Raw genomic sequence first — 55,897 nt, forward strand, 5'->3', positions numbered from 1 at the left:
GCAAAATCCAGTGTGGGAGCGAGCTTGCTCGCGAAGAGGGCGGCACATTCAACATCTTCATTGCCTGACCCAATGCATTCGCGAGCAAGCTCGCTCCCACAGGTTTTCACGGCGAATGCAAAAAACCGGCAACACACAAAACCCGATGTAGGAGTGAGCCTGCTCGCGATGGCGTCGTATCAGTCAGTGAATTATTCAACTGACATGCCGCAATCGCGAGCAGGCTCATTCCTACACTGTTATGGACCGAACCATCGATCTTCATTCAGTCCCCAATCCTTGTGGGAGCTGTAGTGGCTGTGGAAATGGTGATCAGCACATGGAACTGGGTCAGGCCTTCCGAAACTTGGTCAGGGCAGTTGGGCAAACCACTGCGCATACGGTGTATTGCTCACTTTGAATCGGTTGTAATCCGGGCTGCCGTCATCCCACCACACCGGCCCGCGTTCACCCAGCGCGACTTTGGCCTCGTTGACGCGAGCTCTCGCCGACTTCAATGCCTGTGCATCCTCCGCACGCTTCGCCTCTTTGACCGCACGCCGCGCTGACATGAGTTCGGCTACAAACGCCTCACGCTCGGCGGCTGGCAGTGATGGATTGCTGCAACGCCACAGCTGTTGCTTGACCACAAAATAGCGGCCATCGGGGGTGGTGGGGTACATGGGCGATATCCTGCGTGATCCAGTCTCAGACCGGGTAGGACAACTCGCCGATGAGTTTATCCAGCGTAATCGGATAATCGCGCACCCGCACGCCGCAAGAGTTATAGATCGCATTGGCGATCGCCGCCGCCGCGCCGCTGATACCCAGCTCACCGACGCCTTTGGCCTTCAGCGGGGTGGCATACGGGTCGACTTCATCGAGAAAGATCACTTCCTGATGGGGAATGTCGGCGTGCACCGGCACCTCGTATCCGGCCAGATCGTGATTGACGAAAAAGCCGATTCGATGATCCACCGCCAGCTCTTCCATCAATGCCGCGCCGGCGCCCATGGTCATGCCGCCAATGATCTGGCTGCGCGCAGTTTTCGGGTTGAGGATGCGCCCGGCGGCGCACACGGCCAGTTGCCGACGCAGGCGAATTTCGCCGGTCGCCGCATTGACCGCGACCTCGGCGAAATGCGCGCCGAAGGTCTGCTGGGCGAAGCGCTGGGCAAGGTCACCGTATTCCATGCGGTCCTCGCCCGTCAGCTCGCCATTGGCTGCGGCCTGAGCCAAGCCAACCTGCTGCGAGCCTGCGCGAATTTGCCCGTCGACAAACTCGGCTTGCTGCGGGTCAAACCCGACGGCGCGAGCGGCGGCCTCACGCAGTTTCACGCACGCGGCATACACGCCGGCAGTGGAGGAGGCGGCGCCCCACTGGCCGCCGGAGCCCGACGACTCCGGAAACCGCGAATCGCCCAAATGCACCACGACACGGTCCAGCGGCACGCCCATCATTTCGGCAGCGGTCTGGGCGATGATGGTGTAACTGCCGGTGCCGATGTCGGTCATGTCGGTTTCCACGGTGATGACGCCTTGACGATCGAGACGCACCCGCGCCGCCGAAGCGGTGGTCGGTGCGCCGCGAATCGCCGAGGCCAGCCCGATGCCGATCAGCCAGCCATCCTCACGGCGCTTGCCCGGCGTCGCGTTGCGCTGACGCCAGCCAAAGCGTTCGGCCCCAGTGTTCAGGCATTCCACCAACTGCCGTTTGGAGAACGGCCGCGCCGGTTGCTCCGGATCGACCTGCGAGTCGTTGAGGATGCGCAGTTGCAGCGGATCCATCTGCAGCTTTTCGGCCAGTTCATCCATGGCGATTTCCAGCGCCATCATCCCCGGTGCCTCGCCCGGCGCGCGCATCGCCGAACCCTCGGCGAGATCGAGCACGGCGAGATTCAAACGGGTCATCCGATTGGCCCCGGCGTAAAGCAAGCGGGTTGACGCGGTAGCCGCTTCGGCGCGTCCGCCGCGCAGATTGCCAGACCAGCTCTCGTGGCCGATCGCCGTGATCACGCCGTCACGGTTGGCACCGATGCGCAGGCGCTGAAGCGTCGCCGGACGATGGGTCAGGTTGTTGAACATCAGCGGCCGCGGCAGCGCGACTTTCACCGGTCGCCCGGCATGTCGAGCGGCCAGGGATGCCAACACTGCGTCGCAAAGAATCGTGCCCTTACCGCCGAAGCCACCGCCGATATACGGCGAGATCAGGCGCACATCTTCCCTGGCGATGCCGAGGGTTTTCGCCAGATCGCGCACGCCCCAGTTGATCTGTTGGATCGATGTCCACAAGGTCAATTGCTTGCCACTCCAGCGGGCAATGGTTGCGTGCGGTTCCATCATCGCGTGGGCCTGGTCAGGCGTGCTGTAGTGCTGATCGATTTGCACTGGCGCAGCGTTGAAGGCGCCTTCGAAGTCACCGACGCTGGTCTGCGGCGGCGGGCCGAAACCGGCCGGTGGCGGTGGGGTTGCGGAGTCTTTCGCAGCCGCCAGATCGAATGAACCTGGCTCGGCCACGTAGCGGATGTCGAGCAAGCCGGCGGCCGCGCGCGCCTGTTCAAAAGTGTCTGCGACGACAATCGCCACGGCCTGGTGATAGTGATCGACCTGCGGCCCGGCCAAGGCCCTGGCTACGTAAAACTCGCCTTTGGCCAATGGCCCGGCGTTTTCGTAAGTGACGATGGCAATCACCCCGGACGCTTCCCGCGCTTGCGTCGAATTGATCGAGGCAATGCGCCCCTTGCCGATCCCGGCGCCGACGATATAGCCATAGGCGGCGTCCGGCACCGCTGCGTTTTGCTCGTAGGCGTAGGGGGCGGTGCCGGTGGTTTTCAGCTTGCCGTCGATGCGGTCGGCAGGTTGGCCGATGACGTTCAGCTGATCGATCGGATTGGAGCCGGCCGGGGTGTCGAATTTCATCTGCAAATTCCTTTCAGACAGGCTGGCGGCGCCCACGTAGCGCGGCGCAGCCATCGATTGACGTCGGATCTCTACGAGCCTAGGCCATCGACGCCCTGCTGATAATGCGCGGTTTCAGGATGGAGTGATGAATCCCGCTCACCAATCCTGATCAACATGACAAATAAGAATACGTTTCAATTACTAATGCGACCGTATACCATGCGCGACGTTTCCAATGGCGGTTTTGCCCTTCGTTCTGGCCTATTCGTAAAGGTTTTCACCTCATGCGTCGAACTCTGCTTTCCATTTGTGTGCTGCAGGCGTTGTCTTCTTCCTCGTGGGCTGAGTCAGCCGAACCGACTTCTTCAACGCTTGAGCTGGAAGCCACCGACGTGGTCGGCACAGCGGATTACGAACGGGCAGACGGCCCGGTGCAGGGCTATCGCGCGACGCGTTCGGCCAGCGCCACGCGCACCGACACTTCGATTCATGAAACCCCGCAGTCAATCAGCGTGGTGACCAAGGACGCCGTCGAAGATCTCGGCGCGACGCGTTTGCAGGATGCGCTGGATTACGCCGGTGGCGTCGGTCGGGCGAACAATTTCGGTGGGCAGGGCCTGACCACCTTCACGGTGCGCGGTTTCACCACCGGTGAGTTCTACCGCAACGGTTTCCCGATCAACCGTGGCTACCCGAACATGCCTGACGCCAACACCATCGAACGTCTGGAAGTGCTGCGCGGCCCGGCGACCATGCTCTATGGCCGTGGCGATCCCGGCGGTACCTTCAACGTGGTGTCGAAACAGCCGTTGCCCGAGCGCACCGTCACCTTGGGCAGCCAGTTGAATGACCAAGGCATGAAGCGCGGCACCCTCGACGCATCCGGCCCACTCGATGAAGAAGGGCGTCTGGCCTATCGCTTGAATGTGGTGGGCGAGGGCGGTGACACCTTCCGCGATCATGTCGAGAACGAGCGCTACGGCATCACGCCGGTGCTGACCTGGCAGGCTACCGACGCGACCAAGCTGATTTTCGAAGGCGACTTCATGCGCAACAACGCGCCGCTCGATCGTGGCGTGACGCGCTACCCGGCGCAGATCGGCACTGCCTCGCGCGATACCTTCTTTGGCGAGAAGGACGTCGGCAAGCTGCACAACGACAACAACATGGCGCAGTTGCGTTTCGAGCACATGCTCAACGACGACTGGACCCTCGGCGGTGGATTCCAGTGGCTTGACGGCTCGCTCAAGGGCAATGCGATCGAGGCCAACGGCATTGCCGCTGACGGCCGCACGCTGGGGCGTAACTTCAACTACCGCAAGCTGGAATGGACCGACAAGGACACCCAGCTCAATCTCACCGGGCATTTCGACACTGGCGGTCTGCAGCACACCTTGCTCACCGGCATCGAGTACGAAGATTACGACTACAAGTCGATCATCCAGCGCTCCAGCGGCGCGGTCAGTGCCTACCCGATCAACATCTTCAATCCGGTTTACGGCCAGCCACGCCCGGCGCTGACCCGCACACCGACTCACGACAAGGAAAACCTCAAGACCTACGCCGCGTTCGTGCAGGATCAGGTCGCCCTGACCGACAAGCTCAAAGTCCTGGCCGGCGCGCGTTTCGAGCGCTTCGAGCACGATTACGAGACCTACGTGCCGGGTGGCAAGAGCTGGCAGGCCAGCGACAATGCCGTCACCCCGCGTATCGGCATCACCTACGATTTGACCGATACCCTGGCGGTGTACGCCAACACCGCGCGCTCGTTCAAGCCCAACACCGGCGCCAGTCGCGAAGGCGGCGGTTTCGCCCCGGAGAAAGGCAAGTCCTACGAGATGGGCGTGAAGTGGGAAGCGCTGGATCAGCAGTTGAGCGTCGACGCGGCGATCTACCAGATCGAAAAACGCAACGTGCTGACCACCGACCCGGTGGATTCGACCTTCAGCGTCGCCGCCGGTGAAGTGCGCAGCCGTGGTTTCGACGTCAGTGTCACCGGCAATCTCACCCCGGAGTGGCGAGTGGTCGGCGGTTACGCTTACGTCGACGCCGAGGTGACCAAGGACAACACGCTGCGCTCCGGCACGCGCCTGCTGAACATCCCGAAGAACAGCTTCAGCCTGCTCAACATGTACGAATTCCAGGACGGCACGCTCAAAGGCCTTGGCCTTGGCACCGGCCTGAAATACGTCGACGAGCGCGCCGGGCAGACCGCCAACACCGCGTTTTCCATGGGCAGTTACACCGTGGTCGACCTGCTGAGCTTCTACAAGGTCAACGATAAAGTGCGGCTCAACCTCGATGTGAAAAACATCTTCGACCGCGACTACGAAGAAGGCGCCTTCGGCAACGTTTACGCCTACCCGGGCGCGCCGCGAACCGTGCAGGTGGGGATTTCCTACACGCTGTAAATCGCCGCAGCGGTTGCCGCCGACCCATGCTGGCCTGAGAGTGGCATGTCGAAATCAGACATCGGCATGCCGCACTCAGGCTAGTTGGGCGGCGGTCGGGCCACGTAAGGTGAAGCATCATTTCGTCGGCGAAGCGTCTGCGTCGCTGCTTTCGCCTGAGTCGACTCAAGGAAATGATGATCGCCTGACGCACAGTCAGTGGCCCAAACGTCGATCATGAGAACAATAAGAACCCATGACTAGCCTGAACCCCAAGGACTCCAACGGTCAGTTGGCGCAAGGTTTCAAACCGCGTCACGTCACCATGCTTTCCATTGCCGGCATCATCGGCGCAGGACTTTTCGTTGGCTCAGGCCACGCCATCGCCGCCGCAGGACCTGCGGTGCTGCTCGCGTATCTGTTCTCCGGTCTGCTGGTCGTGCTGGTGATGCGCATGCTCGGCGAAATGGCCGTGGCGCATCCCGACACCGGCTCGTTTTCCACCTACGCCGATCAAGCCATTGGCCGCTGGGCCGGCTTCACCATCGGCTGGCTCTACTGGTGGTTCTGGGTGCTGGTAATTCCCATCGAAGCCTTGGCCGCCGGGCACGTGCTCAACCAGTGGTTTCCCCAGGTCGATGCGTGGTTGTTCGCCTTGCTGTCGATCGTGCTGCTGGTGATCACCAACCTGTTCAGCGTGTCGAAATACGGCGAGTTCGAATTCTGGTTCGCCATGGCCAAGGTCATCGCAATCATCGGTTTCATCGGCTTGGGCTTTGCGGTGCTGATGGGCTGGATTCCCGAGCGTGAAGCCAGTGGCTTGAGCACGCTGATGGCCGAGCACGGCGGCTTTGCGCCGAACGGTATGTCGGCGGTGGTCGGCGCGTTCATCACCATCATGTTCAGTTTCATCGGCACCGAAGCGGTGACTATCGCCGCTGCAGAATCGAACAATCCGGCGCAGAACATCGCCAAGGCCACGCGCTCGGTGATCTGGCGCATCGGCATTTTCTATCTGCTGTCGATCTTCGTGGTGATTTCCGTGGTGCCGTGGAATGACCCGCAACTTGCTTCGGTCGGTTCCTACCAGCGCGCACTGGAACTGATGAATATCCCCAACGCTAAATTCCTTGTTGACGTGGTGGTGTTGATCGCGGTGGCCAGTTGCATGAACTCCTCGATCTACATTTCCTCGCGCATGCTCTATTCGCTGGGCCGACGCGGCGATGCGCCGCCGGCATTGAAGGTGACTTCGGCGGCCGGCGTGCCACGCGCGGCAGTGATCGCCAGCACGGTGATCGGCGCAGGCGTGACGTTACTCAGCTATTTCATGCCGGCCGGACTGTTCCAGTTCCTGCTCGCCAGCTCCGGCGCGATTGCCTTGCTGGTGTATCTGGTGATCGCCATTTCGCAGTTGCGCATGCGCCGCCGACTGGAACGGGAAAAGGTCGAAATGACCCTGCGCATGTGGCTGTTTCCCTGGCTCACCTGGCTCGTCATCGCCTTTATCTGCGCGGCTTTGGCAGTGATGATGATCACCCCTGAACATCGCCTGGAAGTGACCTCGACCATTGGCCTGGCGCTGCTGATCTCGTTCATTGGCCTGGTCACCAGCCGCCAGCATGGGCCGGCGGCCAGAGTGGCGGCGGTGGGCAAAGCCTAAGCAAACAACGCTTTGAGCCCACGGGAAAACCAGCCGTTCGGGCTCGAAGGCAGATGCTCACGTTGACTGAGTGAGCCAGTCAACGTGCAGGTTTCACCGGCGAGCGAGCCCATCAGTTGCGGCAGCAAAAAACTGCGTTCGCATTCGCTGGCGGACAATCCGGTGTTCTCTTGCGGCCAAACCACGTTGGTTTCTGCATACGGCTCCATGGTGCACCTCCTCATTATTCAAACGTCCAGCACCAGGGTTTCGCTGCCCTGCGCCGGGGCGGCGCAGCAGATCAGCACTTCGTCGTCCGCCAGGCGCATGGCCGGCGGGGTGAGGTAGTGCACCTGGCCGCTGGTAAGGCGGGTTTTGCAGGTGCCGCACGAGCCGCCGCGACAGCTGAACTCCGGGTTCAAGCCACGCGCCTCGGCCAGTTCCAGCAAGGTGCCGCTGCCCGGTTCCCAGCGTGCTTCTTTGCCGGACGTGGCGAACAACACCTTGACCGGCTCTTCAGCGACCGGCACTTGTGGCGGCGCTGGGGTGCTGATTTCGACATCGCGGATCAGCGTCGACGGGCCGAAGGTTTCGGCGTGGATGCGATCGTCGGGAATGCGCATCTTGCGCAGGCCGTCGTACAGCGCCTGGGTAAAGCTGCCCGGGCCGCACAGGTAGAAATCGTAGTCATCCAGCGGCAGCAGGCTCTTCAGCAAGGCGATGTCGATGCGCCCGGCGTGATCGTAACCCTGCGCTGTTGCTTCCAGCGGCGGCTGGCTGACCACGCGCAGCACCTTGACCTTGTCACCCGCGCGCGCAGCCAAGGCATCGATTTCTTCGCGAAAGGCCAGATCCTCGACGGTGCGACTGCTTTGCACCACCCAGGTCGGGCGCATGCGGCTGATGCGTTTGCCCTGATAGACCACCTCGCGCAGCATCGACAGCAGCGGCGTCACCCCAACCCCTGCGGCCAACAGCACCAGTGGCCGGCGTTCGGTGGCGTCGACGGTGAAATCGCCTTGCGGCGCGCGGGCTTCGATCAAATCCAGTGCCTGGACCCGATCATGCAGATGCGAAGACACCGAGCCGTCGCGTTTGACGCTGATGCGCAGAAACTCGTCCGACGGCGCGCTGGACACGCTGTAGGTGCGGATCGACGCGGCATCCTGACCGTCGAGCAAGACCTTGATCGGCAAGTGCTGGCCCGGTTCGAAGCGCGGCAGGCCGAAGCCGTCGTTGGCTTGCAGGTAAAAGGAGCGGATCTGCGGACTCTCATCGACCACCCGCGTGACGTGCAGCGCGCGCCATTGATTGCGCAGCGCCTCGGCCTGCAGACGTTCGCGGGTCTGTTCCCAGCTGCCGGTCATTTGCGAATTGGGCGAATCGCCTTCCGGCTGCTCGGCCCAGCGCAGTGGCAGCGCGGCCTGACGGTAAACGATGCGCTGCGGCTTGAAGCGCCACAGGCGCTCGGCGCCTTGGAACGCGGCGATTTGCCGATCGTCGAGCAGCACTTCTGCGCTGCCGGTCATCTGCAACAGATCGCCGCTTTCGAAATCGATGAAGGTCAGCCCGGCGCGCGGGTTAAGCAGAATGTTGCCCAAGGTGTTGAAGAACAGATTGCCGGAGAAATCCGGGATGGTCAGGGTGCCGTCTTCGTCCATATGCACGAAACCGGATTTGCCGCCGCGATGGGACACATCGACTTGGCGCTCGCCGTCGCGCACCACGTAAGTGGCCACGTAGAACGAGTCGGCGGCGGTGATCATGTCGCGCACCAAGGGTTCGCTGACCGGCAAGTCGAGCGCGTTGTCGGTGGTCTCGTCGACGAAGGCGTAATGGCGCAGATTGATGTAGCGCGGGCAGTTGCCGTAAGCCTGGGTCACGCCGATCTCAAGAATGTTGTCATCGCGGCGGCTGATATTGCCGTTCATGCGATTGCGCCGACGGGTGTGCAGCTCGATGCCGAGCATGCCGATCGCATCGCCGGGTTGCAGGCCTTGATTGGCCGGGTCGTTGGGCTGCGCGTCGAGTTTGATCTTCAACACCTGCGGTGACGGCGAATCCATGAAGCCCGGTTGACCGGTGCGCAGCGTTGCCCACGGGTCTCCCTGGCCATCGACGGCGCCGAGCACGACGAAGGGCAGTTGCGCGTAGAACTCGCGGTGCTGATCCGGCATCCAGTCGCGGGCCAATTGCCGCTGGCCGACACCGACCATCATTTCCACCGCGCCGACGGCACGTTGCAGGGTCAGCTCACCTTCATGCCAGGGCGAGGGCTGCGGTTTCGACGCTGTGTCCATTTCGATTCTCCTCGGGTGCAAACGGGCCGGTGAGCCGCCAGGGGCTGAAGCTCAAGTGGGCTCATGTTCGCCCTCGGCCGGTTGCGAGGGAATGGCCAGAAACTGCAATCCACTGTTTCACTCGGTGAAATGATCCCTTCGCGCGCCTAAGGAGGCGGGTGATTATTTCACTGGCTGAAATGCTCGATTGTATTTGCTGAGGATTCCGCGATTTGCGGCAGGGGAGCAGGATGAGACCCATCGACACGATCAGCGGGTCGATCTCAAATAATCCAGGAGCACGTCATGTCCCAGTCAGCCGTCAAACTGTACCGCCATCCGTTGTCCGGCCACTCGCATCGCGTCGAGTTGATGCTGTCCCTGCTGGATGTGCCGACCGAACTGGTGTTCGTCGACCTGATGAAGGGCGCACACAAAACCCCTGAATTCCTCGCCCTCAACCGTTTCGGCCAAGTGCCGGTGATTGATGACAACGGTACGGTGCTCGCTGATTCCAACGGCATTCTGGTTTATCTGGCGAGCAAATACGGCAACGGCCAGTGGCTGCCGAGTGATCCGGTCGAGCAAGCCAAGGTGCAACGCTGGTTATCGGTGGCCGCCGGGCAGATCAGCTCCGGCCCGGCCACGGCGCGCTTGATCACGGTATTCGGCGCCGGTTACGACGCGGCTGATGCGATCAAGCGTTCCCATGCGTTGTTGCAGGTGATGGAAGACGAGTTGGCCAACAGCGCATTCCTTGCCGGCGACAAGGCAACCGTTGCCGATGTGGCCGCCTACACTTACGTCGCCCACGCGCCGGAAGGCAATGTCTCGCTGGAGGAATATCCGAATGTGCGGGCGTGGCTGGCGCGGGTCGAGGCATTGCCAAAATTCGTCGGCATGCAGCGTACAGCGGTGGGCCTGCAAACAGCTTGACTCACAACGATGCACATCCCCTGTGGGAGCGAGCCTGCTCGCGAAAGCGGTGTGTCATGCAACGGTGATGTTGACTGACAGAATGCCTTCGCGAGCAGGCTCGCTCCCACAGGGTTCAGTGGATTTTCAGAATTTTCTCCAGGTTCCCGCCTATGGATCGTTTTCAGGAAATGCGCATGTTCCTGGCCGTGGCCGAGGAGGGTGGCTTTGCGGCGGCGGCCCGGCGTTTGAACACCTCGCCCCCCAGCGTCACCCGCGCCATCGCTGCGCTGGAACAACGCATCGGCACGCGTCTGTTGTCGCGCACCACGCGCAGCCTGCATCTGACCGAAGCCGGGCATCGTTATCTGGACGATTGCCGAAGAATTCTGTGCGACGTCGACGAAGCCGAAGAGGCGGCCGCCGGCAGTTATCGGGTGCCATGCGGGCACTTGAGCGTGACCGCGTCGGTGTTGTTTGGCGAGCTGTTCATCGCGCCGTTGCTGGCGCAATACGTCGACGCGTTTCCTTCGGTACATCTGAAGGCCTTGCTGGTTGACCGCGTGGTGAACATGGCAGAAGAGGGTATCGATGTTGCCGTGCGCATCGGCCATTTGCACGAGAACAATCAGCATGCAATCAAGGTCGGCGAGGTCCGTCAGGTCATCTGCGGCACCCCCGATTACTTCGCCCGCTATGGCCGACCGCAACATCCGAACGAGCTGAGCCGCGCCAATATCGTCATGTCGTCCGCCAGTCATTTGCTCAGCGATTGGCAATTCGCCCATGCCGATGGCCCGTTGAGTTTTCGCTTCGAGCCGCGTCTGGTGGTCACCGCGAATCAGGCGGCAATCAACATCGCCAGTTCCGGTTGGGGCATTACCCGGGTGCTGTCCTATCAAGTCGCCAGCCAGGTCGCGGCCGGTGAACTGGAATTGGTGCTGGAGGCCTTTGAGCCGCCGGCGTTACCGGTGCAACTGGTCTTTCTGAAACATCCGCGCGTACCGGCGAAGGTGCGCACGTTTGTCGATTTCCTCAGCGAGCGGCTGCAACATCACCCAGCGCTGAAAGCCGTGAACAGGGTTCACGGCTAAGTCTTCAAGGTTCAACTCAGCGCTGGATCACTTCCCGGCCGCAGCCGTTTCGATCAGGCTGGCAACGGCTTTCGGGTTGGACACCATCACCACGTGCGAAGCGCCTTTGACCACGACGGTCTGCTTGGAGTGCGCGCGCTCGGCCATGAACGCCAGGGCTTGCGCCGGGATGTTCTTGTCCTGGTCACCGTAGACGAAGTACGACGGCACGGTTTTCCATGCAGGCTCGGTGGCGGCTTCGTTGAGGGCGGCTACGGTCACCGGGCGCTGCGTGGCGGCCATCAACTTCGCATCTGCCTGAGACACATCGGCAGCGAACTGATCGTGGAATTTGTCCTGCTGGATGTACAAATCCTTGCCACCATCGGCCAGCTCAACCGGGGCCGACAGGGTCGGGCCGAGGGTGCTGCCAGGGAAGCGGCCGGACAATTCGGCTGCGGTTTCACCCTTTTCCGGGGCGAACGCGGCGACGTACACCAGCGCTTTGACATTGGCATTGCCGTAAGCGGCTTCGCTGATCACCGGGCCACCGTAAGAGTGGCCGACCAGCACCACCGGAGTTTTCACACTGGCCAGCACATCCGCCACCGATTGCGCATCACTCTTGACCGAGCGCAGCGGGTTGGCCGCAGCGATCACGGGATAGCCATCCTTCTCGAGAATCTTGACCACGCCGTTCCAGCTGCTCGAATCGGCAAAGGCACCGTGCACCAGCACCACGGTAGGTTTGACCGGCGCGGCGAACGCTGCAGTGGCACCAAACATGGCGGCGGTAAGGGCGAGGGTAGCGAAGACTTTGTTCATGGTGATGTCCTGTCGATTGGTTAAGGTAGGAATTGAAGCGACAGTGGTATTTAGCGCGCTAAATGTGTCAGTTGTGTGTGCGCACGGCCGAACTTCGCATGCGTATGTATCTGTGTCGGCAATTGCTACACGCTGATACAAAGCGACCCATCCGCTCAGATCGCGCGGCGGATCTTGCCCGGGGCCTCGCCGTAGGTTTCCTTGAATTTCTTGCTGAATGCAGCTTGCGACTGGTAGCCGACCTGCACGGCAATGTCATTCAGGCCCAGATGCGAATGGCTGAGCAGACTGAACGCCAGCTCCATGCGCAACTGGGTCAGCAACACCCACGGCGATACGCCAGCCACCCTGGCGAAGGTGCGCATGAACGTTGCACGGGACATGTTCGCGGTGTCGGCCATGGCTTCGATGGTCCATTCGTGCGCCGGGTCGGCCAATATCGCCTGACAGGTCCGGCCGAGGCGCTGGTCGCCGAGCAGCGCCAGGGTGCTCTTGTCCTGCTCCGCACGGGCCAGGTGCGCACGCAGGATCAAGGTGAACAAGGCTTGGGACAGTGAATCGAGGAGAAAGCGTGCACCCGGCTGTTCGCTGTCGGCTTCGCTGCGCAACAGCGCAATCAGGGCGGTCAGTGGCGCATCAATCGGCAAGCCATCGTTGGCAATCAACAGGTAATCGGGGAGGGCGGCGAACAGCATCGATGCGCGGTTGTAATGAAAGCCACCGCAGAGCATGTCCAGATCGGCGCTCGCGCCACCCAGCCGATAGATCGGCAACACCCCGCCGGGAATCAGCGTTGGCAGCATTGGCGCTACATCTTTACCGCCGCTGTGCAGCACATGCGGCGTGCCCCGTGGCAACAACAGAATATCGCCGGCGCGCATCGCCAGGCGTTGCCCGCTGGCCAGCTCAACCCGGCATTCACCCTTGAGCACGATGTGATAGGGCGCCTTGCCCAAGGCTTCCTGTGGGTGATCACGTGCCCAGTCGCCCTGAAACTGGCAACGCAGATCGAGGCTGCCGCGCACGTTGGCCAGGCTGATGAGCTTATCGAGCGAGTTCATTGGCACCCATCACGATGGAAATCCGCAAAGTTGAGACGATTGAGCAAGACGTTGAGCATGACCGACAAAAGCGCGATTCGGTAGCACCGCAGACTGACTCCACTTTCATTGATCTGGAGAAGTCGCATGTTCACCTCAATCAACGCCGGACTACAACAGCTCGGCAAACTCGATCGCCTCGGTATCCCGCTGATGCGCGTGGCCATCGCCATCGTCTTCCTGTGGATCGGCGCGCTGAAATTCGTCCCGTACGAAGCCGACAGCATCACGCCCTTCGTCGCCAACAGCCCGGTGATGTCGTTCTTCTACGAACACCCGCAGGACTACAAGGCGCACCTGACCCATGAGGGCGAGCTGAACGCCGACAAGCGCGCCTGGCAGACCGCGAACAACACCTACGGTTTTTCCACCGGGCTTGGCGTGGTGGAAATCGTCATCGGTCTGCTGGTCCTGTCCAACCCGCTTTCTCGCCGCACCGGCCTGCTCGGTGGTGCCTTGGCGTTCGCCACGCCGCTGGTGACCCTGAGCTTTCTGGTTACCACGCCGGAAGCCTGGGTTGCTGCGCTGGGTGATGGTCAGCACGGTTTTCCCTATCTGTCCGGTGCCGGACGCCTGGTGCTCAAGGACGTCCTGATGCTCGCCGGAGCACTGCCGGTAATGGCTGATTCCGCGCGCCAATTGCTGACTGAACGTCAGGCCTGAATTCCCCATCCTTTATAGAGAGATCACACCATGAAAACGTTTATTGCTTTGACCCTGACCATCCTCGCCGGCAACGTGTTCGCCGCCACCGAACCTGCACAAACCGGCGTGCCACTGGATATCGCCAAAACCATCAGCATCACCGACACCAGCGCCGCCTGCGGAATTGTTCCGGTGGAGGTCGTCTATGAAGACAGTCACGGTCAGCGGCATGTCGCCACTTACAGCGTTTTAGGCGATGGCTGCGGTGGCGATTAGCTCAGGGTTGGCCCATAACTGCAGCGGACTCGAATTGCTCAGTCCGCTGCAGCGTTTCCGGAACACAGATCAACAGCAGCAGGAATGCTGCCGCTGCAACTCCTGCAAGGGTCAGAAATGCCGCGCTGTAACCGGCGGCCTCGACGACAAATCCGGCCAGCCCATTGCTCAGCGCCGCGCCAAGGCCAAATGCTGTGGTCAGCGCGCCGAGGCTGACATTGAAATGCCCGGAGCCGAGGGTCAGATCCTTGACCATCACTGGAAACAGCGCACCGAACAAACCAGCGCCGACGCCGTCGAGCAACTGCACGGCGACCAGCCAGTACGGATCATCCGAGAAGGTGTAGAGCAAGCCACGCAGCGGCAGGATCAGAAAACCCGCCAGCAATAACGGTTTGCGCCCCCATACATCGGCTTTCGCGCCGGCCAGCAGCGCCATCGGCACCATCACCAGTTGCGCGGCGACGATGCACGCCGACGTCAGCGGTGTGGCCATGTGCAAGTTGGCTTGCGCGAGTTTCTGGCTCACCAGCGGCAGCATCGCCGCGTTGGCCAAGTGAAACAGCGCGCAGCACAGGGCAAACATCAGTAACGGGCGATTGCTCAGCAGTACCTTGAATCCGGACGGCTGATGGCTTTGATCGCCAGGCTGCAAACCGCGCGCGACGTCGTGATCTATCGCTTCTGCCGAAACGAACAGCACGGCAATCACGCTGGCCAGCGCCATGACCGCCATCAGATAAAACACCGCCACCGGACCGAACAGATAGGCAAACAAACCGGCCAATAACGCCGCGCACGCGTTGCCGGCATGGTTGAACGTCTCGTTGCGACCGGTACGCCGGGTGAATGCGCGTGGGCCGGTGATGCCCAGGGTGATCGCGGAAATCGCCGGGGCGAAAATTGACGCTGCCGCCGCGCTCAAGGCTTGAGTCAATGCCACCAGACTGAATGACGAAATGAACGGCAGCAGCAGACAACTCACCGTCACCAACAGCGCGGCGATGATGACCAGCGCCCGTTTCGCCCGGCTGCTGTCAACCAGCGCACCAGCGGGCGTCTGCGTGACGAGCGCGGCAATGCCGGCGAGGGTCATGACCACGCCTATGCTGGCCGGGTCCCAGTGGTGTACGGCGAGCAAGTAGATGGCGAGGTACGGCCCGAGGCCGTCGCGGACATCGGCGAGGAAGAAATTCAGACTGTCCAGCGAGCGGTTGTTGCGGCGATCGAGATGGCTGATCACTGGGGGCAGTCTCTTGAAAGTGAGGTCTGCGAAAATGTATCAACCTCGGCAAACCTAATGACCGAAGCGGCGGGGGATTAGTTGCAGAACGGCGGAGCAGTTGCTGCTCCGCAGATATTCAAGCGTCAGGCGTTTGCAGTATTTCTATCCATAATGCGCCTTTGCCGGAGGCCGCTTCACCGACACGCTTCAGCGCGCCATTCTTGCTCACTGCGTACGTGCCGACCTTGGCGCTTTTCTCGCCCGTCACCAGCAGCCAGTGGCCATCGGGGGAGAAGGCGATATTTCGCGGTTGCTGTTCTTGCACCGGGTAGTTATCGAGGAACTTGAGTGCTCCGGTTGCCGGATCCACGGCAAATGCCGAAACGCTGCTGCTGGTGCGCTCACTCATCAGCAGCAGTTTTCCATCCGGCGACATGCGCAGGTCGGCAGCCCAGATGCGTGGGGTCGGATCGTCTTTCAAGTCGTTGTTGCGCGCATCACGGACTTCGCCGTGGGCCAGCTTCAATCGCTCGGGAATGCCATCGGCCACAGCGATGCGGGTCAACGCGCCGCTGGCCTCGTCGATAGAAAACGCAGTCACGGTGCCGCTCATTTCACCGACCACGTAAAGGAATTTGCCGTTCGGCGAGAACGCCAGGTGCCGGGGGCCGGTTTTATCCGGGACACTGACCGAGCCGTTGCCGATCGGGCTGAGCTCGCCAGTCTCGGCATCCAGGCGATATTGCAGCACCTTGTCGGTGCCCAGGTTGCCAGCGTAGGCAAAGCGATTGCTCGGCTCGGTGCGAATCGAATGCGCGTGCAGGCCGGTCGGATAACGCAGGATGTTGGCGGAAGGCTGATGATCCTCGCCGATCTTTTGAACGCTGAGTGCATCGGCGCCGTAGGACGCGGCGAGCAGGTAGCGACCTTTTCGATCGGTCGACAGGTAGGCCATGCTCTCTGCCAGCGGAGCTTGGGTGAATTTCGTCAGGTGACCGCTTTGGCGATCGATCCGGTAACCCAGCACCTGAAAAGGTTTGACGCGCAAGGCTGCAAACAGCACCTTGCCGTCCGGGGTGAGGGCCATGGGATTGACCTGATCACCGGCCTGAATCTGCTCAACGAGGGTGAGTGCGCCGTTACTCTGATCAAGCCGATATAGCGAGATCAGACCGTCGCCGGGGCTTGATATGTAAGCGTAGGTAGCGGCGTTGGCCGTCACGCTCAACGTGGAGGCGAGCGCAGCGATCAAGAGGGTTCTTTTCATCATTCCCAGCCTTATTGTTGTTGTGATCAGTCATCCTATGAGTGATTCGCTGGGGCATCAATGGCTATTTCGTCGGCCTGCAACGTCGCTACGCTTATTTGACGTGCTTGTTCTAGATGATTTTGATCAGCGGAAATGATCGGAGAGGGTGGTCGTGATTGAGGTTTGACACATTTCTACATACTCTCCCGTTAGCGTTGTTGTACGACATCCTACCTAATGTGCGCAGTGCAACAACTCTCACAAAAACAATAACGGAGATACCCCTATGACGAGCATGGCTCCACTCGATCATCAGGCCGCTGCGAAACCGCAAAACCTGTTCCTGCGTACGCTGAAACTGCTCGGCCCCGGCATTATCGCCGTGCTGTCGTGGCTCGGTGCGGGCGATCTCATCACGTCTTCAGTGGCCGGTGCGAACTACGGCTACGCGATGATGTGGGTGCTGGCGGTCTCTTTGCTGTTGAGATACCTGATCGTCAACATCATTGCCCGGTTCCAGCTGTGCAATAACCAGGGCATGACCATTCTGCAGGGCTACGCCCAGCTCAACCCGGTGTTTGCCTGGTTCATGCTGGTTTACGCCTTGTTGATGGGGCACTTGATGAACGCCTACATGATCAAGGGGGCAGGGGAGTCGCTGGCGATGCTGTTCAAGATCGATCAGCCATTGCTGTGCTCGGTGGCGGTGGTGCTGGCGGTCTGGATGCTGGTCGGGCGCAACATCTACACGATGATCGAAGGCGTGATGAAGCTGCTGCTGGCGATCATGACCCTGGCGTTCATCGCTTTGGCGGTGATGTCCGGTCCGGATGTCAGCGGCATCATCAAGGGCACCATCGGCTTCAGCATTCCGCCGGACGAAGGCGTGCATGGCGCGTTGCTGGTGGCGGTCTCGGTAATCGGCGCGGTTGCCGGCTCGATCGCCAACTTCGTGCACCCCTATGTCATGCGCCAGAAAGGCTGGACCGGGCCGCAGCACAAGCGCATTCAGCGTAACGATCTGCTGTTTGCGGTATTCGTCGGGATCATCATCAACCTGGCGATCTGGATCGTCGGTGCGGAAATCCTCCGTCCCAACGGCATCGAGGTGAAAACCTTGGGCGATCTGGGCAAGGCGCTGGAAATCTTCTTCGGCCCGATCGGCTGGTACGTGTTCTTCATCGGTGTGTTCGCGACCCTGTTTGCCAGTATTTCAGGCAAGACCACGGCGTTTCCGATGCTGATCACCGATGCCTTCCAGCATGTTCGTCCTGAGCGTCGCGAGAAGTACGGCAAAGAGTTTCATCATGACCCGATGCACAAGTGGTTCATGCTGTTCATCCTGGTCACGCCGCTGATCTGGTCGATGCCGGGCATGCCGGATTTCGTCACCCTGACCATTGGTGTCAGCGCATTGAACATCATTGGTTTGCCGGTGATTTCCCTGGGCTTGCTGATCATGTCCAACCAGAAATCGTTGCTGGACAAGCAATACCGCAACAACCTGTTTGAAAACATCGCGCTGATGTTTGCTACAGGTCTGGCGCTATGGGTAGCGTTCCAGTTGGGCGTTGATCTGTTTACTTGACGGGAAGCAGTCGAGGGGGCAAACGCCCCCTCGAATCGCCGCTTACAACGGCACATCCATTTCGATCCGGCGCCAGGCCGCTTCGGAAAAGCTGTACACCGAAAACGCGATCAGCCCCAACGCCATCAGCATCAACAGCACGCCGCCTGCCGGAAGATTCTGCAAAGCATCCAGCGCTTCCTTCATGCCGGGTGGATTGGTCGCCTGGTAAACCGAGCCGCTGACCGCCATCAACAGTGCAATCTCGATAAACACCACGCCTCGGGCGATCAAGCCAAAGCGCGACACCGGGCGCACGTAGCGCATCACTTCGTCATCCGCTTCGAAGTACTTCTCGAACGTGGCTTTCCAGCCTTTGATGATGTGGGCGATACCGACACCCAGCGGGATCAGCGCGATCAGGTAGATCAACAGGTTCGAATGCTCGAACGACAGCAGCTGCGCGAGCAGATCCTTGGTCTTGCCATCGCCGGAACCGCCCGAACTCCTGAGGCCACTCACCAACAGACCCAGGGCAAAGAAGGCCAGCGCCGCGTTGACCAGGCCGCCGGCGAGCAAACCTGCGCGAATGACCAGGCCTTTGAACTCGCTGCCGTGGTGGTCGACATCGCGGATCGCTTGCAGCGCACGCCAGGCGGCGAAGGCCAGCAGGCCGGCGACCACAACACCGATCAGCACGTAACCGAAGGGCTGGCTGAGCAATGCTTCAATGCTCTTGTGGCTGTCTTTCGGTTTGGTGGAGTCGTGCGCTGCCAACAGCGCGAAGATGCCGATGATCAGATACAGAACGCCGCGCGCGGCGTATCCGCCTCGGGCAAGCAGGACAAGCGTGTGTTGAGTGGACATGGGTTTTACTTCCAGGGAATCGATGTGAAGCAGACCCGTGGACGGGGCAGGGGTTCGATAAATGCGTCGCCGGTGGGCGACGCGCGCCTTATCAGCCTGCCATTCAGTGCTCGCCGCGCTTGAGACTCATAAAGGCGTGGTCAGCGAAAATGGAATGCGCAGCTCTTCAACCGGCCCTGAATCCCGACCGCACATTTCGTCGTGCACGCATTGTTGCACCAGTACGCAGGGAAACGCCGGCACGGTTTGCAGCAAGTCGCGCAGGTGGGTGATCGAACGCAGGTGCATTGGCTTGGCCGCGTCATCGAGCAAGGTGAATTGGCCCTGATCCACGCGAATTCTCGCCAGATAAAAACCACCTTCAAGTGACAGCAGCTCCAGTTCGCGAACTTCACTGTTGGCCGCACGTTCGGTGAGGGTTTGCAGATTCATGCTTCACTCCTTGCCTACCAGGGCAGGCGTTCTCCATCGTAGGCGAAGAAATGGCCGCTGTCGGCCGGCGTTAACGTGTCAATCAGACTGAGTAATTGCCCGGCGGCAATGTCTGCCGGGCGGGCGCTTGAGGCTCCGCGAAAAGGTTGCGACAACGGCGAGACCACCGTGCCTGGGTGCAGGCTGAGCAAGCGACTCTGCGGGCGCGTGCGCGAAAGCTCGATGGCGGCGGTCTTGATCAACATGTTCAGCGCAGCCTTGGACGCGCGATAGGCGTACCAGCCGCCCAAACGGTTGTCGCCGATGCTGCCGACTTTCGCCGACAGCATCGCCATCGCGCCTTGAGGCGCAAGCAATGGCAGAAAGTCGCGCAGCAGCAACGCCGGCCCCAGCGTGTTGACTTGAAACACCGCCTGCAGCGACTCGGCTTCGACTGCGCTGTAGCTTTTTTCCGGCTTGACTTGGTCGCGATGGAGCAGGCCCGCCGCGTGAATGATCAGGTGATAGGGCGCTTCGGCAGCCAGTTCGGCGGCGGCGCTGGCGATCGTTTCGGGCTGCTCGAGGTCGAGCTTCGGCACAGTCTGGCGTCCCAGCGTACGGACGCTGGCGCAGCGTGGATCCTGGTTCAAATGTTGGCAGAACGCCGTGCCGAGGGCGCCACTGGCGCCGATCACCAGAGCGCGATAACCGTCGCCGAACGAGGCCAGGGTCAACCCACTGCTCATGGGTTCGCTCCAGCGTTCTGGCGCCGGAAGAACACCGTCACCTGGCCGACCTCAATACCCCACTTGGACATACTGGTGCGGTTGATCAGCGTGTCCTCGTCGACCAGGTACATCCAGTCGTCCATGCTCATCTCGTAGGTCGAATCATCAACTGGCAGGTTCAGGCGATAACGCCAGTGGAAGGTGTTTCCAGCAATCTGGCCCTGCGCAACCCCGACCACATCGTGCGCGCGACCGCTCCACTGACCATTGCCCCCGGGCGTGAGGGTCCAGACCCGACGCTCACGGGTGCCGTCGCTGTAACGGAAGCGCTCGTCGAGGATCAGGTTTTCACCCTCACGACGGCTGGCAATATCGACCTCGAAACGCTTGACCACTTCGCCGTTGCGCTTCTGGAACATTCCCCAGGCTTTGACGGGCTGGCTGAAAAACTGCTCCAGACTCAATGCCGGTTGCTGGTCAGCGTAACGAGCAACATCGACACTGCCGCAGCTTGCGATGCTGAGCGCCAGTCCTAACAGCAGGAGAAATCGGGTCATCTTCGAACTCCTTGAGCTTGTACAGTTAACAGGCTGTGTATAGGCCTAACGCCGACCGATGAGCTGGAGAAATTCCTGCCGCGTCGTCGAGCTGTCGCGAAAGGCACCGAGCATGACCGAGGAGGTCATGATCGAATTCTGCTTCTCGACGCCGCGCATCATCATGCACATGTGCCTGGCTTCAATAACCACCGCGACACCGGCAGCATCGGTGATCTGCTGGATCGCCTGAGCAATCTGCCGAGTAAGGTTTTCCTGGATCTGCAGACGCCGCGCGAACATGTCGACCACCCGCGCGACCTTCGACAGCCCCAACACCCGGCCAGTAGGGATATACGCCACATGCGCCTTGCCAATAAACGGCAGCATGTGATGCTCACACAGCGAATAAAGCTCGATATCGCTGACGATCACCATCTCATCGCTCTGCGACTCGAACAGCGCACCGTTGGTGACGTCTTCCAGGCTCATCGCGTAACCGTTGCACAGGTATTGCATCGCCTTGGCGGCGCGCTGGGGCGTGTCCAGCAAACCCTCGCGTTCCGGGTTCTCACCGACGCCAACGAGGATTTCACGGTAATGGCTGGCTAATAGTGGGCTCATTCGGGTTACTCGTGGCGGTGCGGGTTAGGGACACTGTCGGGCGAAAAGGTTGTACGCATACAGGTTGGCTGTATAGGTTTTATTCAAGATAGGCCGAAAAAAATCAACTGACAATGAATCGGTGATTTTTTTGTGCGGGTTTGGGAGTTCAGGCAGGACAAACCTGGGGCCAGGTTTGGTGAGTGGCTTGCTTGGGCCAGATGTATGAGCGTCTCAGCTGATAGCTGCCAGTGGCGAATGGCAGCTATCGACCAAAAGCGGACGCCCAACGCACTTTTTTCAACCCAAAGCGGTCATCATCATGTTCAAGTATTATTGTGCCGATGCTCGGACTGTTCAGAGGTAGGTTGATGCATGGCCAGAAGCGTTAGGCTTCAACAGAAACTTCATTCAAAGTATCTCGTTGAGGTAGCAGGAGAGGTGGTGCTTGATGACTGCCTTGTTGAAAAGCTATGGGCGCTCAACAGAGGTGACAGGTTTGAGTTGAATTCACACTCCTTCGGTTTTGGACCTGTTCAAAAATACCGCTTGGAATACGTGATAACGAGAGGCCCCATTCCTGGGCATTGGCTCTACAAAGAATTTGACCCAAAGGAACTGACATTATTTTTTACGGCAAAAGACTTTGCCGGCATTTGCCATGGCTGGACCTTGTTTGACGAGTGACCATTCACGGTTCGCTGCGTGGGAGGCAGCTTCCGGCCAAAAACAGTCATTCAGGTATGCCGATAAAACCATAATCGGCCATACGTAGATGGATGTAGATTTATTGCCTCAACGAGCTTGCAAGAGCGAGCCAACCAGCGAGCCTTTGACCTATCGAGTACTCGACACGCTAGCTTGTCTGGACGGGTTTTAAGGTTGCCAGAGTTCATGGGTTGCCATAATCGGATGCACGAGAATCGGCCACGAGAGTGATGAACTCACGTACCCATTTGAAGCCGGCATGCCCATCCGACCGCTCATGCCAGAACAAGCCAATCGCAAAACCTTCCACCGGCAAGGGAGGGGCTACGCACAGCAGTTGCTCGCTGCGACCGTCTACAAGACGACTTGGAACCAGGGCCACACAATCCGACTGCGCGACCAACTCCGGTACTGGAAGGAATGACGACGCTGAATGAACGACGTTACGCCGCAGCCCGCGCGCTACCAACGCGTGATCCACCGAGGTAGAGAAGCCTCCGCCGCGCAGTGACACCACGACATGTTCCAGCTGCGCGAACTCATCCACGGTCAGGTCCGCGCGCAGGCTGGGATGCCCACGACGCCCGATCAGCACGTAACTCTCATCATAGAGGTGTTGCGAGTGCAGTGCGGGCGGAACCCCGTTCATGTTTATCACGGCCAGATCCACCTCGCCGCGGGTCATCTGCAGCTCCAGCTGTGGTACGTCCAGGATGCGCAGTGCGATGCGAACACCCGGCGCTTCGCGTCGCATGGCGACAACGAGATGCTTGATCAAAACCGCCTGCACGTAATCCGTGCAGGCGATTGATACCGTCAGGCTCGCCGTCGCGGGCTCGAAATTCAGATGAGTAGTGACGGTCGCCCTTACCTGGTCAAGTGCTTGGCGAAGCGGCACGAGCAGCTCCAAGGCTTTGACGGTGGGCGTCATTCCACGCTGCGCGGGGATCAGAAGAGGGTCGTTGAAGACGTCGCGCAGACGGCTCAACTGACCGCTGACTGCTGGCTGGCTCAAATGCAGACGAGCGGCAGCCCGGGTCACGTTCTGCTCAATGAGAAGGGCCTCCAACGTCACAAGCAGATTTAGATCAAGGCGTCTGGTATCCATCGATCTTATGTTAGCAGCAAACTTTTGCGATTTCACAGATGGCCCGAGCCCCGCGACACTCCTTCGAAATCACAGTGGAGCCGTCCTTCATGTCGAAAAAAGTACTGATCATCTATGCCCATCCCGAGCCTTCGTCGCTAACGCGGCAACTGGTGGATGTGTCTGTTGAATGCTTGACTGCGCAAGGACACGAGGTCCTGCAATCCGATCTATACGCCATGGGCTGGAAAGCGATATTTGACGAGCACGACTTTCCTCAGCGGGCCAACCCTCAGCGGCTTTCGTTCGGAGCAGAGTCCGCCCACGCCTATCGTCATCGCAGCCAAAGCTCTGACGTGGCGGCGGAGCAAGACAAGGTTCTAGCGGCAGACGTTGTCATCTTCCAGTTTCCGCTTTGGTGGTACGGCATGCCGGCCATCATGAAGGGATGGATAGATCGCGTCTGGGCAGCCGGACTCGCCCACGGCTACAAGGACGCTGGCAACGCCTACCGCTATGGTGACGGCGCTTTCAAAGGCAAGCGGGCCATGTTGTCAGTCGCTGTCGGCGGCCCCGCAGATGACTATTCGCCGCGCGGCATCAACGGACCACTCGAGCAATTGCTATTTCCGATCACGCACGGCTCGCTCTACTTTCCTGGGTTCGATGTGCTGCCGACGTTCGCCATATACGGCACTGGCAACTTGACCGCCGCAGATGCCGTCGCAGCCAAAGAGGCTTGGCGCACCCGACTCGAGGATTTGTTCACAGATGCGCCAATACCCTTCCGGCCCCAAAACGGTGGGGACTACACTCCCCGCAATGAGCTTAAACCGCATGTGGCCGTGGGCCAGAGCGGCATAATGGCGCACGTCGCGTATGGTGAAACAACCCAGCGCAAGCAGCTGAAAACGGAGGAGGTGTCATGAAAACCTTCGTGATTCTGACTCGCCGTGCTGATGGAGCGGCAGAAGACTTCAAGCGGCTGGCGAAACCGGAGGTAGTGCACGTTTGGCAAGGCTTCGCTGGCGGTATCGTGCGCGCAGTTCATGGGCTGGCCGATGGTCCCGGTGCCGCGTTTGAACTGGAATCCGCCACCTTCGAAGAGGCGCGTGATTACATCGAGGCGCTGCCTTACGTCAAAGGGAATCTGCTACACGTGCAGTACTGCGCGCTCAAGCCCTTCTCTGATTACGCGAGACTCGTTTCCTCCTGATGAGCGATCAGCGCAGATCAACACCTGTTTGCACGGCGCTGCATGCTGTAGCCAGATTTTACGCGCAGCATGCAGCGTCAGGCCGGCACTCGTTTGATGCGAAGAGGGCTGGCACTGGCGGCTTGTGCCGTTTCCGGCCTGTTGCGAAGGCCTGTAATTGACTCATAGCTACGCTTTGACTCCCGCAGCCTGACTGATTGCAGGTCAAAATTTTACGGAGAATTTACGCAGTCTTTATTGAGGGCATCCGATACTGCGCGGCGCTAATTTGGAACGCTATCGTGATGTCTCTCGCAGCAATTCGGCTTATCGGCTTCATCTTGGGTATTTTTTTGATCACCCTAGCGGTAAGCATGGCTATACCCATGATGACGCTGGTGGTCTATGAGCATAGCGACGATCTGTCGGCCTTTCTCTGGTCGAGTCTGATTACCTTCATCTGTGGTCTGCTGTTGATCATGCGAGGGCGTCCGGAGACTGGCAATCTTCGGCCCAGGGACATGTACCTGCTGACTACCGCGAGCTGGGTTGTTGTATGCGCCTTCGCAGCGTTACCAATGGTTTTCATCAGCGATATCAGCTACACCGATGCGTTCTTTGAAACGATGTCGGGCATCACAACCACTGGCTCGACGGTACTCACCGGTCTGGATAGCGCCTCTCCCGGCTTGTTGATCTGGCGTTCCATGCTGCATTGGTTAGGCGGCATCGGTTTTATCGGCATGGCTGTCGCGATTCTTCCGCTCTTGCGAGTCGGCGGCATGCGTCTTTTCCAGACAGAGTCCTCGGACTGGTCGGAGAAAGTGACACCACGTTCTCATGTCGCAGCCAAGTACATTCTTTTGCTCTATCTGGGCCTGACGGGTATCGGCACTTTGGCGCTCTGGCTCGCAGGAATGACCCCATTCGAAGCGATCAACCACGCAATGTCGTTGATCTCTACCGGTGGGTTCTCGACGTCGGATTCCTCCCTCGGGCACTGGGAGCAGCCAGCAATTCACTGGGTGGCGGTAGTCATCATGATTCTGGGCAGTCTGCCATTCACCTTGTACGTCGCAACCTGCCGGGGCAATCGGCGTGCGCTGATCAGGGACCACCAGGTACGCGGGTTTATTGGATTCCTGCTCGTCACATCGTTGGCGGTAGGTACCTGGCTGTATTTGCACAGCGACTACGGATGGTGGGACGCGTTTCGTATCGTGGCGGTCAATGTGACCTCGGTGGTCACGACCACCGGAGTTGCGGTTGGCGACTACACCTTGTGGGGCAGCTTCGCTGTGTTGCTGTTTTTCTATCTGACCTTCGTCGGAGGCTGTTCCGGCTCAACGGCAGGCGGGCTGAAAATCTTCCGTTTTCAGGTGGCTGCCGCGCTTCTGGTCAGCAGCTTGAAGCAGTTGATCCACCCCCGAGCCGTGATTCAGAAAAAATACAACGGCCATCCCATCGACGAGGAAATCGTCCGCTCGCTCCTGACCTTCTCGTTTTTTTTCACCATCACGATTGCCGCCATCGCTTTGGGCCTGGCACTGATCGGGCTTGATTGGATTACCGCCCTGAGCGGTGCCGCGACGGCGGTGTGTAACGTCGGCCCCGGCCTGGGCACAATCATCGGGCCGGCAGGTAATTTCTCGTCACTGCCGGATGCGGCCAAATGGCTACTCACCGTTGGCATGCTGCTAGGCCGGTTGGAAATCCTGACGGTGTTGGTGCTCGTGACCCCGGTTTTCTGGAGATATTGAGCCAGTCATTCGCTGGCAGAGACGCCGATTGTTGCCTGTTTCGGTGAATAGCACAGCAGTCATGGTTTTACCGCGTGATGATCGTCAGTACGGGGAGCGTCCATCGGTTTCTTCTCCGGTACTGTAAAACTCACTGTCGTACTGGTGATGATCTGGTGCGTCGGATCGGCCACTTCCAAGAGAACCTTGTGAGGACCGGGCGTTAGCCCGACCAGGATAATCGGGTCTTCACTGGTGTGCGCCCACGTACCTTTCCAGTCATCGACGGTCACGTGAAGGTGACCTAAGCGTGGTGATACCTCAGCAGCCACTTTGCCAAATACCGGCATGATCCTGGCGTGCTCTGTTCGAAACTGGATGATGACCACTCCACGGGCAAGCGGCTCGGCAAGCGGCGGGTAGGCAATGAGTCTCGGCGCACTCTCGGATGCCAAGGGCAGTATCGCCGGTGGAGAATCGCTGTCTGCTGCCCCTTGTCCGAGCACGGATGTGCAAACGAAGACACCCAAAACCAGGGCCAATAGACTTCCGGGAGCGAGGGACATGATCTGTTTTTCCGCGTGATTTCATTCAAGCGTAGATCAACCTTGGTATTGCCCGTAGTTAACGGTGCTCGCGGTAACGCGGGCACCGTTTTCTTTATGGGGAAAAATGCTTACCCGTCTGCTTACCAGTTGTAGCTCAGCTTGGCGGTAATCTCGCGGCCCGGGTTGTAGAAGTTCGCAGTGCCGGAGCCGACCACGTGCTGCTCGTCCAGCAGGTTGCTGAGGTTCACAGCCAGGTCGGTGCCTTTGGCGATCTTGTAGTTGAAGGCGGCGTCGAACAGCGTGGTGCCATCGCTTTTGCCGGAGTTGGCTGCATCGAAGTAATAAGCGCCGACGTAGCGCGCACCCAGGCCCACGCTGACATCAGTGGCGGGTACGTCGTAGTAACTCCAGAGCGAAGCTGAATGTTTGGGTGCCGTGGCGAACTCGTTACCCTTCAGCGAGCTGCCGTCGTACAACGAACCGCGCAGTACTTCGGACTCCATATAGGAATAGCCACCGATCAGGCTGAGGTTCTGCGTCACCTGCGCCTTGGCCTCCAGGTCGAGGCCGCGTGCACGTGATTCACCCACCGTCTGCTGCTCGATGATGCCGCTCGGCAGCACCACGGCGATGGTGACGTTTTCCTGGGTCAGGTCATACACGGCGGCGGAGAACAGTGCATCCATTCCCATCGGCGCATACTTCACGCCCACTTCGTACTGCCTGCCTGTCTGCGGTGTCACGCCAACCTGCGGCGGCGAGACGGATTCGACCATGCTCACGTAGGTGGACACCTCATCGTTGACGATATAGGTCAACGCACCTCGGTAGGAGGTTTCGGAGAAGGTGTCTTTCTCAGTGGATTGCAAGCCTTTGCTGGTCAGGTCCATCGAGTCGTTGCGCACACCCCCGGTGACGATGAAGCGCTCGTAGAACGACAGGTTCTGCTGAAGGAAGACGGCCTTGGTGGTCGCGTCTCGTTTGTTGACAGCATACGGCGCGATTGAGCGTGGAACGCCAGTAAACACCGGGTTGGCAATGTCGATCGGGGTCGTCAGGGCGTAGACCGAGCTTTCCTTGGTGGTCGAATCGAGATACTCCACGCCCACCAGGCTGCTGCTGTCGATGTTCTCGAAGCGGGCATCGTATTGCAGCATCAGATTGCCGTTGAACTGGTCGGCTTCAGTGTCCGTGCCAAACAGGTATCGATCGACGGTGGTACCGACACGTGCGGCGCTGTCGCTGAGGTACACGTAGCCAAAATCATCGGTCAACTTGCTGAAACGCAGATTGCTGCGCAGCACGAAACCGTTGTCGAAATCATGGGTGACGTTACCGCTGAGGCTGGTGCGCTCGACATCGTGGAAGTTGTAGCTGGGCTCGCCATAAAACTTGCTGCGGTCGTATTCCCGATCCAGTGGATAGCCGCCGCTGTTGGGCGAACTCTCGGTTTTCAGGTAGTCCAGAATCATCGTGGCGGACGTGTAATCCGTCGGTGCCCAGGTGAGGCCACCCATAAACAACTGGTTGTCGTCCTGCGAGTGATCGTACTCGCGATCGCTGTTCTGGCCTTTGGCAGTAAAGCGGCCGGCCAGGGTTTTCTCGTCGTTCAGCGCATCGCCGACATCGATGCCGGTCTCGACATGGTCAAACGAACCGTAGGTCACATAGCCTTGGCCAAACTTCTCGAAGCGCGGCTGTTTGGTCACGAAATTTACCGAACCGCCCGGGTCCGCAGGGCCAAACAGGGTGGAGTTGGCGCCACGCAGAATCTCGATGCGCTCATAGGCGAACGGATCTTCGCGTACGCCGCGCATTGAGCTGAGGGTCAAGCCGTCACGGTAAGTGGTGGCCTGGAAGCCGCGGATCTGGAAATAGTCGTTGCGATCATCCGTACCATAAAAGTCGCTGATCACGCCCGGCGTGTATTGCAGCGCTTCTTCCGTGGTGCTGACGCTGCGTTGCTGCATTTCCTTGTTGGTCACCACTGACACCGATGCCGGTGTATTGAGAATGCTGGTGGCCACCTTGCCGCCAACCCAGAGTTCCTTGGCGACCACCGAGTTGGCGTCGTCGTCGGCACTGACCCGAACCTTGGCATTGATGATGAGCGGGGCGAGGCGGTAGTCCTCGACGGCCGTTGCGTCGAGCTCCAGCGGGCCGGCGGTTTTTGCTTGAGGGGTCAGCAGGTAAGCATTTGGGCCTTGCTGTTCGATCTGCAACTCGCTGCCCTGGAGCAAGGATGACAGCGCTGCCGAGGTATCGAGCGTGCCATTCACGCCAGCCGTGGTGCGGTTCGCCACACTCGAGGCGTCGAAGGAAAGGCTGATGCCAGCTTCGCGCGCAAAACGGTCAAGCGCCGGCGCCAGTGGGCCGGGGGCGATATTCCACTGTTTGACTTGATCGCTGTGGTCAGCGCCCGAGGTTTGCGCCAGCGATGGCAATGCGTAGCTGCTCACGATCAAACCCAAGATCGCACCGTGCATGGCACGACTTAATGGATGGCGCTGTGAAACCGGGGACGAACTCATTTTCTCGCTCCAAGAAAGGACATCGGCAGACTGGCCTGTATTCCGGCCTTCCTTACAGGTCGAACGAGAATGAGAAACCACCTCATTATTTTTCAGGTAGCGAAAAAATATTCGGGTGGAGTCAGGTGGCAGCGGTTACGGTGACCCAATAACGGGTTCGGTAATCAATGTGCAGGCGCAGTGACTGCGCGATCAATGCCAGGACCCGATCGTTGTCGGCGAGCTGGAAAGTGCCGGAAACGCGACGATCAGCGACCTCTTCGGCGCAGCGCAGGACTCCTGGGCGATAACGCGACAACTCTGCGATGAAGTCACCAAGGCGCATATGGTTCGCACTGATCACACCGTCACCCCAACCCCATGGATCAAGGCCGTTGTCCCTGAACCTTCGGGCGTCACTTGATGTGAACAGCAGTTGGTTACCTGCCAGGACGTTGCGGCTCGCAGACGCTTGACCGGAACCGGTGAAAACCGTGACTGATCCCTCCTGAGCCGCGACCAGCGTGCCGTCGTCACGCTCGCGGACCAGAAAGCGCGAGCTATGGGCTCGCATCATTCCGTCGCGTGATTGCACCCAGAGTGGTCGCGCTTGCGGCGAGTGTTGATCCGCACCGACATTCACGATGATTTCACCACGGCGCAGGATGATCAGGCGCCGCTGGGCGTCGAAATCGCTGTCGACGGCGCTGTCGCTATTGAGCAGGATAAGGCTGCCATCATCGAGTTGGAAACGTCGTTGCTCGCCGGTGCTGCTGCGCTGCTGTGCAAGCATGGAGGGCAGGGGGGTGTAGTCGCGGCCGAGCCAGGCTGCCGTGCCGACGGTCGCCAATACGCCCAGTAGCTTCAGGCTTTCCCGCCGGCGCATTCCATGTTGGGCGCCCTTAAGGGTTTGTCGAGCCAGTTGAGCTGGCACGCCTTCAAATTCATCGCCAAGCGTTTCCACACGCTGCCACGCCAATCCATGCTCCGGGCGCTGCCGCAGCCAGTGCTCGAACGTGCGCTGTGTCTGTTCATCGGCTTGATTGAAGCGAAGGCGCACCAGCCATTGGATCGCCTGCTCGACAATGGCCGGATCCAGCGCCTCGGGCTCAGGCCTCGACATAACGCAAGCGATAGCAATGTTGCAGGGCCGTGGCCAGATCGCGCTCCACCGTCGCGCGGGAAACACCGAGCTTTTCGGCGATTTGCGCGCAGGTCAGACCGTCGAGTCGGGCAAATAAAAACGCCTGGCGTACTCTTGGTTTAAGCGAGTCGAGCAAACGGTCTATGCGCTCGAGCGCATCGAGAATCATCAGCCGGCTTTCTTCCGATGGAACCTCGTGTTGCGGCAGCAAGGTGATGCTTTCCAGGTAGGCACGTTCGAGTTCGCGACGACGATACTGATCAATCATCAGACCGCGGGCAATGCTGCTCAAATAGGCGCGTGGCTCGCGCAGGGCGCCGGACTGATGGCGGTGTTTGAGCACACGCACAAAGGTGTCCTGCGCCAGATCTGCGGCGTTGTCGCGACAGCCGATGCGCCGAATCAGCCAGCCCTGTAACCACGAAAAGTGGGTGCGATAGAGCAGCCCTGGATCTGCAGTACCTAGTGTTTCATCGCTACGCATCGGCATCCCGGGACATACATGATTGATAATGAATCGCATTCTACTCAGGCGATTGATCTTAGGCAAACATGCGCAGCTCAGCGCCTGCATGCAGGCGAATGGCATGGTTGTGCAGGAACTACGAGTGGAAGATGCGTCCGGCAATTGGATAGATTGAACGCTCGCCGTCCCGAGTGGCTTGCCTTCTAAAGGGAGAGGACGTTGCCCGGGCTCACATCTGCGAACCAATCGACCAGCATGTCCGTCAGCACCCGTATCTTTCGCGCAGGGTGCTGGCTTTGGGGGCGAACAATGTAAATACCCGCCGGAACAGGGGGATATCTGTGCATGACGGACACCAATGCGCCAGATTTGATGTGCTCGTCGATGACGCTGTCAGAAAGGTACCCAAGACCCAGACCTGCAACGGCTGCCGCGGCGAGCGCGACAGGATTGTCAGCCTTGAAGCGCCCTTGGGGATTAACCATGATGGACTTTTGGCCATCCATAAACCGCCAGGTTTCCGCACCTTGCATAAGAGATTCATGCGCAAGAATCTCGTGGGGAGCCTCTGGCGCTCCATGTGTACTCACATAGCCTGGGCTTGCCACGAGTTTGCCGTGAATGCTGCCCACACGCTTTGCGATGAAATTGGAGCTCTGTAAATGGCCGACCCGAATAGCACAATCGAAGCCCTCGCCAATCAGATCGACGATACGATCGCTGTAACTTGCATGAATGTGCAGGAGAGGGTGGCGTCGCCCCATTTCAGCAAGCACGGGGGCAATATGTGTCGGGCCGTACGAGATCGGTGCTGCGATCCGGAAGCGACCTCGAAGGTCTCCATCTGGAACAATGGCGTCCCTGGCCGCGTCAAACTCAGCGACGATCCGCGCCGCATACTCTCGCAAGGCGGCTCCCGCTTCGGTGACAGCAGCACCACGGGTTGTCCTGGCCAATAGCTGCACACCCAGTTGGGTTTCCAGCTTCAGAAGCCTGCGGCTTATTATCGATTTCGCAACACCCAGTCGCCGGGCCGCCGACGAAACACCGCCCGCGTCGGCTACCTCGACGAAGGTTCGAAGATCATCAATATCCAATGCTTCCTGCCTCTGCAAATGGCCATTAGTGCGTTTCAACCCCTGACCAACAGTCCATGGCTGCCGTCCACTGCGGACAGCTGCCTGAGCGTTAGTCAAGCGATCGCACCGCCGTCCACGGTCAGGATGGCGCCAGTGATCAGGCTCGCGGCAGGACTGGCCAGATAGACCACCGCACTCGCAACCTCGCGAGGCTCGCCAAAACGTCCCAAGGACGACAGGCTCCGCTGAAAGTCGCCGGCGGGGCCGAAGGCTGGATTTGCGTCGGTGTCGACCGATCCCGGCTGAACAAGATTAACGGTTATGCCGGTGGGGCCGAGTTCACGTGACAAACCCCGGGTGAATGCGAGCAACGCCGACTTGGACATTGCATAGGCTGTTACACCCGCAAAGGGCACCCGCTCTGCCAGTCCCGAGCCAATTGTGATGATTCTTCCGCCAGCGGGCAGATGCGGGATGACCGCCTTTGCGAACAGGACGGGGCCTCGCACGTTGATATCCATCAGTGCTTGATAGTCGTCTACATCAATGTCGGCGATCATTCCGTTCAAGCCGATAGCCGCGCTATTGACGAGAATATCGAGGCCGCCCAGCGTCGAGATGGCCTGCGCGACTGCGCATTCAATGGCTTGCGGGTTGGCACTGTCGGCTTGAATCGCGATAGCACGACGCCCTTTATCAGCGATGAATTTGGCCACTGCCTCAGCTTTTTCCGTCGACTGCTGGTAGGTGAACGCAACATCGGCGCCATTCTCTGCCAGTGCCACTGCGATAGCGGCGCCGATCCCGCGAGCTCCTCCCGTCACCAACGCACGTTTTCCTTCCAAATCGATCATTACTCACCTGTCTGGCATGCAGTTATTTGGCCGCGCGCATTCACCAGGGATGGTGCAAGCGTGCCGATACGGGGGCGGATATTAGGGATCCAGTTCCTTGGTTTGTAGTCTCGTGGGTTGTATTACTGTGTCGCACAAATCGGAACATCCAACCGGGTGTTGGCGTTATTCGCGAGTGAGGAATGAAACTTTGGAGAAATATTCGGGTGCGCTGATCAGGACTGGACGTATTAGCCGCGATAGCTCTGATGGATCAATAAGTAAGCCTGGTATCCATACTTTGCTTTCAGGACTCACTCTAAGGGAGCTTGCAATCGGGTCTTTCAGCTCTGTGGCGACTCAGGAATATGTGCCGCCTGGTCGCAGTATTCAAGCAGCAATTCGGTGAGCACCCTTATCTTTCGCGCAGGGTGCTGGCCTGGCGGTCGAACTACATAAGCGCCTGCTGGAGGCGGCGGATAATCCGTCATGATCGCTACAAGTGCGCCGCTCGCCAAATGCTCATGCGTGACCCAGTCAGGTAACCAGGCAATGCCGATGCCGGCCAAAGCTGCGGCCAGCAATGCGGTGCCATTGTCGGCTTTGAACGTTCCCTGCGGGCGCACCGTAACCATCGTGTCACCATCCATGAATGACCACGATTCATTGCCTTGCATCAGTGCTTGGTGGCTGACGACTTCGTCGGGTGTTTCGGGCGCTCCATGCGCCTTGATATAGACGGGGCTTGCCACCAATTGGCCAAAGATCGGTCCGATACACCGGGCGATCATGTTGGAATCGGGCAGGTAGCCCACCCGTATCGCGCAGTCATACCCCTCGGCGATGAGGTCAACGAAACGATCGGTGTAGTTCGTTTGCACATGAAGCTGTGGGTGACGCCTGGCCATTTCCGCGAGGATCGGCGCGAAATGTATTGGCCCCAAAGTCAGGGGCGCGGCGATCCGCAGGCGGCCACAAAGCTCGCCGGAAGGCAAGATCGCATCGCGTGCCGACTCGGCCTCAGCGCATATTCTGGCGGCGTAGTCGCGGAAGGTCGCCCCAGCTTCGGTAAGGGCCGCACCGCGGGTGGTACGCGCCATCAGTTGCACGCCCAGCTCTGCTTCCAGGCGGGCAAGCCGGCGACTGACGATAGATTTCGACGTGCCCAGGCGCGTTGCCGCACGGGAAATGCCGCCGGCATCGGCCACTTCTACAAAGGTTTCAAGCTCTTCTATATCCATTTCCACGTTCCTTTTTTTGTCACGCAGCTACGCACGGAATGCGACTACCAGAACGTACATCTGAACTGCACATTACGGAGTTCGCGCCTTGGCGCCAATAGCGGTTCCCGGGGACGTCCTGATCTGTGCGTACATGGGGCCACTTTTCGAGCGGCCGGCAGTGCGTGCGAGTGTCGACAAGCTGCTACAGGATGTATTGCGGGGGCGTATACGGGTTGTCATTGAACGGGCCTTTACCCTATCGCAGGCTGCTGCGCATGACTTCGCGGAGCTAAGCAAACCGCTGGGGCGCGTCGTCATGAAGCCGTGAAGCCATCGCCAGAGAATGGCAGCAAAAACCGTGGCGTTCCTCATTCCGCGACACAGTTAGTCATTCGCTGCTACTACCCGAAGGTTTGAGGGCGCTGCACAGTGCATGAGGCATCGCCGCTCATAAGGCGCGCTGCACGGAAACTGATCCCGCAAATAAACGTGCCAACCCACGGCAACAAGAGGATGGATTAATGGCTTTTCGTAACGGTCTTGCTTCGCTTCTTCGTCCAGAAGACTCCGTACTTGTGTTGATCGACCACCAGCCTTTTCAACTCACCAATCTCAATAGCCACGATCCGCACGCAGCGGTCAACTGTGCGACAGCATTGGCGAAGGCTGCGAAGGCGTTTAACGTCCCGACCATTCTGACCAGTGTGATTGCCGAGCGTGGCGGTTGGATCTTTCCGCAAATCACCGACGTTTTCCCCGGTCAGGAGGTGATTGACCGAACGCTCATCAATACTTGGGAAGACAAGAAAGTAGTGGACGCGGTCAAGGCAACAGGCCGCAAGCAATTGGTCCTGGCTGGCCTGTGGACTGAGGTCTGCGTCGCCATGCCAGCGATTCAAGCACTAGGCGAGGGCTGGGACGTTACCGTGGTCACCGACGCGTGCGGTGGCGTTTCGGTCGAAGCCCATCAAGTCGCAATCCAACGCATGGTCGGCGCCGGGGCAAATGTCATGACCTGGTTGGCAGTCATGGCTGAATGGCAACGCGACTGGGCACGCCTCGATACGGCAGGCGCTGTAACCGATGTGCTTCTCCAGCATGCTGCAGGTAGCGGCATTGCTTATCTGTGGGAGCAGCAATTGCTCGACACGCCGGTACCCGCTGAAGGTTGATCAGCACGGGAGTGAGGGGCCAGTGAAGTACCGCTTTGCCAGGGAGGCGCCCCATTCCCGCGTTCATCGACGGCCGATACTGAAGGCGTGCATTCGCAATCTGCTGGGATATTGCGAATGACCAATACCTAGTCCAACACAGCACATGGCCGGCTCGGGCCAGATCACCAACATTAAGCCTGGCTGACTTTGGCGCTTGGTAACTGCCTTCATCTGCCCGCGAAGCCCGTGCACCGTCATGTCTTTGCATCGGGAGGCCCGCTGGCTCTGCGTAGCAATGCACTAAAATCCCTTCATATCGCGATCGATTGTTTCGGTGCTTTCACTCGGCGCCACAGCTTGATCAAGACCGCTCAAAACAATAATCGAGGTCTCTCTCAATGGCTGTCAGTTACAACCCTGAGCTCCACTATTCCGGCTTTCACGACCTGAGCGACCAGGTTCGTTTTCAAAGCACGGAAGGCAAGATCTGGTTTGGCGAGCAGCGCATGTTGTTGATGCAGGTATCGGCGATGGCTAATTTTCGCCGTGAACTCATCAATAGCCTCGGCGTCGACCGCGCCAAGGGGTTCTTCTTGCGCCTTGGCTACCAGTCTGGACTCAAGGATGCGGAAATGGCCCGCAAGCTCAGACCAGACAGTCCGCAGTTGCAGATGTTTCTGGTCGGCCCGCAACTGCATTCCCTCAAAGGTATGGTCAATGCGAAACCCATTCAGTTAGAGCTGGATCAGGAGAGCGGCCATTTTTATTGCGAGCTCGAATGGATTGACTCCTTTGAGGTCGAGACTTGCCTGACTGAAGTCGGCCTGATGGAGGAACCAGTCTGTTGGTCTTTGTTGGGCTACGCCTGTGCGTACAGTTCTTCATTCATGAAACGCGAAATCATCATCCAAGAAACGACCTGTCGCGGATGCGGGGATGAGCGCTGCATCATTATTGGTAAACCTGCCGAGGAATGGGAGAACGCCGCAGAATTCAGACAGTACTTTCAAGCCGACCCAATCATCGAGGAGCTGTATGAACTGCAATCACAGATCAGCTCTCTGCGTAGAAGCCTGGAGAAGCAGGAAGCTCAATTCTATGGAGTAGGGCGCTCGCCTGCCTATTTGAAGGTATGCAAGATGATCGACAAGGCTGCCAAAGGAAAAATTTCCGTCCTACTGCTCGGAGAAACTGGCGTCGGCAAGGAGGTCATCGCACGGAGCGTGCATCTGCGCAGTGATCGCGCCGAGCAAGCGTTTGTCGCAGTGAACTGCGCTGCCATTCCTCAGGACCTGATTGAAGCCGAATTGTTTGGTGTTGAGAAAGGCGCTTTTACCGGCGCCAATCAAACCCGCCCAGGACGCTTTGAACGGGCCAACGGAGGGACGATTTTTCTAGACGAGGTGGTGGAGCTGACGCCCAGAGCGCAGGCGACATTACTTCGGGTACTGCAAGAGGGTGAACTGGAACGGGTAGGCGATTCCCGAACCCGCAAGATCAATGTGCGAGTCATCGCTGCTACCAATGAAAGCCTCGCCGACGCCGTCGAAGCGGGCCGGTTTCGCGCCGATCTTTATTACCGCTTGAATGTGTTTCCGGTGCAGATTCCCCCACTGCGCGAGCGACTTGAAGATCTGCCACTGCTGGCCGAGCACTTTATAAGCAAATTTCACTTGCAATATCACAAGCGAACGCTGGGTTTATCAGACAAAGCTCTTGAATTGTGTCGCCGCTACGCCTGGCCGGGGAATATTCGCGAATTGGAAAATACGATTGAGCGTGGCGTCATCCTGACCGACAGCAACGAGACCATAGGCCAGGATGCACTCTTTGCAGTCTTCCCAAAAACAGACGATTCGCACGGTGATCGTCTCAACTCTGATGGCGCGTTAGTTCAGGCTGGCGGTGAAGAACCTTGTCCCGATTGGGTTACGCAGATCTTTGATAAAAACATCAGCCTGGATGCTGTGGAAGAACGGCTGATGCGCCGCGCCATGGAGCTTTCACACCAAAACGTCTCGCAAGCCGCTCGCATGCTCGGCTTGACCCGGCCGGCACTGGCCTATCGCCTGAAGAAAAGCGGCTTGTTGCATGACGAGAGTCTTGAGTGACTTTGCGTGGCCGCCTGGCGGTTCACCGTGGACCACGCTTGAGCTGGATTGATCAAATCAACAAAACCTCGCCGAGACTTCATCAAATGATCAAACAAGCCCTTCGATAAACTCCGAGCCCGATACTCGCGACATCACATTAAGTTATATGTTATTGATAAATATCGATTTATATAAGTTTTATAAAATTGGCATAGCCCTTGCTCCAGTACCAATTGTCGCTTTTCGACGCGTAGCAATTTGCAACATGGGTTGGATGACCGCGAATCGCAAAATCGTACTCATAAATGGAGAGTTCATGAATACTCGAAGCATCAAATTGATCACTGCAGCAATGGCGCTCGCCTCATGGTTAGTAACAATCACTCCAGCGTCGGCGCAGTCAGCTACTGAAGCGCAATCTGCTGCTTCACTAGCGGTTGTCGTGGAGTTCCTGGCCAATACCGCACCCGATAAAGTCGAAGCCGCGGCAATGAGGTTGGCAGCTCCAGACGCCACCTATGTTTCTCTAAACTTTGACAATCCAGAACTCAGAAAAATCATGCCGTGGACCGGCACAAACAAAGGTCCCAAAGCCTTTAGCTCTTTGTTTTTGCAGGTCTCAAACTACTGGAAAATCGAAGACTTTACGATTACTACCAAAATCGCTTCCGGCGAAGATGTCGCGATTTTCGGTAAGTTCACCTACCGCTCCGTGGCGGTCGGACATCTGTTCACATCACCGTTTTCCATCCATGCGAAAGTTCAGGATGGAAAGATGACCTATTTCCAGTTCATGGAAGATACCTACGCGTCTGCCAGTTCGTTCCGGCAGTCCGGTTCATGGACCGTGAAGACATCCAAAGATGCACTTCCCTTCAAGGTGGGAGCGAATTAGCCGCAGATGATGTGCACTTGCAAAAGCAGCTTGGCAAGCGTTTTTCGGGCATTTAACTGAACCCCGCGAACGCGGCTGAACAATGCTGCATTCGTAAATTCAAGGGGCTTTTCGGCACCCCTGAACTCGTCCGGAAAGTGGCTTTTAGCCCTACCAGGACGGGTAGCGTTCTGCTTGCGCAGCCACGCATAACGCCGCTTTCGTATTGCTCTACTTACCAAAGGAAATCCGCCATGTCCAACAAGTACTTAGAAATACTGACCCCGCAAAACAGCCAAGTGATTTTCATCGACCACCAGCCCCAAATGGCCTTTGGTGTGCAGTCGATAGATCGGCAGGTGCTGAAAAATAATGTCGTGGGGTTGGCCAAGGCTGCCAAAGCGTTCGGCATACCTACCACCATCACGACTGTGGAAACCGAGGGTTTCTCTGGCAATACATACCCTGAGTTGCTAGCGGTATATCCGCAGAACAAAATCCTCGAACGTACTTCAATGAACTCCTGGGATGACCAAAACGTTCGTGATGCCCTGGCAGAGTCCGCCATTGCAGGCCGTAAGAAGATCGTCGTATCCGGCCTGTGGACCGAGGTCTGCAACACGACCTTCGCACTGTCCTGCCTGCGCGATACAGACTATGAAATCTATATGGTTGCCGACGCCTCGGGTGGCACCTCGATCGACGCGCACAACTACGCCATGGACCGCATGATTCAGGCCGGTATCGTACCGGTTACCTGGCAGCAGGTGCTGCTCGAATGGCAGCGGGATTGGGCGCGCAAGGAGACCTATGAAGCCGTCATGGGGATCGTGCAGGAACATTCCGGCGCCTACGGGATGGGTGTGGATTATGCCTACACCATGGTGCATAAGGCGCCTGAGCGGGTGCAACACGGCGAGCACATCGGTCCAAACCCTGCTAAATAAATCCGTTATGCAAGAGCTGTCGCGCAGGGCTGACGCGATAACTCCACCCATCGGCGTTATTGTCCAAAACACGAGGTGGAGCATGAGGATGTATGCAGTTTAAAAGTCCAGTCAGACGTGAGTAACCGGTTCGCAAGGTTCGCTATTCCCTGAAGGCCCTGGAAACGGGCTTTATATCTGTGAGGCCTCTACCTATGACATCGCGCCGAAAACTTCTCCAGGCCGCCTCCACCTTAGCGTTAGGGGGTGTCTTTGGACGCAGCGCTTTTTCCGAAACTCTAAGTAGGGAAGGGCCGAATATGACCGATTCCATTCCGGACATCATTTTCCACAATGGCGAGATCACTACACTGGATCGCGCCAACCCAGTCGCCCACGCCGTTGCAATCAAAGACGGCAAGTTTCTGGCTGTAGGGTCAGACCAGGAAGTCCTGGCGCTGGCTGGCTCAGCCACAAAAGTTGTCGACCTCAAGCGCCGTTGTGTGCTCCCTGGCTTAGTCGATAACCATACCCACATGGTCCGCGGCGGCCTTAACTACAATCTGGAATTGCGCTGGGACGGTGTGCGTTCACTGGCTGACGCCATGGACATGCTCAAGCGCCAAGTGGCTAACACACCAGCACCGCAGTGGGTTCGCGTGGTAGGTGGCTTCACTGAACACCAGTTCGCTGAAAAGCGTTTGCCAACCATAGCCGAGATCAATGCGATCGCGCCCGATACACCTGTATTTCTTCTGCATCTCTATGACCGGGCCTTGCTCAATGGTGCGGCCTTGCGCGCGGTCGGCTACACCCGAGATACCCCCGAGCCACCAGGCGGGAAAATTTACCGCGATGCCAATGGTGCGCCTACGGGCCTGCTGTTGGCCACGCCCAACGCGACGATCCTTTACGCCACGTTGGCCAAGGGACCGAAGTTGCCCTTCGACTATCAGGTCAACTCCACTCGCCATTTCATGCGCGAGCTCAATCGCTTGGGTGTGACAGGGGTTATTGATGCGGGCGGCGGTTTCCAAAACTATCCCGACGATTACGCAGTGATCCAGAAGTTGGACAACGATGGGCAAATGACGGTCAGGTTGGCTTACAACCTGTTCACTCAGAAACCCAAGGAAGAGAAGGAGGATTTCCTCAAGTGGACCTCCAGCGTTAAGTACAAGCAAGGAAACGACTACTTCCGTCACAACGGCGCGGGCGAAATGTTGGTGTTTTCCGCTGCCGACTTCGAAGATTTTCGCCAGCCGCGACCGGACCTGCAGCCCGAGATGGAGGGAGAACTGGAGGAAGTTGTGCGCATCCTCGCAGAGAACCGATGGCCGTGGCGGTTGCATGCCACCTACGACGAAACCATTACCCGAGCGCTGGATGTATTTGAGAAGGTCAACGAGGACATCCCCCTCGCTGGCATCAATTGGTTCTTTGATCATGCCGAAACCATCTCGGACAAATCAATCGACCGTATCGCCGCGCTCGGCGGTGGCATCGCTGTACAACATCGTATGGCTTATCAGGGGGAGTACTTCGTCGAGCGCTACGGCGCCCGTGCGGCGCAAGCGACCCCGCCCGTAGCGCGCATACTGGAAAAAGGGGTGAAAGTGTCTGCAGGCACCGATGCCACCCGGGTTGCCTCCTACAACCCCTGGGTTTCGCTATCCTGGATGGTAACCGGTAAAACGGTGGGCGGTCTGAATCTGTACCCTCAACGAAACCTGCTTGATCGCGAAGCGGCGTTGCGGATGTGGACAGAGAATGTCGCCTGGTTTTCTAACGAAGAGGGCAAACGTGGTCGCATCCAGACCGGTCACTTTGCTGACCTGATTGTGCCAAGTAAGGACTACTTCTCTGTGCCTGAAGAGGAGATTTCATTTCTTACCGCCGATATGACCGTGGTTGGCGGGCGCGTGGTTTACGGGGCCGGCCAATTCGCCAGGTTTGACGACAACCCGCTACCGCCCGCCATGCCTGACTGGTCGCCGACGCGTACCTTTAAAGGTTATGGCGCCTGGGGAGACCCAGACGGAGCAGGCAGAAACTCGCTGGCTCCGCTGCGCGCCCAAGTCGCGGCCTCGTGCGGCTGCGCAAGCTTTTGCGGCCTGCACGGTCACGATCATGCCGGTGCATGGGGATCCAATGCTCCAGTATCGGACCCTCGAAGTTTTTTTGGTGCCTTGGGCTGCTCCTGTTGGGCCGTGTAAAAATGGGCCGGTGATCGATCAGCTATCCTATGAGGGTCATCGGCCATTACTCCTGCACTGCCAGCGCCTCAATCAATTCTTGGGTGGTCACGATTGAATGAGCGAAGGTCGGCCCGTTCAACTCGTGGGGTGCTACGTGTTTGACGCTTTTGGCTGGGAGAATGGCGGCGAGGACGTTGCGGACCATTGCGCACGCTTTTGGCCGAGTGCGCTCTAAAGAGATTACAAGGAACTATGCAGCCACAAACTCGATCACCGTCTTGCCCTTGCCGCGGCCTTCGGCGACTTGGCGAAATGCCTCGTTGACGTCTTGCGGCGCAAAGTGCTGTTGGTCCACGCGGATCGTCAGTTGACCCGCATTGGCCAGCGCAGCGGCCTCGCGCAGGATAGCGCCGTGATGTTCGCGTCCTTTGCCGGTGAGCAGTGGCGCCAGGGTGAAGACGCCCGAGTACGTGGCACTTTTGAACGATAACGGTGCCAGGCTGTGCTGGCCCCAGCCCAGGCAGCTCAGCACGTGCCCGGTATAGGCTTTCACGGCTTGGAATGATGCATCCAGCGTGCTGCCGCCGACGGTGTCGTAGACAATGTCGAACCCTTCGCCGGCGGTGTAGTGCTCGACATAATCCTCAACGCTCTGTGCCTGATAGTCGATCGCTGTAGCCCCCAGCGAGCGTATGAAGTCGAGACTGCCCGCCGAACCGGTGGCGTAGACATCGGCACCGCGAGCCTTGGCCAGTTGCACAGCCACTTGGCCGACCCCACCCGCGCCGCCATGAATCAGGACACGCTGACCAGAGCGGACATTGGCGTGATCGACCAGACCTTCCCACGCGGTGATGAATACCAAAGGCAATGCAGCCGCCTCACGCATGCTGAGGGAGTGTGGCTTGACCGCGATCAGGCGGGCATCCACGGCAATGTACTCGGCCATGGTGCCTTGGGCACCGCCGATCCCGCCGGGCATGCCGAAGACTTCCTGGCCCTGGGTGAACCCGTCGACCGCTTCGCCTACTTCGACCACCGTACCGGCAAGATCAAGGCCGAGCACGGCCGGCAGCGTTTGGCGGGCGTGAGCCCCTGCGCCGGCGGCAATTTTGGTATCGAGCGGATTGACCCCTGCGGCGTGAACCTTGACCAGTACTTGCCCCTTACCGGCAACAGGGCGGTCGATGTGACGGATGGCCAGAGGGGATTGAGCGGATTCGGCGATGGCGGCAAGCATGGAATTTTTCATGACGGGAACCTGTGTTGGGATGGACGCTTACAGATTGCCGCGCTTTAATCATTCCGATAAGAAACCCAATTTGCATATGACTTATTCCGCAAAGAGAACCAATCGTCGATGGATCTGTTCGACAGCATGCATGTCTTTGTCCGCGTCGTGGAGCGCGGGTCTTTCTCGGCGGTCGCCCGTGAACTGAACATTGGGCAGCCGGCGGTAAGTAAACAAGTGCGCGCGCTGGAGCAGTATCTGGGTGGCCCATTGTTCGCACGCAGCACTCGGCACCTGGCCCTGACCGACCAAGGTCAACGCTTCTACGACCACTGCCAGGAAATTCTTGGCCACGTCGAAACTGCCACGCGAAGCTTCACCAGTGGCCAGGAGCAGATTGCCGGCCCTTTACGAGTCGCCGCCCCGGTCAGTTATGGAAGGTTATGCATCGCACCGCTCATAGGGATTTTCCTGCAACGCCATCCTGACGTGCGGATCGACCTGCGGCTGAGTGACCACAATGAAGACCTGCTCAAGGAAAACATCGATCTGGCTATCCGCATTGGCGTAGTGAAGAGCGAGGGATTGGTGGCACTGCCACTGGGCAATAGCCCACGGCGTGTCTATGCGGCGCCCGGTTATCTGGATCTACACGGCGTGCCACGTGAGCCCAGCGAACTGTCAGGTCACAACTGCATCGGCTTCACGTTGCTGGAGCATTACGACCGTTGGCACTTTACGCACTTCGGCCAGGCGTTCGATGTAGGTATCCAGGGCAACGTCACCAGCAACAGCAGCGAGGCCATCCGCGAAATGGTGCTCTCCGGCCTGGGTATTTCCCTCTCACCGCAATGGCTGTTCACAGCTGACGTCGAGCAGGGCAGGGTGAATACCGTACTCGACAACTATCAGACCAGCGCGCTGCCTGTCAGCGCCGTACTCAGCCGCGAGCGACGACGTTCAGCGCGGACGATGGCGTTCATCGATTTTCTACGCGAGCAATTGTTGTAGCAGCGCCTTGTGATACGCCGTCCGCTGCTTTCTTCTCCGGGACCCTAAAACTGTCTGATGACAGTCCCAAGTCGATTACTGCCGTATTTTTCCATCTACCAGACATTTGATGCGGCCGAGTATTGGCACGGCAGCACGTGCCGGGAGATCAGCTCATGAGCGTACGCCTGCGGCCTGCTGCAACCGCCGCACCGCGTCCCGGGCCTGGGCGCCGAGTTCGGCCAGGTCGAAGTCAGGCAACTGGTCATCGTGTACGGTCAACCGGCCACCGACCAGCAAGGCGCGCAAGGTCGGGCGTCCTCCGCCCACCACCGGCCCGATCGCCGGGTCATGCAGGCCGAAGTATCGCGGCTGGTCCAGGCGGTAGATCGCCAGGTCGGCCGCCATGCCCACTTGCACCCTGCCCACGGCGTCCAGCCCCAGTACCCGAGCCCCGCCAGACGTACCCCAGCGCACCACGTCTTCCACCGTGGCCGCGCTGGCACCGCCTTCCTCGTCACCGCCGGCATAACGCGGGCGGGCCTGTTCGCCAAGTCTGGCCCGTTGCATCAGCCAGGCGGCGTGGGTTTCGCTGATCATGTCGCAGGCCTCGTTGGAGGCAGCGCCATCCACGCCAATCGACACCGGCATTCCCGCAGCCTCCATGGCCACCACATCGGCAATGCCACTGCCCAGGCGGCCATTGCTTTGCGGGCAATGGGCAATGCCCGTACCGCTGGCCCCGAGCATGCGGATTTCCTCGGCATCGAGTTTCACCAAATGCGCGAACCACACGTCCGGGCCGAGCCACTCGTGCTCGGCACAGAACGCCACTGGCGACATGCCGTGGCGTTGCTGCACCTCATTTTGATATTCGACGGTTTCGCTCAGATGGCTGTGCAGGCGAATGCCCAGTCGCCGTGCGACCCGGGCGGTTTCGCGCAGGTGTTCGGCAGGCATAGAGTAGGGCGGGCTGGTGGGCGCCATCACCACCCGCCGCCAGGCATCGGCGGCCGGGTCGTGGTAGCGCCGCACCAGACGCTCGACGTCGTCCAGGTATTGCTCCAGGGTCTCCGGCCCGGCCACGGACTTGCCTTCGGCTTGCCGTGCTTGCGTGGCGCCGCCACGGCAGAGGACAAACCGTAGCCCCAGCCGTTCGGCTTCCTCGAACAGCACCTCGGCACTGTCGAAGTCCATGCCCGGCAAGTACAGGTAATGATGGTCTGCGACGGTGGCGCAGCCGGATCGTGCCAATTCGACCAGGCCAATGCGCGCGGCGAGGCGAAAGCTTTGCTCGTCAAACGCGCCGCGATAGCGATAGGGCACGGCACCCAGCCAGGCTCCCAGACTCTGGTCGATACCAGCGGGAATGCCTTTGAGCAGCGACTGAAACAGGTGATGGTGGGTATTGACCCACGCCGGGTAGACCACGCAATCGGTGGCATCCAGCACTCGCTCGCCGGGCTGGGGTTGCAGGGTGCCGATGGCGCTGATGCGGCCGTCGACGATACGGATATCAGGCCCGGCGTGGCGCGCCGCCGCACCGGACAAGCCGGTGAGGATGGCGCTGGCGTTACGTACCAGCCAGCTATTTTGAATCTTCATGTGAGGCTCCATACGCCGCGCCTGCGGCGGATTCAAAGGGTCAGCCGAGTTCGCTTTCGTGCCAGTTGCGCAGGCTCAACCGGGCCAGCACGGCCATCAGGCTGAATAACGCGACACCGGTCAAGGCGATCAGCAGCAGAGCAGCGAACAGCCTTGGAATATTCAGTTGAAAGCCGGCCTGGAGGATCTGATACGCCAGCCCTGCACCGGTGCCCCCGGTGCCGGCAACGAACTCCGCCACCACCGCGCCGATCAACGCCAGCCCGCTGGCAATGCGCAGCCCGGCAAAAAAACACGGCAGGGCGCTGGGAATGCGCAGGCGCAACAGCACCTGCCAGCGGCTGGCGCGGTTCAGGCGGAACAGATTGAGCAGGCCGGGGTTGACGCTGCGCAGTCCGAGTACGGTGTTGGCGATGATCGGGAAAATCGCCACCAGGGTCGCGCAAATAATCAACGCCAGCGTGGTGTTGCTGCACCAGATGATGATCAGCGGTGCCACGGCCACCACCGGCGTCACCTGCAACAGGATGGCGTAGGGAAACAGGCTGGCTTCCAGCACGCGGCTCTGCACAAACACAAAGGCCGCCAGGGTGCCGATAAGCACCGCCAGGGCAAACGAGAAAAAAGTGATCTTCAAGGTCATCCACAACGCACCGAACAGCATCGGGCCATCGCTGACAAGGGTGCGGCCGATATCGACCGGGGAAGGCACCAGATACACCGGCACCTTCCAGGCCACGCATGCCAGTTGCCACAGACCCAGCAACACCGCGCCGAGCAGCAGCGGCGAGACGATGCGCAACACCGTGGGGTGACGTAACCAGGGAGTAAAGGACGAGTTCATGATCGGGCTCTCAGTGAAGTCAGCAAGAATCGCCATTGGCCTCGGCCAGCAGCCGGGACAGGCGTGCGCACTGCGCGATAAAGGCCGGGGAGGTGCGGTAGGCCTCGTCTCGTTCCAACGGGCCGTCGATTTCGATGTCGGCGATTACTCGGCCCGGGCGCGCACCCATCACCACCACCCGCGATGACAGGTAGACGGCCTCGAAAATGCTGTGAGTGACGAACACCACGGTCAGGTCGCGGCTAGCCCACAGCTGACGCAGGTCGCTGTCGAGCTTGTTGCGGGTGAACTCATCCAGGGCGCCGAAGGGCTCGTCCATCAGCAGCAGATTGGGCTCGGTGGCCAAGGCCCGGGCGATGGACGCGCGCATTTGCATGCCGCCGGACAGTTCCCGCGGGTACACCTGGCTGAAGCGGTCCAAGCCGACAAGGGCAAGGGCGGCGTCGACTTTTGGCTGGCTATGGGCTTTGGGCACATTGGCCAGATCCAGCGGCAGGCGCACGTTGTCGCTGACCTTCGCCCAAGGCATCAGGGTCGCCTCCTGGAACACCATCGCCAGGCTTTGCCCTTGGGTCGGGCTGGCCGGGCTGTCCTTGCCCCACCAACGCACGTGGCCTGCGGAGGGTTTTTCGAGGCCGGCAAACATTTTCAGCAGAGTGCTCTTGCCGCAGCCCGAAGGGCCAAGCAATGAAACGAACTCGCCGCGCTGAATGGCCAGCTTCACCCGGCTCAAGGCCTGGGTGCCATTGCTGTAGGTTTTTTCCACCTGATTGGCGAACAGCGGTGTTTGCACGCCGACGCTGTCGGCCCGGGGCAACGCTTGTGGCAGGGCGTTGGCCCCAGTTATGGTTTGCATCAACATAGCGCTCTCCCCTTGGGTCATGAGCGTCCGGTAAAGCCCCGGCACACCGGGGCGCTGACTTCAATGGCTGAGGAACACTTCACTTTCACCGTGAGCTTCGAGCAGGCCCAGCAGTTGCCGACGAATCACCAGGCCAGGCTTGTCAGACGGCATGTGCAGTTCCACTCGCCGGCGAGTATCGACACAGGCGTCGTAATCGGTGGCTTCGAGGATGTCGCGGTCTTCGGCGGTGATCGCTGCGTCCCAGTCGATCAGTTCCTGGGTCGAGCATTGCTCTTCGCTGTCATTGCGGTACAGCCACTGGACCAGCATCAGTCGCCCGTCTTCCATGGGTGTCGCGCAGTTGTAGATGATGTGGTGGATGCCGCTGTCCGGGTACATGCAGCCAAAGCGCCGGGAGAAGGGCAGGTAATAGCGGTTGATCAAATGGCGCTGGGTGATCGGCTCGCGGGTCCCGGTGATGCGATAGCTTTCCTCAGGATTGCGGATCGGCACCCGAGTCTCCGCCTCGAAGCCGTAGTCGGTTTCGCGAAACTCGTAGCCGGCCGGCGCGGGCTGGTCGAAAAGGCCGAAGTTGGCTTTGTGGACGAAGGAAAAATGCGAGTTGTCAAAGGAGTTTTCCATGACCCGCAGCGGGCTGGTTTTCCACTCTTCATAAAACTGGAAGATGCGCCGGTAGCCCGGGGCGCCATCCTCGGGAAACTCAGGGATTGGTTGCAGAGGATCGTCGAGGGCAACCCAGGCGTAGCCGTATTTTTCCTGGCAGTGAAAGGCCTGGACCGAGGCGCCCGGCGGAATCATGCCAGCGGGGTTTTGCGGGATCTTCACGCAGGTGCCGGTGCAGTCGTATTCCCAGCCGTGATAGCCGCAGGCGATGTTGCCGTCCTCGCTGACAAAACCTTTCGAGAGCTTGGCGGTGCGGTGGCAGCAACGGTCGCGCATGGCCACCGGGGTGCCGTCGGGGCGCTTCCACAGCACCAGCGCCTCACCGAGTAAAGTGAAGGGCTGCGGGCCGGCATCCAGCGAGGTCATGGGCAGCAGGGCATACCAGAAGCGGCGCAATACAGGTTGTTTGGTGACCAACATAACAAGTGTCCTCACGGTATTCGTTCAGCCGGCTCTTGGGCTCGGGCTCTGGGTTCAGCAGTCTCGCAATCAGGCTCAGCGGCTGGCGGACTGTTCGGCGCCAGGCAGTACCTTCAAGTCCTCGACGAAGCGCGTGGTGTAGGCCTTCTGCCAAGGCGCATCGGCACCGAGCAGGCCGGCTTCGACCATGAAATTGCGCGTGGCCTGCCAGCGCGCATCGCTCATCACGCCGATGCCTTGGGTGGCGGCATCACCGCCGGTGACCAGGCGGTATTGCTTGAGCGTCGACAAGCCCCAGGCGAGCAATTCATCGCTCATGTTCGGGTTGTCGGCCTTGATCAGGCGGTTGGCGCTCGGGTTGTCGAGGTAGCGCTTCCAGCCCTCCATCGAGGCGCGAACAAAGCGCTGGACTCGCTCAGGATGCTGATCGATCACATCCTGGCGAGTCGCCAGCGTCGAGCCGTACGGCGGGTAACCAGCGTCGGCGAACAGGAAGAAGTTGGCTTTCTCCCCGGCCTTCAACGCCTGGAACAACTCGGAGCTGGCATAGGCCTGCTGCGTGGTGTTGGCGTTCGCGAGGAAGGGTTGCAGGTTGAAGGTGTAGGGGCGGGCCTGGCTGTCCTTGAGCTGGTATTTTTCCTTGAGCCACGGCCACCACGTTTGCTGGCCTGAGGTGGACACCAGCACCTGTTTGTTCTGCAAAGCATCCAGGCCGCTCACATCGGCATGGGTCAGCAGACCCTGAGGATCACCTTGAAAGGGTGCGGCCACGGCCACCACCGGCAGGCCTTGCTCCACACTCTTGAGAATCTGCAAGTCGTAGTTGACGATGAAATCGGCCTGCTTGTTGAGCAGCAGCTGCATGCCATTGACCTGCGGGCCACCCATGCGGATGGTCACGTCCAGGCCTTCTTTTTCATACAGTCCATCCGCCAGGGCCTGGTAGAAACCGCCCTGTTCAGCTTGGGCATACCAGGAAGTAAGCAGCACCACCTTGTCATTGGCCAAAGCCAGTGGAGACGCGATCAGGGCGGCGGGCACAAGCGCCGTGGCCAGTAGCGAGCGAAGCGGTTGACCCAAGGCAAAGCGAATTTTCATGATGTGTTCTCCACAACGATTCGAAAACCGCCGCGCGCCAATCGGCACGCCAGCGAGGGACCGATTGGAGAGAACAAGGGGAGGAGAGAGGGCGTATATGCGTAGTTACACGGCTGACACTTCTCTCTTGCCCGGGGCGCTGGCGCCGCGTTCAAGCATCCAATCGGACGTACGCCCACAGGGAGGGGCGCAAGAGCAATGCCCGGTGCCATTGCTGGCACTGACCGCTTCTACTCGAAAGTGGTAATAGCCAAAAGTGTGCCAAGCCGTCGCAGGCCCGCCCTCATGGGATCCGGCGGGCGAGGCAATCAGCAGGAGGTGGGCAGGCGATTCGCAACGGTGCGAATTCAAGTGGGCGCGCCTCAATCTGGTGCGCAACCGATGGCTGCAAAGTATTCAGTTTTACGTAGAGATTGTGCTGAATGAAGGTTGAAGATTGTATTCGCTCAGTTGGCACAACCCCTGCTTAGTCCGGAATCGAGTAGAAGCGGTCAGCACAGAGGGCTCTCAACAGAACCCGAGGTGCAGGGCATTGCTCTGGCGGCATTACGCCGCGCACCCGGCAAGGGTCGCCCCTCGTTAACTTGAGGGCCAGAGCAGCTGCTTGATCCGCAGCTCGGGCATGCCTTGCCGGTGATATCCGCCAATCACCTGACAAGGGCAGCCCATGACAGCATCGCGTATTCCATTACTTGCACCTTCACTGCTGCGTCGCAGCCTGGCGCCGCTGTTAGCTCTGGCCAGCGCCGGCGCCGAAGCTGGCCCTCTGTTGTGGAACGACAACAGCTTGAGCTACCTCTACGGCCAGCATTTCAAAGTCGACGGCACTGGCGACGATACTCAGCAAACGCTCAGCTTCGAACACGCCAGCGGCTGGACGTGGGGCGATATCTTCATGTTCGTCGACAACAAATGGTCCAGTGGACTCTCGGGTGCCGACGGCCATTCCTACTACGGTGAATTCTCCCCACGGCTGTCGCTGGGCAAAATCACTGACCGCTCCCTGAGCTATGGCATCGTCAAGGACGTCCTCATCGCCGCCACCTACGAGCGCGGTGAGAACCGCAATCGCAAATACCTGCTGGGTCCCGCTGTCGACCTCGTGCTTCCAGGCTTCGATCGCTTTTCCCTGAATACCTACTACCGCAAACCCGACGGCATCACCGGTAAGGCCTCAGGTCAATGGCAGATCAACCCGACCTGGTCCATGACCCTCCCGGTGGGTCGCTCCGACATTCTTTTCGACGGTTATCTGGAGTGGTACGTCAACGACGTCGGCAACAAAGGCACCTCCAACTATGTGGCCAGGAGCTTTCACTTCAACCCACAAGTCAAATACGACGTGGGCAAGGCGCTGGGGCAACAGCAAAAACGTTTTTATGCGGGACTTGAGTGGGATTACTGGTCGAATAAATACGGGATTGAAGACACAAGCGGATTCCCTACCGACCAGAACGCGTTGAGTCTCTTGCTCAAGGTGCATTTCTGACGGGGCCGATCGCCCATTGCAGAAAGCGGCCTTGACGCACCACCTCGGCAAACTGGCGAAATCGGTGAGGTTCATCGCCGCTACCCCTGCGCTGCCAGCGCCTCAATCAATTCCTGGGTGGTGACGATTGAATGAGCGAAAGTCGGCCCGTTCAACTCATGGGCGGCGTACATCATTTCTGGACGGAAAGCGGCGGTCGCATCGCGCACCAGCGTGACGTGGTAGCCCAATTCCGAGGCGTAGCGGGCGGTCGCTTCGATGCAGGTGTTGGCGAGCAGGCCGACGATGATCACGTGAGTGATGCCTTTCTGCTTCAGGCGAAAATCAAGGTCGGTATTGGCAAAGCCGCTGGAGCCCCAATGTTCCTGCACGACAATGTCGCCGTCCTTCGGCGCGAAATCGGGATGCCATTCGCCGCCCCACTCACCGCGTGCGAAGTGGTGCATGTGCATGATTTTGCATTGGGTCGGTGTTGGATGGTCCCAGCCTTTGTAGTCGCCATGTTCCCAGCGGTGGTGCGGCACGATGACCACCTGAATGTTCTGCGCCCGTACGGCGCGATCAAGGGCCCGCAGGTTGTCAAGCAGCCCGACCTGTTCGGCAATCGGCTTGATCAAGGGGAAGACCTTGCCGTTGTCCGAAAGAAAATCGTTGTACGGATCGACCAGCAGATATGCGGTCCGGTTCAGCGGATAAGAGCCGTTCGACATGACGATGTACTCCACGCAAGTTGAGTGACCGATGCCGTGGGCTCGCCCGGGCATCGTGCTGGTAAATCGCTTTGTCAGGCTACGGCGGACTCTCGTGCCACTTGCCTGAGGATTTGTTCGTATTCCTTGACGGATAGCGATCCGGACACCAACTGACGACCGTTCAGTACCAAGGCCGGGACCGAATTAATCCCGCGCTCAAGGTAAAAACCTTCAAGTTCACGGACCTCGAGAGCGAACGCCTCGCTAGTCAAAATCTCGCGGGCGCGGGTGGTTGAAAGTCCCGCTTCACCGGCCAGACGCACCAGTGTTTCGTGGTCGCTGGGGTTCTCGCCATTGGTGAAATAAGCCTCGATCAGGATTTTCTTCAGCGCGACCTGGCGGCCTTCCTGCACGGCCCAGAGCAGAAGGCGATGGGCATCGAAGGTGTTGTAGAAATGGCTGCGCTTGTCCAGGTCGAACTGAAAACCGATGGCTTTGCCGCGCGCGACGATCATTTCATTGCGCGAGGCGACTTCTTCGGCGCTGCGCCCGTATTTGCGCATCATGTGCTTGATGGCGTGCTCGCCCTCGGCCGGCATGTCCGGGTTCAGTTCGAAGGGCTTGAAGGTCAGTTCCACGGCAACCTCGTCGGCAACATTGGCGATGGCTTGTTCCAGCGCTGTGGCGCCGAGTGCGCACCAGGGGCACACGACATCCGACACAAAGTCGATACTGACGGGGAAAGTCATTTCTTCGACTCCGTCAGTTGTTGGCGGTACTCGGTGGTGGTAATTCCGGCATAGCCCCAGTTGTCGGTGTCGACCTCTTCAATAACGATATGGGTGAGGTGCGGGTCCTTGTTGAGGACGGTTTGCATGGTTTTGGTGATCTCGGCGATGACTTGGGATTTCTGTTCTTTGGTAACGCCGTCGCGAGTGATACGAACGCTGATGAAAGGCATGGGATAAGTCTCCAGTTGGCGCCCCATCGACATGATGAGGGGAGCAGTGGGATGGACTTTAGAGTGTTGCGTTCAGGGGATAAATCAGGGGCGGAGAACATCACTTATAACGCGGTGTAATCAATACAACGGGGCGCTTTGCAGAAGGTAATCGCCCTCCCTGGCTGCAGGCGCGGGGAGGGCGAATGCTACGGCGGGAGGAATCAGTTCTGCGCTTTGCTCATGCGGGTAAATAGCTCGGTTGGGACTTTCTTGCCGTTGGAAATGTACTGGTTGGTTCTGAACTTGTAGACCTCACCTTCCGAAAGGAAACCATCGTGGTTGGTGTCCATCGCTTTGAATTCTTCACCGCCCTGAGGTGCCACAGTCAGCAGTTCTTTAAGAGAGACGAGGCCATCATGGTTGGTATCTGTGCGAGCGAAAGAGTCGTCGCCACATTTGCCTTCACCGCACTTGCCTTCGGCAGTAGCGGACTTGTCGCTGGCTTCGCTGGCCCCGCATTTGCCTTCGCCACACTTGCCTTCGCCGGTTTTATCTGCCGATGCCAGTTGGTAGCCTTGGGGCAATGGCTCAACAGCAAAAGCGGCAGACGATGCCAGGCTCATGCCGCCGGCTAAAGCAATTGCGGCCAGGCCAAGACTGGTTTTGTTCGACATTGGTTTACGGTACATAGTGCTTCTCCAGATGCTTTGCGCGGCGAGGCCGCGGTTCATGCCACAGGGCGGATAGACCCTCAAGGAAGCTCGAGGCGAAAGGCGCAAGCGTCTTCCACTTCGATACAGCGTCCTTGTTCGGGCAGGCCTATTTAGCGGGAGTCATGTATCGGCGATGTATCGGCGAGAGGAGCATTTGTAAGCCAATCCCAACACTTAGCGTTTGGGTACATAGAGATACAAAAACCGACCTCAGCCTTTGCGCGTCAGTCAGGACAACAGCTTTAAAACGGGTGTCGCTGCTACCCCGACGACAGCTTGCTCATGCAGCTTGCGCAGCAGAACCAGTGCTTCAGCAACGAAGCCGGTCACGTCTGATGCACCAGCCTCCGCAGCCAAAGCGTGCAACTGCGCTCGACCATCCATGTCAGGGAACTGCTCGATCCGCTGCAACAAACGGAAGGCGAGAGGGCTGACCTGGGAGAATTGCACTTGGCCACTCGGCACACGGCTGATCAGCAGCAACGTCGGTTGTTCTGGCGGTTCAGAAGGCAGGTAGCCTGGCCCAAGACGATGTACGGCCCAGGTGTAAGCCAGCGGCCAGACGAGCGGGGAAAGCCTGAGGGGACGATCGAGTAAATGCGCCGCATCACTGGGCTTTAAAGGCGCAGCGTCCAACTGTTGCAGCGCCATTTCCACCCATTCGTAATGAGCCAATTCAGGCAAGAACGGGTACCAGGGGTGTTCGTGACCGGGCGAGTCTTCCAGGCTCGCTACGAAGTCTACAAACTCACGAGCAATTTCTCCGAAGCGTGGCGTTTGCGCGCGGTAATCACGCAAAAAACGTCGTACCAGTGCACGCCAACCGTCATCACCCAGCACGGCAACCAGCACCGGAAACGTCCCGCCCAGCAACCCCAACAGATTGTTCAACACCAGGTTGAGATAGACCTGTGCTCTCTCGGGATTCATCTGCGCAGGCGGCGCATAACTGTCCGGGTCACGCAGGTACCGGGTCAGTGCGAGCTGCTGACTGTGCAGGCTTGAAGGGGAGTCAGCCATCGACGGTCACCCGCACCAAAGCACTGGCGTCGCGTTGCAAGCGCCTGATGGTGTTCAGCTCAGCCACCAGTTCGTCGTAGGACGGAAAGTTGAAATCGCGCTCCAGCAGGGTTGGCTTTACGCCGAAAAGGTCATAAGCCTGTCCCAGCAATGACCAGACTACCGGTTTGACCGAAGCACCATGGGTGTCGATGATCAGGTCATCAGCTTCGTCGTAATGGCCAGCCACATGCATGGTGACTACGCGTTCTGGTTCCAGGCCGGCGAGGAAAACCGCTGGATCGAAGCGGTGGTTCACTGAGTTGACGTACACATTGTTAACGTCGAGCAACAGGTCGCAATCGGCCTCGCGGAGCACTGCATTGGTAAAAGTGAGTTCGTCCATGTCCTGATAAGCAGCGGCGTAGTAAGAGACGTTTTCTACAGCAAGACGACGACCGAGAATGTCCTGTGCACGGCGGATGCGCGCCGCAACGTGATGAACGGCCTCCTCAGTGAATGGCAACGGCAGCAGATCGTATAAATGGCCATCGTCACTGCAGTAACTCAGGTGTTCGCTATAGAACGGCACGTTGAAACGATCGAGAAACCCGCGGACTTGCTCAAGAAAAGACTCGTCCAGCGGCGCACTGCCACCCAGCGAAAGTGACAGGCCATGGCATGACAGCGGATAGCGTTCAGCTAGCAACTGCAGGGCCGCTCCATGAGCGCCGCCGATACCGATCCAATTCTCTGGAGCAACCTCCAGAAAATCGAAATCACCGACTGGAGCGTCACGAAGCGTGTTGAGCAGCGCACGGCGCAACCCGAGCCCTACATTCGCTTCAAGGGTGAGCGGTGGATCTAAATGCGTTGGTGATGAAGTGTTCGTTTGCATGAGCTCAATACTCCGATTCGACGTCTGAAACCCCCGATCCACAGCACCTCCACGGTCACCGTTGGCAGCCGAGGGTGTGAATCGGGCGATTGAAACCCGCCACGGTTCTGCTCAAACGAGGTTGATAACCACGTTGATGTTGTTCCGCGTCGCTTTGGAGTACGGGCATGTCTGGTGTGCGGTGTCGATCAGCTCTTGAGCGACGTTGCGATCCAGCCCGGGAAGGAAGACGTTGAGGCGAGCCTGGAGGAAATACGCACCATCGGTTGTGCCTAGATCGACTTCGGCGTCGACCGCAAGGTCAACCGGGAGGGTGACTTTCAGCTTGCTCGCCGCTAGTCCCATTGCACCGATAAAACAGGCCGACCAACCCGCGGCGAACAACTGCTCTGGGTTGGTACCGGCGCCAGAGGTGCCAGGCGACGACAGCTTTATATCCAGTCGGCCATCGTCACTGAGCGCGGTGCCATTGCGTCCACCCGAAGAGGTATGGACTTTGCCGGTGTACAGCACTTTATCAATATGGGTCATGTTGAAACTCCTGATTACTAGTGGGGTTGAGAGCGATAACCTTGGTGACGCGATAGCACTCAGCGCGCATTCAAACGCTTTAGATACCGACCGAAGAATGTATCCAGGCTTAGCTTGCCGGCGCCTGTGAACACCAGGGGCAGAAGGGCTACGAGGTAGATCAAAGGAAGTTTGAAATTGCCGTAGCCTTTGTTGCTGATGGAGTAGCCCATAGCCAGTTCACTCAACGTTGACCACTCTGCTGGCCAGTGAACTGCGGCAGTTGCCACGACGGTGACCACTATGAGGATCAGTGCCGAAAGACGTGTTCCCAGGCCTACAAGCAAAGCAATGGAACAGAGCAGTTCTGCCCACATGGATAACTGCCAATTGAACGTAGCCGGCAGATGATTGAAGGGAAAAGGAAAGGCCCCTTGAATGCTCGGGAACCAGTTCTCACCGTTCCACTTTTCCCATCCCGCTTCAAAAAACTCCCAGGCCAGAAAAACGCGCAGGCTCAAAGGGGCGATCCAGTCTCCAGCGCGATCAAGGTTAAGTTGCAGCCGACTCAAGACCGATAACGCGTTTGATTGCATGGGTTTAATCCTCCGACTTGTCGTCAAGAAAGTGGAAGCCATTCAGGTGCTCCTGACAGCTGTCAGGCACAGGAGCACTGCGCTGGCCGTGAGCGCAGTTCATCGTGCTGGTGTATCTCGCTTGTGTCTGAGGGGGGGGGAAGATCAATGTTGTGTAACGTGTTTGCGTCCGTACACACTTGGATACAGAGCGATACCTGTCGAAGGCGCTATTTTGGAGTTGGGATATACGATCGGCTGCGTTCTGCCGGTGACTGGCGGGAGGATTTCGCAGGGCGAATGAACGTCGCAGATGAGGGGAGGGGCGAGGGCGTGGAAAGTACTGTTGAATGAGGGGGGCACGCCAGGTGCCC

Annotated in this window: 53 protein-coding genes and 1 pseudogene; 18 read left to right on the top strand and 36 right to left on the bottom strand. The window is 59.0% G+C overall.

Features of this window, described 5'->3' with window-relative positions:
* Window positions 1–350: 350 nt before the first annotated feature.
* Together D8U70_RS09215 and paoC are read right to left on the bottom strand one after the other, a co-directional pair.
* Entirely contained in the window at window positions 351–662 is a 312-nt protein-coding gene (locus D8U70_RS09215) for a hypothetical protein (RefSeq protein ID WP_130928686.1), read from the bottom strand.
* 25 nt (window positions 663–687) lie between these two features.
* Window positions 688–2,898, bottom strand: coding sequence for an aldehyde oxidoreductase molybdenum-binding subunit PaoC (paoC, locus tag D8U70_RS09220; RefSeq protein ID WP_130928687.1), 2,211 nt, complete (start codon window positions 2,896–2,898; stop codon window positions 688–690).
* 266 nt (window positions 2,899–3,164) lie between these two features.
* Between paoC and D8U70_RS09225 the strand changes: the two genes are divergently transcribed.
* On the top strand, window positions 3,165–5,291 hold the full coding sequence (locus tag D8U70_RS09225; protein ID WP_130928688.1) for a TonB-dependent siderophore receptor: 2,127 nt from the start codon (window positions 3,165–3,167) through the stop codon (window positions 5,289–5,291).
* 235 nt (window positions 5,292–5,526) lie between these two features.
* Window positions 5,527–6,933, top strand: coding sequence for a GABA permease (gabP, locus tag D8U70_RS09230; protein ID WP_110645332.1), 1,407 nt, complete (start codon window positions 5,527–5,529; stop codon window positions 6,931–6,933).
* Here the strand turns inward: gabP and D8U70_RS09235 are convergent.
* Window positions 6,930–7,142, bottom strand: coding sequence for a hypothetical protein (locus D8U70_RS09235; protein WP_110645331.1), 213 nt, complete (start codon window positions 7,140–7,142; stop codon window positions 6,930–6,932). The two genes, gabP and D8U70_RS09235, sit on opposite strands and share 4 nt — an antisense overlap.
* An 18-nt stretch (window positions 7,143–7,160) precedes the next feature.
* Window positions 7,161–9,212 (bottom strand): pyridoxamine 5'-phosphate oxidase family protein, encoded by a 2,052-nt coding sequence (locus D8U70_RS09240; RefSeq protein WP_130928689.1) that lies wholly within the window; start codon window positions 9,210–9,212, stop codon window positions 7,161–7,163.
* A gap of 285 nt (window positions 9,213–9,497) precedes the next feature.
* On the opposite strand from D8U70_RS09240, the gene D8U70_RS09245 reads away from it, so the two are divergent.
* Together D8U70_RS09245 and D8U70_RS09255 are read left to right on the top strand one after the other, a co-directional pair.
* On the top strand, window positions 9,498–10,127 hold the full coding sequence (locus D8U70_RS09245) for a glutathione S-transferase (protein ID WP_130928690.1): 630 nt from the start codon (window positions 9,498–9,500) through the stop codon (window positions 10,125–10,127).
* 152 nt (window positions 10,128–10,279) lie between these two features.
* Complete coding sequence (locus D8U70_RS09255) at window positions 10,280–11,200, top strand: LysR family transcriptional regulator (protein WP_130928691.1); 921 nt, start codon at window positions 10,280–10,282, stop codon at window positions 11,198–11,200.
* 27 nt (window positions 11,201–11,227) lie between these two features.
* Here the strand turns inward: D8U70_RS09255 and D8U70_RS09260 are convergent, their stop codons facing one another.
* Both D8U70_RS09260 and D8U70_RS09265 read right to left on the bottom strand, forming a co-directional pair.
* The gene (locus tag D8U70_RS09260) at window positions 11,228–12,004 is read right to left on the bottom strand and encodes an alpha/beta hydrolase (RefSeq protein WP_130928692.1); all 777 of its coding nucleotides are present in this window, start codon (window positions 12,002–12,004) and stop codon (window positions 11,228–11,230) included.
* 155 nt (window positions 12,005–12,159) lie between these two features.
* The gene (locus D8U70_RS09265) at window positions 12,160–13,065 is read right to left on the bottom strand and encodes an AraC family transcriptional regulator (protein ID WP_130928693.1); all 906 of its coding nucleotides are present in this window, start codon (window positions 13,063–13,065) and stop codon (window positions 12,160–12,162) included.
* Between the two features lie 126 nt (window positions 13,066–13,191).
* Between D8U70_RS09265 and rclC the strand changes: the two genes are divergently transcribed.
* Window positions 13,192–13,767, top strand: a complete 576-nt coding sequence (rclC, locus tag D8U70_RS09270; RefSeq protein WP_071172487.1) for a reactive chlorine resistance membrane protein RclC — start codon at window positions 13,192–13,194, stop codon at window positions 13,765–13,767.
* 30 nt (window positions 13,768–13,797) lie between these two features.
* Window positions 13,798–14,025, top strand: coding sequence for a DUF2790 domain-containing protein (locus D8U70_RS09275; protein WP_039762848.1), 228 nt, complete (start codon window positions 13,798–13,800; stop codon window positions 14,023–14,025).
* Window position 14,026: 1 nt separating this feature from the next.
* Here the strand turns inward: D8U70_RS09275 and D8U70_RS09280 are convergent, their stop codons facing one another.
* A complete protein-coding gene (locus D8U70_RS09280; protein ID WP_130928694.1) occupies window positions 14,027–15,268 on the bottom strand; it encodes an MFS transporter in 1,242 nt (413 codons plus the stop codon).
* A gap of 118 nt (window positions 15,269–15,386) precedes the next feature.
* On the bottom strand, window positions 15,387–16,520 hold the full coding sequence (locus D8U70_RS09285) for a lactonase family protein (RefSeq protein ID WP_130928695.1): 1,134 nt from the start codon (window positions 16,518–16,520) through the stop codon (window positions 15,387–15,389).
* A gap of 265 nt (window positions 16,521–16,785) precedes the next feature.
* Between D8U70_RS09285 and D8U70_RS09290 the strand changes: the two genes are divergently transcribed.
* Window positions 16,786–18,087, top strand: coding sequence for an Nramp family divalent metal transporter (locus D8U70_RS09290; RefSeq protein WP_024013001.1), 1,302 nt, complete (start codon window positions 16,786–16,788; stop codon window positions 18,085–18,087).
* 42 nt (window positions 18,088–18,129) lie between these two features.
* Here D8U70_RS09290 and D8U70_RS09295 read toward each other — a convergent pair whose 3' ends face one another.
* From D8U70_RS09295 to folE, 5 genes are all read right to left on the bottom strand, one after another.
* Window positions 18,130–18,933 carry a DUF1206 domain-containing protein gene (locus D8U70_RS09295; RefSeq protein WP_130928696.1) on the bottom strand — a complete coding sequence of 268 codons (804 nt, stop codon included), beginning with the start codon at window positions 18,931–18,933 and terminating at the stop codon, window positions 18,130–18,132.
* 126 nt (window positions 18,934–19,059) lie between these two features.
* On the bottom strand, window positions 19,060–19,365 hold the full coding sequence (locus D8U70_RS09300; RefSeq protein WP_016774774.1) for a DUF6482 family protein: 306 nt from the start codon (window positions 19,363–19,365) through the stop codon (window positions 19,060–19,062).
* Between the two features lie 14 nt (window positions 19,366–19,379).
* Window positions 19,380–20,090: an SDR family oxidoreductase gene (locus D8U70_RS09305; protein WP_130928697.1), complete on the bottom strand. Its 711-nt coding sequence runs from the start codon at window positions 20,088–20,090 to the stop codon at window positions 19,380–19,382.
* Window positions 20,087–20,629, bottom strand: a complete 543-nt coding sequence (locus D8U70_RS09310; RefSeq protein WP_130928698.1) for a DUF3833 domain-containing protein — start codon at window positions 20,627–20,629, stop codon at window positions 20,087–20,089. Before D8U70_RS09310 ends, D8U70_RS09305 begins: the two co-directional genes overlap by 4 nt.
* A 45-nt stretch (window positions 20,630–20,674) precedes the next feature.
* Window positions 20,675–21,232 carry a GTP cyclohydrolase I FolE gene (folE, locus tag D8U70_RS09315; RefSeq protein WP_016774771.1) on the bottom strand — a complete coding sequence of 186 codons (558 nt, stop codon included), beginning with the start codon at window positions 21,230–21,232 and terminating at the stop codon, window positions 20,675–20,677.
* Window positions 21,233–21,586: 354 nt separating this feature from the next.
* Here folE and D8U70_RS09320 point away from each other — a divergent pair, with 354 nt between their 5' ends.
* On the top strand, window positions 21,587–21,898 hold the full coding sequence (locus D8U70_RS09320; protein WP_024012997.1) for a hypothetical protein: 312 nt from the start codon (window positions 21,587–21,589) through the stop codon (window positions 21,896–21,898).
* A 205-nt stretch (window positions 21,899–22,103) separates the two neighbouring features.
* On the opposite strand, the gene D8U70_RS09325 is transcribed toward D8U70_RS09320, so the two are convergent.
* Window positions 22,104–23,027, bottom strand: coding sequence for a LysR family transcriptional regulator (locus D8U70_RS09325; RefSeq protein WP_130928699.1), 924 nt, complete (start codon window positions 23,025–23,027; stop codon window positions 22,104–22,106).
* An 89-nt stretch (window positions 23,028–23,116) separates the two neighbouring features.
* Between D8U70_RS09325 and D8U70_RS09330 the strand changes: the two genes are divergently transcribed.
* From D8U70_RS09330 to D8U70_RS09340, 3 genes are all read left to right on the top strand, one after another.
* A complete protein-coding gene (locus D8U70_RS09330) occupies window positions 23,117–23,935 on the top strand; it encodes an NAD(P)H-dependent oxidoreductase (protein WP_110645321.1) in 819 nt (272 codons plus the stop codon).
* Window positions 23,932–24,222 carry a hypothetical protein gene (locus tag D8U70_RS09335; RefSeq protein WP_110645320.1) on the top strand — a complete coding sequence of 97 codons (291 nt, stop codon included), beginning with the start codon at window positions 23,932–23,934 and terminating at the stop codon, window positions 24,220–24,222. Before D8U70_RS09330 ends, D8U70_RS09335 begins: the two co-directional genes overlap by 4 nt.
* Before the next feature lie 284 nt (window positions 24,223–24,506).
* Window positions 24,507–25,961, top strand: a complete 1,455-nt coding sequence (locus D8U70_RS09340) for a TrkH family potassium uptake protein (RefSeq protein WP_130928700.1) — start codon at window positions 24,507–24,509, stop codon at window positions 25,959–25,961.
* 59 nt (window positions 25,962–26,020) lie between these two features.
* On the opposite strand, the gene D8U70_RS09345 is transcribed toward D8U70_RS09340, so the two are convergent.
* From D8U70_RS09345 to D8U70_RS09375, 7 genes are all read right to left on the bottom strand, one after another.
* A complete protein-coding gene (locus D8U70_RS09345; protein ID WP_130928701.1) occupies window positions 26,021–26,506 on the bottom strand; it encodes a DUF6130 family protein in 486 nt (161 codons plus the stop codon).
* Between the two features lie 122 nt (window positions 26,507–26,628).
* Window positions 26,629–29,019, bottom strand: coding sequence for a TonB-dependent siderophore receptor (locus tag D8U70_RS09350; protein ID WP_130928702.1), 2,391 nt, complete (start codon window positions 29,017–29,019; stop codon window positions 26,629–26,631).
* Between the two features lie 121 nt (window positions 29,020–29,140).
* A complete protein-coding gene (locus D8U70_RS09355) occupies window positions 29,141–30,121 on the bottom strand; it encodes a FecR domain-containing protein (RefSeq protein WP_130928703.1) in 981 nt (326 codons plus the stop codon).
* A complete protein-coding gene (locus tag D8U70_RS09360; RefSeq protein WP_051600722.1) occupies window positions 30,108–30,626 on the bottom strand; it encodes a sigma-70 family RNA polymerase sigma factor in 519 nt (172 codons plus the stop codon). The genes D8U70_RS09355 and D8U70_RS09360 overlap by 14 nt, the downstream gene beginning before the upstream one ends.
* 185 nt (window positions 30,627–30,811) lie before the next feature.
* Window positions 30,812–31,705, bottom strand: coding sequence for a LysR family transcriptional regulator (locus tag D8U70_RS09365; protein ID WP_122706226.1), 894 nt, complete (start codon window positions 31,703–31,705; stop codon window positions 30,812–30,814).
* Window positions 31,706–31,800: 95 nt separating this feature from the next.
* The gene (locus D8U70_RS09370) at window positions 31,801–32,541 is read right to left on the bottom strand and encodes an SDR family oxidoreductase (protein ID WP_122706224.1); all 741 of its coding nucleotides are present in this window, start codon (window positions 32,539–32,541) and stop codon (window positions 31,801–31,803) included.
* A 323-nt stretch (window positions 32,542–32,864) separates the two neighbouring features.
* Window positions 32,865–33,761 (bottom strand): LysR family transcriptional regulator, encoded by an 897-nt coding sequence (locus tag D8U70_RS09375; RefSeq protein WP_016774759.1) that lies wholly within the window; start codon window positions 33,759–33,761, stop codon window positions 32,865–32,867.
* Between the two features lie 503 nt (window positions 33,762–34,264).
* Here D8U70_RS09375 and D8U70_RS09380 point away from each other — a divergent pair.
* The 5 genes from D8U70_RS09380 (at window position 34,265) to D8U70_RS09400 (ending at window position 41,006) form a co-directional block, all read left to right on the top strand.
* Window positions 34,265–34,915 carry a hydrolase gene (locus D8U70_RS09380; protein ID WP_071172471.1) on the top strand — a complete coding sequence of 217 codons (651 nt, stop codon included), beginning with the start codon at window positions 34,265–34,267 and terminating at the stop codon, window positions 34,913–34,915.
* A gap of 380 nt (window positions 34,916–35,295) precedes the next feature.
* The gene (locus D8U70_RS09385) at window positions 35,296–37,008 is read left to right on the top strand and encodes a sigma-54-dependent Fis family transcriptional regulator (RefSeq protein ID WP_071172470.1); all 1,713 of its coding nucleotides are present in this window, start codon (window positions 35,296–35,298) and stop codon (window positions 37,006–37,008) included.
* 298 nt (window positions 37,009–37,306) lie between these two features.
* Window positions 37,307–37,885: a nuclear transport factor 2 family protein gene (locus D8U70_RS09390; protein WP_016774755.1), complete on the top strand. Its 579-nt coding sequence runs from the start codon at window positions 37,307–37,309 to the stop codon at window positions 37,883–37,885.
* Between the two features lie 233 nt (window positions 37,886–38,118).
* On the top strand, window positions 38,119–38,811 hold the full coding sequence (locus D8U70_RS09395) for a hydrolase (RefSeq protein ID WP_071172469.1): 693 nt from the start codon (window positions 38,119–38,121) through the stop codon (window positions 38,809–38,811).
* Between the two features lie 299 nt (window positions 38,812–39,110).
* Complete coding sequence (locus D8U70_RS09400) at window positions 39,111–41,006, top strand: amidohydrolase (protein WP_232245519.1); 1,896 nt, start codon at window positions 39,111–39,113, stop codon at window positions 41,004–41,006.
* 46 nt (window positions 41,007–41,052) lie between these two features.
* On the opposite strand, the pseudogene D8U70_RS27955 reads toward D8U70_RS09400, so the two are convergent.
* Window positions 41,053–41,193, bottom strand: a pseudogene (locus tag D8U70_RS27955) (cysteine hydrolase); the annotation flags it as partial.
* 45 nt (window positions 41,194–41,238) lie between these two features.
* Complete coding sequence (locus tag D8U70_RS09405) at window positions 41,239–42,240, bottom strand: zinc-dependent alcohol dehydrogenase family protein (RefSeq protein WP_130928704.1); 1,002 nt, start codon at window positions 42,238–42,240, stop codon at window positions 41,239–41,241.
* A gap of 108 nt (window positions 42,241–42,348) precedes the next feature.
* On the opposite strand from D8U70_RS09405, the gene D8U70_RS09410 reads away from it, so the two are divergent.
* Window positions 42,349–43,230, top strand: a complete 882-nt coding sequence (locus D8U70_RS09410) for a LysR family transcriptional regulator (protein ID WP_130928705.1) — start codon at window positions 42,349–42,351, stop codon at window positions 43,228–43,230.
* A 153-nt stretch (window positions 43,231–43,383) separates the two neighbouring features.
* Here D8U70_RS09410 and D8U70_RS09415 read toward each other — a convergent pair whose 3' ends face one another.
* The 5 genes from D8U70_RS09415 to D8U70_RS09435 form a co-directional block, all read right to left on the bottom strand.
* Entirely contained in the window at window positions 43,384–44,814 is a 1,431-nt protein-coding gene (locus tag D8U70_RS09415) for an amidohydrolase family protein (protein ID WP_130928706.1), read from the bottom strand.
* Window positions 44,815–44,854: 40 nt separating this feature from the next.
* Window positions 44,855–45,583 (bottom strand): ABC transporter permease, encoded by a 729-nt coding sequence (locus tag D8U70_RS09420; RefSeq protein WP_177433956.1) that lies wholly within the window; start codon window positions 45,581–45,583, stop codon window positions 44,855–44,857.
* Between the two features lie 94 nt (window positions 45,584–45,677).
* Window positions 45,678–46,520: an ABC transporter ATP-binding protein gene (locus D8U70_RS09425; protein WP_073476287.1), complete on the bottom strand. Its 843-nt coding sequence runs from the start codon at window positions 46,518–46,520 to the stop codon at window positions 45,678–45,680.
* 60 nt (window positions 46,521–46,580) lie between these two features.
* Window positions 46,581–47,606, bottom strand: coding sequence for an aromatic ring-hydroxylating dioxygenase subunit alpha (locus D8U70_RS09430; RefSeq protein ID WP_041480351.1), 1,026 nt, complete (start codon window positions 47,604–47,606; stop codon window positions 46,581–46,583).
* Window positions 47,607–47,681: 75 nt separating this feature from the next.
* Complete coding sequence (locus tag D8U70_RS09435) at window positions 47,682–48,704, bottom strand: ABC transporter substrate-binding protein (protein WP_130928707.1); 1,023 nt, start codon at window positions 48,702–48,704, stop codon at window positions 47,682–47,684.
* Window positions 48,705–49,371: 667 nt separating this feature from the next.
* Between D8U70_RS09435 and D8U70_RS09440 the strand changes: the two genes are divergently transcribed.
* The gene (locus tag D8U70_RS09440) at window positions 49,372–50,193 is read left to right on the top strand and encodes an outer membrane protein OmpK (protein ID WP_122706208.1); all 822 of its coding nucleotides are present in this window, start codon (window positions 49,372–49,374) and stop codon (window positions 50,191–50,193) included.
* Window positions 50,194–50,273: 80 nt separating this feature from the next.
* Here the strand turns inward: D8U70_RS09440 and D8U70_RS09445 are convergent, their stop codons facing one another.
* From D8U70_RS09445 to D8U70_RS09480, 8 genes are all read right to left on the bottom strand, one after another.
* On the bottom strand, window positions 50,274–50,903 hold the full coding sequence (locus D8U70_RS09445) for an isochorismatase family cysteine hydrolase (RefSeq protein ID WP_130928708.1): 630 nt from the start codon (window positions 50,901–50,903) through the stop codon (window positions 50,274–50,276).
* A 74-nt stretch (window positions 50,904–50,977) separates the two neighbouring features.
* On the bottom strand, window positions 50,978–51,634 hold the full coding sequence (locus D8U70_RS09450; RefSeq protein ID WP_073476297.1) for a DsbA family oxidoreductase: 657 nt from the start codon (window positions 51,632–51,634) through the stop codon (window positions 50,978–50,980).
* Entirely contained in the window at window positions 51,631–51,846 is a 216-nt protein-coding gene (locus D8U70_RS09455) for a 4-oxalocrotonate tautomerase family protein (RefSeq protein ID WP_016774741.1), read from the bottom strand. The genes D8U70_RS09450 and D8U70_RS09455 overlap by 4 nt, the downstream gene beginning before the upstream one ends.
* A 203-nt stretch (window positions 51,847–52,049) precedes the next feature.
* Window positions 52,050–52,517 (bottom strand): hypothetical protein, encoded by a 468-nt coding sequence (locus tag D8U70_RS09460; protein WP_130928709.1) that lies wholly within the window; start codon window positions 52,515–52,517, stop codon window positions 52,050–52,052.
* 252 nt (window positions 52,518–52,769) lie between these two features.
* Entirely contained in the window at window positions 52,770–53,561 is a 792-nt protein-coding gene (locus tag D8U70_RS09465) for a putative DNA-binding domain-containing protein (RefSeq protein WP_130928710.1), read from the bottom strand.
* Complete coding sequence (locus D8U70_RS09470) at window positions 53,554–54,438, bottom strand: DUF692 domain-containing protein (RefSeq protein WP_130928711.1); 885 nt, start codon at window positions 54,436–54,438, stop codon at window positions 53,554–53,556. The genes D8U70_RS09465 and D8U70_RS09470 overlap by 8 nt, the downstream gene beginning before the upstream one ends.
* Window positions 54,439–54,549: 111 nt before the next feature.
* On the bottom strand, window positions 54,550–54,969 hold the full coding sequence (locus tag D8U70_RS09475; protein ID WP_073476308.1) for an organic hydroperoxide resistance protein: 420 nt from the start codon (window positions 54,967–54,969) through the stop codon (window positions 54,550–54,552).
* Window positions 54,970–55,028: 59 nt separating this feature from the next.
* Complete coding sequence (locus tag D8U70_RS09480) at window positions 55,029–55,544, bottom strand: DoxX family protein (protein WP_130928791.1); 516 nt, start codon at window positions 55,542–55,544, stop codon at window positions 55,029–55,031.
* Window positions 55,545–55,897: the final 353 nt, after the last annotated feature.

The organism is Pseudomonas sp. Sample_20, assembly GCF_004307585.1.
In the GTDB taxonomy this organism is placed as follows: Bacteria; Pseudomonadota; Gammaproteobacteria; order Pseudomonadales; family Pseudomonadaceae; genus Aquipseudomonas; species Aquipseudomonas atacamensis.

What these genes read in the sequence shown, in the direction of transcription:
- D8U70_RS09370 (WP_122706224.1), bottom strand. Translation starts at nt 32,541, where the DNA reads ATGATCGATTTGGAAGGAAAACGTGCGTTGGTGACGGGAGGAGCTCGC.
- D8U70_RS09415 (WP_130928706.1), bottom strand. Translation starts at nt 44,814, where the DNA reads ATGAAGATTCAAAATAGCTGGCTGGTACGTAACGCCAGCGCCATCCTC.
- D8U70_RS09285 (WP_130928695.1), bottom strand. Translation starts at nt 16,520, where the DNA reads ATGATGAAAAGAACCCTCTTGATCGCTGCGCTCGCCTCCACGTTGAGC.
- D8U70_RS09240 (WP_130928689.1), bottom strand. Translation starts at nt 9,212, where the DNA reads ATGGACACAGCGTCGAAACCGCAGCCCTCGCCCTGGCATGAAGGTGAG.
- gabP (WP_110645332.1), top strand. Translation starts at nt 5,527, where the DNA reads ATGACTAGCCTGAACCCCAAGGACTCCAACGGTCAGTTGGCGCAAGGT.
- D8U70_RS09385 (WP_071172470.1), top strand. Translation starts at nt 35,296, where the DNA reads ATGGCTGTCAGTTACAACCCTGAGCTCCACTATTCCGGCTTTCACGAC.
- D8U70_RS09330 (WP_110645321.1), top strand. Translation starts at nt 23,117, where the DNA reads ATGTCGAAAAAAGTACTGATCATCTATGCCCATCCCGAGCCTTCGTCG.
- D8U70_RS09360 (WP_051600722.1), bottom strand. Translation starts at nt 30,626, where the DNA reads ATGCGTAGCGATGAAACACTAGGTACTGCAGATCCAGGGCTGCTCTAT.
- D8U70_RS09355 (WP_130928703.1), bottom strand. Translation starts at nt 30,121, where the DNA reads ATGTCGAGGCCTGAGCCCGAGGCGCTGGATCCGGCCATTGTCGAGCAG.
- D8U70_RS09260 (WP_130928692.1), bottom strand. Translation starts at nt 12,004, where the DNA reads ATGAACAAAGTCTTCGCTACCCTCGCCCTTACCGCCGCCATGTTTGGT.
- D8U70_RS09375 (WP_016774759.1), bottom strand. Translation starts at nt 33,761, where the DNA reads ATGGATATAGAAGAGCTTGAAACCTTTGTAGAAGTGGCCGATGCCGGC.
- folE (WP_016774771.1), bottom strand. Translation starts at nt 21,232, where the DNA reads ATGAGCCCACTATTAGCCAGCCATTACCGTGAAATCCTCGTTGGCGTC.
- D8U70_RS09255 (WP_130928691.1), top strand. Translation starts at nt 10,280, where the DNA reads ATGGATCGTTTTCAGGAAATGCGCATGTTCCTGGCCGTGGCCGAGGAG.
- D8U70_RS09215 (WP_130928686.1), bottom strand. Translation starts at nt 662, where the DNA reads ATGTACCCCACCACCCCCGATGGCCGCTATTTTGTGGTCAAGCAACAG.
- D8U70_RS09345 (WP_130928701.1), bottom strand. Translation starts at nt 26,506, where the DNA reads ATGTCCCTCGCTCCCGGAAGTCTATTGGCCCTGGTTTTGGGTGTCTTC.
- D8U70_RS09425 (WP_073476287.1), bottom strand. Translation starts at nt 46,520, where the DNA reads ATGTTGATGCAAACCATAACTGGGGCCAACGCCCTGCCACAAGCGTTG.
- D8U70_RS09335 (WP_110645320.1), top strand. Translation starts at nt 23,932, where the DNA reads ATGAAAACCTTCGTGATTCTGACTCGCCGTGCTGATGGAGCGGCAGAA.
- D8U70_RS09340 (WP_130928700.1), top strand. Translation starts at nt 24,507, where the DNA reads ATGTCTCTCGCAGCAATTCGGCTTATCGGCTTCATCTTGGGTATTTTT.
- D8U70_RS09440 (WP_122706208.1), top strand. Translation starts at nt 49,372, where the DNA reads ATGACAGCATCGCGTATTCCATTACTTGCACCTTCACTGCTGCGTCGC.
- D8U70_RS09435 (WP_130928707.1), bottom strand. Translation starts at nt 48,704, where the DNA reads ATGAAAATTCGCTTTGCCTTGGGTCAACCGCTTCGCTCGCTACTGGCC.
- D8U70_RS09475 (WP_073476308.1), bottom strand. Translation starts at nt 54,969, where the DNA reads ATGACCCATATTGATAAAGTGCTGTACACCGGCAAAGTCCATACCTCT.
- D8U70_RS09225 (WP_130928688.1), top strand. Translation starts at nt 3,165, where the DNA reads ATGCGTCGAACTCTGCTTTCCATTTGTGTGCTGCAGGCGTTGTCTTCT.
- D8U70_RS09380 (WP_071172471.1), top strand. Translation starts at nt 34,265, where the DNA reads ATGGCTTTTCGTAACGGTCTTGCTTCGCTTCTTCGTCCAGAAGACTCC.
- D8U70_RS09320 (WP_024012997.1), top strand. Translation starts at nt 21,587, where the DNA reads ATGGCCAGAAGCGTTAGGCTTCAACAGAAACTTCATTCAAAGTATCTC.
- D8U70_RS09235 (WP_110645331.1), bottom strand. Translation starts at nt 7,142, where the DNA reads ATGGAGCCGTATGCAGAAACCAACGTGGTTTGGCCGCAAGAGAACACC.
- D8U70_RS09470 (WP_130928711.1), bottom strand. Translation starts at nt 54,438, where the DNA reads ATGCAAACGAACACTTCATCACCAACGCATTTAGATCCACCGCTCACC.
- D8U70_RS09395 (WP_071172469.1), top strand. Translation starts at nt 38,119, where the DNA reads ATGTCCAACAAGTACTTAGAAATACTGACCCCGCAAAACAGCCAAGTG.
- D8U70_RS09430 (WP_041480351.1), bottom strand. Translation starts at nt 47,606, where the DNA reads ATGTTGGTCACCAAACAACCTGTATTGCGCCGCTTCTGGTATGCCCTG.
- D8U70_RS09325 (WP_130928699.1), bottom strand. Translation starts at nt 23,027, where the DNA reads ATGGATACCAGACGCCTTGATCTAAATCTGCTTGTGACGTTGGAGGCC.
- D8U70_RS09465 (WP_130928710.1), bottom strand. Translation starts at nt 53,561, where the DNA reads ATGGCTGACTCCCCTTCAAGCCTGCACAGTCAGCAGCTCGCACTGACC.
- D8U70_RS09460 (WP_130928709.1), bottom strand. Translation starts at nt 52,517, where the DNA reads ATGTACCGTAAACCAATGTCGAACAAAACCAGTCTTGGCCTGGCCGCA.
- D8U70_RS09300 (WP_016774774.1), bottom strand. Translation starts at nt 19,365, where the DNA reads ATGAATCTGCAAACCCTCACCGAACGTGCGGCCAACAGTGAAGTTCGC.
- D8U70_RS09455 (WP_016774741.1), bottom strand. Translation starts at nt 51,846, where the DNA reads ATGCCTTTCATCAGCGTTCGTATCACTCGCGACGGCGTTACCAAAGAA.
- D8U70_RS09480 (WP_130928791.1), bottom strand. Translation starts at nt 55,544, where the DNA reads ATGCAATCAAACGCGTTATCGGTCTTGAGTCGGCTGCAACTTAACCTT.
- rclC (WP_071172487.1), top strand. Translation starts at nt 13,192, where the DNA reads ATGTTCACCTCAATCAACGCCGGACTACAACAGCTCGGCAAACTCGAT.
- D8U70_RS09265 (WP_130928693.1), bottom strand. Translation starts at nt 13,065, where the DNA reads ATGAACTCGCTCGATAAGCTCATCAGCCTGGCCAACGTGCGCGGCAGC.
- D8U70_RS09445 (WP_130928708.1), bottom strand. Translation starts at nt 50,903, where the DNA reads ATGTCGAACGGCTCTTATCCGCTGAACCGGACCGCATATCTGCTGGTC.
- D8U70_RS09290 (WP_024013001.1), top strand. Translation starts at nt 16,786, where the DNA reads ATGACGAGCATGGCTCCACTCGATCATCAGGCCGCTGCGAAACCGCAA.
- D8U70_RS09410 (WP_130928705.1), top strand. Translation starts at nt 42,349, where the DNA reads ATGGATCTGTTCGACAGCATGCATGTCTTTGTCCGCGTCGTGGAGCGC.
- D8U70_RS09310 (WP_130928698.1), bottom strand. Translation starts at nt 20,629, where the DNA reads ATGACCCGATTTCTCCTGCTGTTAGGACTGGCGCTCAGCATCGCAAGC.
- D8U70_RS09305 (WP_130928697.1), bottom strand. Translation starts at nt 20,090, where the DNA reads ATGAGCAGTGGGTTGACCCTGGCCTCGTTCGGCGACGGTTATCGCGCT.
- D8U70_RS09450 (WP_073476297.1), bottom strand. Translation starts at nt 51,634, where the DNA reads ATGACTTTCCCCGTCAGTATCGACTTTGTGTCGGATGTCGTGTGCCCC.
- paoC (WP_130928687.1), bottom strand. Translation starts at nt 2,898, where the DNA reads ATGAAATTCGACACCCCGGCCGGCTCCAATCCGATCGATCAGCTGAAC.
- D8U70_RS09400 (WP_232245519.1), top strand. Translation starts at nt 39,111, where the DNA reads ATGACCGATTCCATTCCGGACATCATTTTCCACAATGGCGAGATCACT.
- D8U70_RS09405 (WP_130928704.1), bottom strand. Translation starts at nt 42,240, where the DNA reads ATGAAAAATTCCATGCTTGCCGCCATCGCCGAATCCGCTCAATCCCCT.
- D8U70_RS09350 (WP_130928702.1), bottom strand. Translation starts at nt 29,019, where the DNA reads ATGAGTTCGTCCCCGGTTTCACAGCGCCATCCATTAAGTCGTGCCATG.
- D8U70_RS09390 (WP_016774755.1), top strand. Translation starts at nt 37,307, where the DNA reads ATGAATACTCGAAGCATCAAATTGATCACTGCAGCAATGGCGCTCGCC.
- D8U70_RS09295 (WP_130928696.1), bottom strand. Translation starts at nt 18,933, where the DNA reads ATGTCCACTCAACACACGCTTGTCCTGCTTGCCCGAGGCGGATACGCC.
- D8U70_RS09245 (WP_130928690.1), top strand. Translation starts at nt 9,498, where the DNA reads ATGTCCCAGTCAGCCGTCAAACTGTACCGCCATCCGTTGTCCGGCCAC.
- D8U70_RS09275 (WP_039762848.1), top strand. Translation starts at nt 13,798, where the DNA reads ATGAAAACGTTTATTGCTTTGACCCTGACCATCCTCGCCGGCAACGTG.